Origin of the sequence: Sinomonas gamaensis, from assembly GCF_005876955.1 — a bacterium.
GTDB classification, from domain to species: domain Bacteria; phylum Actinomycetota; class Actinomycetes; order Actinomycetales; family Micrococcaceae; genus Sinomonas; species Sinomonas gamaensis.
The window spans coordinates 1-53,260 of the sequence record NZ_SSCL01000016.1 but is presented as its reverse complement, the minus strand read 5'-3'; the positions used below and the strand labels follow the sequence as shown (position 1 = coordinate 53,260).

Genomic DNA, 53,260 nt, shown 5'->3' with positions numbered 1-53,260 from the left:
TGTCCCCGGCGGGGATCATCGCTCGGGCCCGGGCCGAGCGCGCGGAGGCGCTCGTGGCCGAGCTGGAGCGGATCGACGCCGAGCAGGCACGGCTCGAGGCCCGCAAGGCGATTACCCTCGCCGCGCTCACTGCCGCAGTCGGGGGCTCCTCCCCGGACCCGGCCCGGCGCCTGGACGCCCCGACGGTGGCCGCCTCCGAGTTCGCCGCCGCCCTGCGCATCTCCCAGCGCACCGCCGCGGCCGCCGTCGCCGAGGCGGTCGCGCTTACTACGCCTGCCTGGGAGCCCGTGCTGGAGGGCATGACGTCCGGGACCCTGCCCCGCCGCCGCGCCCTCGCGGTCCTCGACGCCGCCGCCCCCGTCCCCCCGGACCAGCTGGCCCAGTTTGCTGCCGCGGCCGTGGCCATCGCGGCCCCGCCCGCCCCCGGCATCGCGCCGACCCAAGGCGCCCTCAGGCGCCGTCTCCGCCGCCTGGCCGAGGAGCACGCGGGCGAGGCCCTGGCGGTTCGGAAGGAACGGGCCGCCGCCCATCGCAGGGTCGATCTCGAACCCGCCCAGGACGGGATGTGCTGGCTCAGCGCCTACCTGCCCCTCGAAGCCGGGGCCGCGATCGACACCCGTCTGGAGGCCCTGGCCCGGTCCCTGCAGGGGCCCGGGGAGGAGCGCACCATCAGCCAGCTGCGCGCCGACGCCCTCGCCGACCTCCTCACCGACGCCAGAGCCAACCTGCTCACGGTCCCATCAGGCTCGGCTGCGACGGGAACGGCGGGAACGGCAGGGGCGGGCCCGGCCGGTGGGGTGCGCCTGGAGCTGATCGTCACCGTCCCGGCCCGCACCCTCGCTGGGGAGGCCGATGCGCCCGGGGAGATCGCCGGGTACGGACAGTGGACGCCGACACCGTCAGGCTCATGGCCGCCCAAGCCGCGACCTGGTCCCAGCTCACCGTCGACCCCGGCACCGGCGCCCCGCTGGCCATAAGCAGGCGCCGCTACACCCCCACCGCCGCCATGCGCCGCTTCCTCGGCGCGCGCGACGCCACCTGCCGCTTCCCCGGCTGCGACAAGCCAGGCGCCGCCACCGAGGCGGACCACACGACCGAATGGTCCCAAGGCGGAACTACCGACACCGACAACCTCGCCCTGCTGTGCCGCCAGCATCACCGACTCAAGACCCTCGGCCACTGGAAGGCCCGTCAGATCTCCACCGCGGAATCACCTTCCCTGCCCGGGACCCTCGAATGGACAGCCCCCTCCGGCCGCAAATACGTCACCTACCCCGACGCCGATCTACCGCCACCTTTCTGACTCGGAGCGGATCGCGGCCCTTGCGGCGTATCTCGGCACGGCGCGCATCAGCCGGGCCACCACGGAGAGCGTGGACGCCGCGGGCGACTGCGTGGTGCCCAATGACAGTCGAACGCGCGGAGGATGAGAAGAGGCTGTCCGAGTAAGGGGCACGTCGAGCCTTCGAAAGGATGCCTCATGGCTGATCGCTCCGTGATCCTGGTCGACGCCGGCTACCTTCTGGCCGCGGGAGGGACGCGAGTCGCGGGAACGTCCCTGAGGTCCGCGATCAGGGTCGACTACGAGAAGCTGATCTCCGGGATCTTCGACCTCGCCCGGCAGGATTCCGACCTGAATGCCCTGCGCATGTATTGGTACGACGCGTCCCGCGACGGAATCCCGAATGAGCTCCATAAGCGGATCGCCCTCACCCCTGGAGTGAAAACCCGTCTGGGCCGGATCTCCTTCAACGGCGAACAGAAGGGCGTCGACCTCAAGATCGGTCTCGACTTGGTCAACGCTGCTCGCAACCGTGCCGCTTCGGTGGCCTACCTCGTCTCGGGCGACGACGATCTTGCGGAGGCGGTCGAGGCTGCCCAAGAGTTCGGGATGCGGGTTGTCCTCGTCGGGGTCGAGAACGTCGACCATCACCTCGGGGTGCTCTCCGTGGCTGAGGACATCGCCCTCCGTGCAGATGCGGTCCTGCCCCTGCCGGGTGTGCTCGTCCATGAGACGTTCACCCGAGCCGTGCAGTCGGCTCCCGATCCGGCCGCCCCCACACCCACCCCGGGACCGAGGCCGAGCCCGCGTCGCCAGCCGATGGCGTCGCTGCCCGCCACGACCGCGATGGCTGGCTCCGGCTCTCAGCTGGTGTACAGCTCTGATCGTCGGCCGGCGAAAACCGACACCGTGATCGATACCGCCCGCGCGGTCGGAGTGGCAGTAGCCGAATCCTGGTACGGCTCCACGACGCAGACGGACCTCAACTCGGTCATCGCCGATCGCCCAGTGCTCCCCGTGGAGATCGACAGGGTGCTCCTCAAGGACTGCGCACGGCGCATCGGCGAGGCGGACACGGACCTCCAGACGGTGCGGCGTGCTCTCCGAGCGGCGTTCTGGGAGTACATCGACGGCCTCAACTGATCCCAGCGCCTGCCGCTAATGTCCCGGCTTCATCTGCCGATAGCTGCAGGTGAGCACGGACTGCTCCCAGAACCTGGCCATGGATGGGCCGGACGTTTCCTCGACCCAGGCAGGATTGTGTGCTCGATTCCGTGACCTCCGCCGCGCTCACGAGTGCGCTCAATGGGCTGTCGCTGCGTCAACAGGCCATCGCGGACAACATCGCGAACGTCAACACGCCCGGCTACCACGCAAAACGCGTCCAATTCGAGGACGCGCTCGCGGCCTCCGTCGCGGCGGGCAACGGAAATGCGCGGGCGACGACGGCAACCTCCCAGGAGCCGACCCGCACCGACGGGAACAACGTGAACCTCGACACCGAGACGCTGTCCAACATCGACACCGTGCTCCGCTACCAGTTCGCATCCCAGGCCATGAGCGCCCAGTTCTCGGGGCTCCGCACCGCGATGAAGACAGCTTGAGGGTGAGGACATGACCTTCGACGCCATCGGCATCGCCGGTACTGCCCTCACGGTCCACCGAAAGTGGCTCGACGCGATCTCGGACAACCTCGCGAACGTGAACACCGCGGCCCCTACGAGCGGCCCAGCATTCCAAGCCAAGTACATCGAGGCCCAAGCTGGCCCCGGGACCACCGGCGTCTACGTCAAAGGCATCTCCGAGGGCGATGCCACGGGACGGCTCGTCTATCAGCCGGACAGCCCCATCGCAGACAAGGACGGCTACGTGTGGTACCCGGACATCGATCTCAACGAGCAGATGGGCTCACTCATCATGGCGCAGCGCGGCTATCAGGCGAACGCGCAGGTGGTGGACAGGGCACGGGACATCTACGAGTCGGCGCTGCAGATCGGAAAGGGCTCATGAGCATCGCCCCTATCGGCCCCATTTCCCCGGCGGGTGTCGCTGGCCTGGGTGCGGTGACCCCGACGACGGCGGCACCGGCAGGCTCGTCGTTCGCGGCCAGCCTCGCGGGCGCCGTCGACAACCTCCAACAGCTGCAGTCGACGTCGAACCAGCTCGCCGTACAGGCGGTCACCGGCAATCTGGACGACATCCACAACGCCACGATCGCGGCGACCCGCGCCCAGGTCACCCTCGAGCTCGCGGCCACCGTCCGCAACAAGGGCGTTGACGCGTTCAACGAGATCATGAGGATGCAGGCCTGATGCCGCCGTTCATCACTGCCGCGCTCCGTCGCCTCAGCGCGACGGTCCAGGGCTTCACGGTCGGCCAGCGCACTGTTGCGATCATCGGACTCGCCGTGCTCGCGCTCGGCGGCTTTGCCCTGACGTCGTGGCTCACGAAGCCCAGCTACGCGCCACTCTTCACAGGGCTTCAGAGCTCGGACGCAAGTGCCGTGGTCCAGCAGCTCGCCAAGGACAACGTGCCCTACGAGCTGGCCGACGGCGGCTCCACGGTCCTCGTGCCGCAGGAGAAGGTCTACGACGAGCGCCTCAAGGCCGCCTCGGCCGGCCTCCCCGCCGCGCCCGCGACCGGCTACTCGCTGCTCGACAAGATGGGCGTCACTTCGTCCCAGTTCCAGCAGGACGTTACCTACAAGCGCGCCATCGAAGGCGAGCTGGCGACGACGATCTCTCACCTCGACGGCGTGAAATCGGCGAGCGTCCAGCTCGCCCTGCCGGACAAGTCTGTCTTCACGTCCCAGAAGACGGACCCCACCGCCTCGGTGTTCGTCCAGACCCAACCCGGGGTGACGTTGTCGAGCGACAGGGTCGACGCGATCGTCCACCTCACGAGCGCCTCGATGCCGGGGATGAAGGCAACCGACGTCTCCGTGGTGGACTCGCAGGGCAACGTGCTCTCCGCCGTCGGCACCGGCACCACGGGCAACAGCACCAAGCTCGCCTCCGATTATCAGCAGCGCACGCAGTCCGCGGTCCAGGCCGTCCTCGACCGCGTGCTCGGACCCGGCAACGCCACGGTCGCGGTCATCCCCGACGTGAACCAGCAGTCTGCGCAGCAGAAGTCGGAGACGTTCTCGAGCGCCAACAACACCGCGCCCCTGAGCCAGTCCACGAAGACCGAGAAGTACACGGGCACGGGAGCGAACGGGGCCTCGGGCGTGCTCGGCCCGGACAACATCAGCGTGCCGTCGGGGACGAGCACACCGGGCACCTCGGGCAACGGCACCTACGACTCCACCACGGATACCAAGGACAACGCGGTCGACAAGGTCACTGAGGATCGCACGATTCCCGCCGGCGCGCTCAAGAAGCAGTCCGTCTCGGTCGCCATCAACCAGGCCGCGGCGCAGGGCATCAACCTCCAGAACCTCAACTCGCTCGTCTCGGCAGCGGCCGGCATCGACTCCCAGCGCGGCGACATTCTCTCGGTGCAGGTGGTTCCGTTCAGCACCGCGGCAGCGGACCAGGCGAAGGCCGCCCTCGCGCAGCAGCAGGCCGATGAGGCCGCGAAGGCGCAGGCAGCTCTGTGGTCCAACATCATGTGGGCCGGCATTGCACTGCTCGCGATCCTCCTCGTGGCAGTGCTGCTGTGGTTGCGCGCCCGCCGCGCGGCCGTCCGCGAGCCGATCGATCTGGGCGGCGACATCATCTATGACGAGCTGCCCCAGCCGGCCGTGATCGAGGCGGCCCCGACGGTGGCCCTCCCCGTCCCCGAGCCGCTCCCGGCCCTCCCAGATCCGGGCACCGAAGTCCTCGACGCCGAGCGCCGTCGCGCGCAGGTGGACCGCCTCGGGGCCGTGGATCCGCAGAAGACCGCCGAGTTCCTGCGCGGCCTCATGGACGACCGGGCTGGCGTATGACCCCCTTGGCCCTCGAGCAGCAGCTCACGGGAACGCAGAAAGCTGCAATCGTGCTCATGCAGATGAGCCCGGAGAACGCGGCGAAGGTCATGGCCCACTTCAGCGAGTCCGAGGCCGAGGACATCGCCGCGGAGATCGTGCGGCTGAACCGGGTCGAGGCGGCGGTTTCGGATAAGGTCATCGCTGAATTCCACGACATCGCCGTCGCCGGGCGAAGGACCACGCGCGGGGGGCGCGACCTCGCAGCGGGGCTCCTCGAGTCCTCATTCGGCGCCGACAAGGCCGCCGGAGTCATGGGCCGGCTCGCGTCGACGATGGCGGGGAAGTCCTTCGAGTTCCTCGACACGGTCGAGCCGTCCCAGCTCCTGACGCTGCTCGACGGCGAGCTCCCCGAGACCATCGCGCTCGTGCTCGCCCATCTCCGGCCGGAGAAGGCCTCCGCGGTCATGGCCGGGCTGGGGGAGGGGCAGGCGATCGAGGTGGCCCACGCCCTCGCCACCATGGGTTCCGCGACGCCCGAGGCTGTGACGATCATCGCGGAAAGCCTCAAGGCGCGGACGGGAACGGCCGTGGCAGCAGGGCGGAGCCATGCCGAGATCGTCGGCGGCGTGCAGCCCCTCGTGGACATCATCAACCGCTCCGACATCGGCACGGAACGGGCCGTCTTGGACGGGCTCGAGCAGAAGGACCCCGAACTTGCCGAGGAGGTCCGCTCCAAGATGCTCACGTTCGCGGACATCGTGAAGCTCGAGTCCCGTGACATCCAGCAGATCCTGCGCGGGATCGACGCCGGCGTCCTCGCCCGGGCGATGAAGGGCGCCGCTCAGCCCCTGCTCGACGCGATCAACAGCAACGTCTCGGATCGCAACCGCGAGATCCTCCAATCGGAGATCACGGCGGTCGGGCCGGTTCGCGCCTCGGAGGTGCAGGAGGCGCGCGCGTCGATCGTCCGCACGATCCGCGAACTCGAGGCCTCGGGCACCATCACCGTACGACGCGGGGAGGAGGACGAGATTGTCTACTGACGTCGAGGCGGCTCAGCCCCGCACTGTCACGTTCCCCGCGATCCACGGCGCGAACGAGAGCGAAGGCTTCACACGCGGCCACGCCGCCGGCTACGCGGCCGGGCTGCGCAAGGCGGAGGCAGAAGCGCGGGTGCTCCGGGCCGAGCTCGAAGCCCAGCACGCCGCCGCCCGCGAGGAGGGGCAGCGCCGCCTCGCCTCCGCCGTCGTGCTCCTCGAGTCCGCAGCGGCCGCGCTGCATGCCCGCACCGCTCCCATCCTCCTGGAGGCCGACGACGAGTTGGCGGCTGCCGCCATCGCACTCGCCGAGGCGATCCTGGGCAGCGAGCTGTCCGACGCCGCGACCGGCGCGAAAGCCGCGCTCAAGCGCGCGCTCTCGGCGCCGGATTCCGAGGCTGCAGTGGCGGTGCACCTGCATCCGGCCGATCTCGCGCTGCTTGAAACGGAGCTTGCCCCGACATTGAGGACAACAACAATGACGACGACGGCGCAGGTCACCTGGGTGCCCGACCCGTCCTTGGCCCGAGGCGACGCCGTCGCCGAGTATCCCGACGGCGAGCTCGACGCGCGCATCGGCTCGGCGCTCGAGCGGGCCCGGGCGGCGCTCGCGGGGGTGACCCTGTGAGGGGCCTCCCAGGCGCGCTCGCCGCCGCCGCACCGGAACGGAGCGGTGTGGTGACCTCCGTGGTGGGCCTCGGGCTCGAGGTGGAGGGGCTCGGGTGCGGTGTGGGCGACGTCGTCGCCATCGAAACGGCCGACGGCGGCAACCGTGCCCGGAGCGTTGAAGCGGAGGTCGTCGCCACCGCGCGGGGCTCGCTGCGCTGCATGCCGCTGGGCCGACTGGCCGGGGTCCGGCCCGGCGACCGGGTGCGGGCCCGCCGCGGAGCCGTGCTGGTCCCGACGGGAGGCGCGCTGGTTGGCCGCGTCCTCGACGGGCTCGGAAGGCCGATCGATAGCCTCGGGCCGATCGACGGGAAGGGGATGCGCCCCGGTGAGCGCGTGCCCCTCGACCATGATGCTCCGTCACCTCTGCAGCGTGCACGGATCGACACCCCGCTCCAGACGGGCGTCCGCGCCCTCGACACGCTCACGACCCTTGGACGCGGTCAGCGGCTTGGCCTCTTCGCTGGTTCGGGGGTGGGGAAGTCCTCCTTGCTGTCGATGATCGCGCGGGGAACGGAGGCCGAGGTGTCCGTCATCGCGCTCGTGGGGGAGCGCGGCCGCGAGGTACGCGAGTTCCTCGACGACGATCTGGGGGCCGAAGGCCTCGCCTGCTCGGTCGTCGTCGTCGCGACCTCCGACGAGCCCGCGCTCATGCGCCTCCGAGCCGCGTTCACCGCGACGCGCATCGCCGAGTCGTTCCGCGACCGCGGCGCGCACGCGGTGCTCATGATGGATTCGCTCACCCGCGTGGCCATGGCCCAGCGCGAGGTGGGACTCTCCGCAGGCGAGCCGCCGGCGACGCGCGGGTACCCGCCGTCGACCTTCGCACTCCTCGCCCGACTGCTCGGGCGAGCCGGGACGGGAGCCACGGGATCCGTCACCGGGATCTACACCGTGCTCGTGGACGGAGACGACCACAACGAGCCCGTGGCCGACGCCGCCCGCTCGATCCTCGACGGCCACGTGGTGCTGGATCGCCGACTCGCGGTCGCCGGGCATTACCCGCCGATCGACGTGCTCGGCTCAGTCTCGCGGGTGGCGTCCAAGGTCAACTCCGGCGAGAACCAGGCGCTCGCCGCAGAACTGCGACGCGTGCTCGCGGCACGGAAGGCGGCCCAGGACCTCATCGACGTCGGCGCCTACAGAGCGGGCAGCAATCCGCTCGTGGACGCGGCCCTCGCGCACGAGGCGGAGATCGACGCGTTCTTGCGGCAAGGCCTCGGCGAGCAGACGCGGATGGCCGAAGCCTGGGCCAGGCTCGACCAGCTGACCACGATCCTCGGAGGTGCACGATGAGCCGACAATTCCCCCTCACCGGCCTGCTCCGGCTCCGCCGCCTCGAGCAGGACCAGGCCGCCGCGCACCTCGGCGCCGTCAACGCCCAGCTCCGGGCCGTGGCCGCGCGCAAGGACGCCGCGCTCGCCGAGGCGGAGCGCCTGCCCTCGGAGGCCGCTGACGCTGCCTCGCTGCGCGCCATCGCCGCCGCCCGCTCCGCCTCGTCAAGCCTGCTCGCGGAGCTCGAGGCGCTCACCGCGCTCGCCGACGCAGACGCCGAACTCGCGCAGCACGACCTTGCGGCGGCACGCGCCCGGACCCTCGGGCTAGAGAAGCTCGAGGCACGGCACGCCGCAGAGGCCGCGGCCGCCGACCTCGCCGCCGAGCAGAACGTGCTCGACGAGCTCTCAAGCGCCCGCCGGGGAGCTGCCCGATGAGTATGGTCGACGCGCTCGGGCGCGTCTCGCAGATCCAGTCGACTCTCGTCCAGCTCGCCGACTCGGCCTCGCGCACCAAGGACGGTCCGGCGCCTGCGTCAGCGAGCAGCGACTTCGGGCAGGCCCTCGCCGACGCGGTCTCGAGCACGACGGCGGCCATCGCCCCACGCGCGAATGGCGCCTCCGCTGCGGGTGCGGTCACCGGGGATCAGGTTGCCGCTGCCGCCCAGAAGTACGTGGGAGTGCCGTATCTCTGGGGCGGGACGGATCCGTCGAAGGGCCTCGACTGCTCGGGCTTTGTCCAACGCGTCTACAAGGACCTAGGGATTTCGCTCCCGCGAGTGGTGCACGACCAGATGCAGGCGGGCACTCCCGTCCCGTCGCTCGCCGATGCAAAGCCCGGCGACCTGCTGGTGAGCTTCGGCGGGGAGCACGTCGCGATCTACCTCGGCAACGGCAAGGCCATTGATGCGCCCGTGCCAGGGAAGACGATCCAGGTGCGGGACGCGTGGGAGAAGTACTCGAACCTCACGGCCATCCGCCGGATCGTGCCGGATTCACCAGCCACGCCGTCGTCGTCGCCCGCCGGGCTCGACGCGAGCCAGACGCAATACGCCCAGACAATCGTGGACCGCGTCCGTGCTCGCGGGCTGCCGTCGCAGGCCGCCGTCGACGCGATCTCGACGGCACTTCAGGAATCCTCGCTCCGGATGTACTGGAACCCTAAGGTTGCGGGATCGCAGGCGCTCGCGCCCGACCAGTCGGCGGTCGGGACCGACGGGTACTCGGTGGGGCTGTTCCAGCAGCAGGTCAACGGGAATGCCTACTCGTGGGGAACCGTCGCTGACGCCATGGATCCCGTGAAGTCCACGGACAGGTTCCTCGACCGGCTCACCGCAATCCCGGATTGGCAGAGCATGTCCGTCGCCGCCGCCGACCAGTCCGTGCAGCGCTCCGCGTACCCCGAGGCGTACGCGAAATGGGAGGGCCAGGCGCGCCAGATCGTCTCTGCCCTCTCCAGGACGGGGGCCTGATGGCGGCGTTGCTTCCCGCCCTGCCGACGCCGTTGCCCCTGCTTGGCGTGCCGGGCGCCGCCTCCGCGGCCTCCGCTGCCTCCGCGGCCGACGGCGTTGCCTCCGAGCTGTTCGCCGCGGCGCTTGCGTCGCTGGTCCCGGCAGCTGACGCCGATGGTTCGTCGGCAGATCAGACTCCCGACGCGCCGGCGCACATGCCTCTTCGGGCTGAGAATCCTAGTGCGGAGGGGATCGCGGATTCGCTGACGGCATCGGAGGTGCTGGCTGCCTCGGGGATGTTGGCTGCCTCGGGGATCCTGGTGCCGCAGGTTCCCGCGACCGTCTTGGTTACTGCTCCGGCCCTACCGGGGAATAAACCCCAAGCCGCGCAGCTCCCCACAACTTCCGGAGGTCCGGTGCTGGGGGCCGGACTTCCGGATCAACCCCGGCCTGCTCAGGCAACTGGCGCGGGTGTGCCAGTTCCCACTGACGCAGCTGTGCTAGTTCCCGCGAAGGTGCCGGAACAGTGTGTGGTGAACCTGCCTGCGCAGAGTGAGCCTGCGGCGCGAACGGAAGCGGGCCCCTTGGCCGAGCTGGCCCGCCAAGCTGAGCTGCCGCCGTCGTCGGCTTTTCCTGTGGTGACCGCGCAGCCATTCGCGCCGCTCACCCCCTCGGTGCCGAATCCTCCGGCTCCAACGCACCACCTCGTCACGGTGCCGATGGCGCCTCAGCTGGCGAAGCCCATCTTCACGCTCGCGGCCGGCGCGCCCGGGGTGCAGGTGATGACGGTCAAGGTGACTCCCGAGAATCTGGGGCCGGTCACGGTGCAGGCGCACATCGGCGCCGAGGGCTTGAGAGTCGAGCTGTTTGCACCGACGGACGCGGGTCGGGCTGCCGTTCAGGCGGTGCTGCCGGACCTGCGCCGGGACTTGGCAGACGCCGGGCTCGCCGCGACTCTCGACCTCTCCGAACGCAACACTCCCCATGAAGGCGCGCGCGACGGCAGTGAAAACGGCTCGCGCGACAGCGGGCGGCGTGGGCGACGTGAAGAGGGAGTCGGCGCAGTGCTCGGGGCACGGGCTTCCCCGGCGCGAGCCGCGCCGTTTCTTCCGGTTGGAAGCGCGGCGGGCCTCGACATCCTCGCTTAGAGCCCGATCAGGAAACCAGAGCCCTATTAGGAAAGCAGCCATGAGCATCAGTCCCGTCAGCAGCCCGGTGGGCATCACGAGCTTGACCTCCGCCACGCCCACGCGCACACCGAAGCAGGCGCTCGACTCGAGCGTTTTCATGGATCTCCTGGTCACCCAGCTCAAGAACCAGGATCCGAGCTCGCCCATGGACACGAACGCGATGATCGGCCAGACAACGCAGCTCGCGATGATGGAGAAGCTCACCCAACTCGCCACAGACAGCGCGCAGGGGCTGAGCGTCCAGCAACGCGCCGCCGCCGCTGCGCTCATCGGCAAGGCCGTCACGTACCTGACCGGCGACGGGACCGCTGGCGCCGGGAGGGTCGGATCGGTCTCCTACAGCGGCTCGACGCCGACCCTCACGATTGGCGGAGCGTCCATTCCGCTGGGATCAATTACCGGAATTACCGAGGCTTAGGCCCTTACCCGAAAGGCATTCCCATGCTTCGTTCGCTCTACTCCGGCATTTCGGGCCTGCGCGCCCACCAGACCATGCTGGACGTGACCGGCAATAACATTGCCAACGTCAATACCGCGGGGTTCAAGGGCTCCTCGACGGAATTCCAGGACACGCTTTCCCAGCTCACTCAGGGTGCGTCGGGTCCGCAGGCGGAGACGGGCGGAACGAACCCTGCGCAGATCGGACTTGGTGTGAAGGTTGCCGCAGTGACCACGAATTTCAACCAGGGCTCGGCTCAGTCCACCGGCAAGGCGACGGACATGATGATCTCCGGTGACGGCTTCTTTGTGACCAGCCGTGGCGGGCAGCAGCTCTACACGCGCGCGGGGTCGTTCGAGTTCGACGCCGGCGGACGTCTCGTGAGCGCCGACGGCGCGCTGCTCCAGGGCTGGACGGCCGACGCCTCGGGCGCCGTGAACACGGGCTCGCCGATCGGGAACATCGTCCTGTCGCCCACGGCCACCGTTCCCGCCATCGCCACGACACGGGCCACGTTCGACGGCAATCTCCCCTCTGATGCCGCCGCAGGCACCGCCCTCGAGCGGGATGTGCACGTCTTCGATGCCAGCGGCGTGGCCCGGGATCTCGCGGTGACGTTCACTCGCACGGGGACCGGATGGGACGTCACGGCGGCCGACGCGAACGGCGCCACAGGCAGCGGTTCGCTCGCGTTCACGAACGGCAAGCTGACCTCCGGCGGCTCGCTGGCGGTGGGCGGAATGACCGTGGACCTCGCAGCCGTCACCGGCTACGCAGGGATGACGACGGTCGTTGCGAGCGGACAAGATGGCGCTGCTGCGGGCACACTGGTGTCCTTCACACTGGGCAACGACGGGTCGCTTGTCGGAGCATTCAGCAACGGGGTCAAGCAAGTGGTGGGTCGAGTGGCGCTTGCGAAATTCACCAATCCGGAGGGCCTCGAGAAGGCAGGGGCATCTTCTTACACGAGCACGGCGAATTCGGGGAACCCGCAGGTCGGCGAGGCTGGCGGGCCGGGATTCGGAACGCTGACGGGAGGCGCCTTGGAAATGTCGAACGTTGACCTTTCGCAGGAATTCACGAATTTGATTGTCGCCCAGCGCGGCTTCCAGGCGAATGCGCGCATCATCACCACGTCTGATCAAGTTCTGCAGGAATTGGTGGACCTGAAGCACTAAACCCAACTGGCCATCGCGGCGTCGATGCCTTCGACAAGGCGGCGGTAGCTGCGGTCGATGTCGGCGGGCAGGCCGAAGGCGTCGTTGATTTCGAGGTGGACGAAGCCGTGCAGGGCCGCCCGCAGCGCGCGGGCGGCGTCGACGGCGTCGTCCCCGGTGAGGCCGTAGCCCGCGAGGGTCGCCTCGACCACCCGGAGCACTGCGGCCGCGGCCTCAAGCTGACCCTGGTGCTCCCCGGTCGGCGCAGCGACGGTCCCGGCGTATCGCCCCGGATGCGCCAGCGCATACCCGCGGTAGGCGGCTGAAAGGGCGAGTACGGCGTCGCTGCCGGATTTGCCGAGCACGGCGTCGGCCATCGCGGTCGCCAGCTCGCGGAGCGCAAGGGTGCTGACTTCCAGCCGGAGCGCCTCGAGGGAGGCAATGTGCTTGTAGAGGCTCGGCAGCTTGACCCCGCACCGGGCCGCGATGGCAGCCAGGGAGATGTTGTCCCACCCGGTTTCGTCGGCCAAGGCCGCGGCCTCCTCGACGACCTTCGCTGGGCTCAGCCCAGCCCTAGGCACGGGGCAGGACCTTGTGGGCGAACGCAATCAGGGCGGGATTGAGGATCTCTGGCTCCTCGGCCTGAGGATAGTGTCCCGCGCCCTGCACGAGCAGCTGCTCGGCGTTCGCGAGATGGTCCACAATCCAGCTGGCCTCCCGGACTGGGTCGGGGAAGTCGGGGTCAGCGGTACCCATCACGACGAGAGCGGGGCACTGCACCTCGGCCAGACGTGCCTCGGCCGGCGCGTGGCTGGTCCGCGTCGTGGCGGCGAAGGCCCGGGCGTGGCCGGGTCGACGCATGCTCTCCCGAATCGCGGCCCGGTGTTCGGAAAAGTCTGCCGGCTTGCGTCCCGGGGAGAGCGAGGGCAGGTAGGCGTGCCAGACGGCGGGAGCCCAAGGACCAGACATCGCCGCCCGGAAGGCCCACGCCATCAGGGGGTTGATCGGGGTCTCGCGCACGAACGGGCCGATCAGAACGATTCCGGCCACGAGGTCGGGCCGCTCGGCGGCGGCCCACACCGCGGCGCCGGCGCCCATGGAGTTGCCGACGAGGAGCGCGGGGCCGCCGAGCTCTTCGATGAGGGCAAGCGCGTCGGTGGCGGCAGCGACGTCGTCGTACTCGGCAAAGGTGGCGTCGCTGTCGCCGTGGCCGCGCAGGTCCACGGCCGTGACCCGGAAACCAGCCGCCGCCACGGCGCGGACGTTGTGCCGGTAGCTGCTCCGCAGCTCTCCCATCCCCGGGAGGCACACCACGAGGGGGCCCTCGCCGAGGACTTCAAAGGCGAGCTGGCCGCCGTCCCGCTGCAGCATCCGAAGATCGGTTCCAAGACTGGACATCATGACCCCTTCGCTAGTGCTCATAGCTGCAAAGCTAATTCTATTAGCTTGGATCGTCAACCCTCCAGTTCGAGGCACTCGTTGATCTGGATGGTTCCGCCGAGCGAAATGTAGGGGTGGTCCGAGAGGAGTGCCCGCGCGTCGGCCAGAGAGCGTGCCTCGATAATGCTGTAGCCGTCGATCTCGACGGCGTCGACCGGCTCGCTTGCCGCGATCTGGCCGCCGAGGAGCAGTGGTGCCCCGAAGTCGACAAGGGCTGTGCCCAGGAAATTCTCCGCCCACTTCCGCAGTGCCGTGCGGGAGGCGGAGATGACGTCAGGCTGGGGGTACGGCATGCCGTGGTACGTGATGAGGAAGCGCGTCATTGCTGTCCTTCCGGGCCGGTTGTGCCAACCGTACAGGCACGCCGTGCCCGTGCGAAGGTCTCGTGCCTCGACAGTAGAGGCCCGACGACATCCTGCTCTACGCGCGGCGGTCAGCCACGTCCGAGCCCGTGAGCCGCAGCGTTGGTCCGTGGCCGGGAAGCACGACGTCGGGCTGAAGCGCCATGAGCTGATCGAGGCTCGCCTGCGCTTGAGTTCGGTCGCGGTGGAACATCGAGGGGAGGATCCGGAGGCGCGGCGTCTGGTCGGGCAACGTTTCGTGCGCCGTGATTGCGATATCACCCGAGACGAGGAGGCGTTGCCCCGCAGTGTCGAACAGGAACGCCGAGGCGCCGGAAGTGTGTCCGGGGAAGTGGAAGACGGTGGGCGATCCGGGAACGTGGAGCGTCTCGCCATCGTGGAAGACGCCGGCGGGCGTGATGGAAACGGGCTCGAGGGCCTTCAGGCTCAGCGCGGTACGGAGCCAACTCCTGACCCTCCCGCGCCACAGCCTCGGCACAATTCGCCCGATTGTCACCTGCTCGCGTTGCGGTCCCACGAGATTCCGGACCTCATCCGCATGGCACAGGACCGGCCCCCCGAATTCCGTCGCGAATTTTTGAAGACCGCCAATGTGGTCAACGTGGCCGTGAGTGACGAGGGCCACGCGGCAATCCTGGGGCCGGAGGCCGATCTGCCTCATCGAGCCCAACAGCCGGCCATAATCCGCCGGATAGCCTCCATCGATGAGGGTGAACGAGGAACTGCCGGGATCCTTCACGATGACCCAATTCGACGACCCGCCCGGGACAAGCCACATCCCCTCAACCACCTGATCCACGTCAGGATCCTAGCTGCGGGCCGCCCTCGGGCGCCGAAGCCCACGCAGGCTCTGCCGAACGCATTCCGGGGATAGGCCCGCCAAGCCCGCCACATGGGTGGCATCCGTGAAGCCCAAGCGAAAGGCCCGTTTCCCGGCTCAGTCCGTGCCACCGCGTTCGTTCTTGCACCAGCCGCCCACGGCGCCGAGGAAGGTGTCGGTGAGGCGGTCGGCGGCGTCCTTCTCGGAGAGGCCGACTGTGTTGATGACGTCGAGGATTTCGCGGGGGTCGAAGAGGATGTTCCAGAGGAACATCGCTTCGTCGCCGATGGCGGGCAACCCGAGCTCCTCGATGGCTTCGCGCAGGGGGCGCTCGAGTGCGTCGGCCTGGACGGTGAGGTACTCGGCTCCGCTGCGGAGCCGGGCGAGGTAGCCCTCGGGGGAGCGGGTGTGGACCATCGACCATCCGTGCTCGCCGACGAGCTCGACCCAGCGGCGGTCCACGTCGCGCAGGAGCGTCACGCCTGAGCTCTTCTGCTCGTCGCTGAACTCCTTGAGCCGTTCGCCGATGCCGTAGCGGTAGGCGATGAGCACTTCCTCGACAGAGGCGAAATGACGGTAGGCGGTGGCGGGGGAGATCTCGGCCTCGCGGGCGATGTCGGACATGCTGACAGAGGCCAGGCCGGTGCTCGTGGCGAACAGGCGTCCGGCGGCCTGGATCAGCTGGCGACGGTTGCGCTTGGTGTCGCTTCGCAAACGGCGCGTCCTCTCTGGGGATGTCGGCGCGGGCCTCGCGCCCGCGCTTCCCAGCCTAACCATGCGCATGCCCGGACGCAGGGTGGACTCCGCCGCCGGCGATCACCGAATAGAGCGTCCCGACCGTCTTGCGGATCTGCCGGGCGTCCTCGGTGCCGGCCTCGCAGTCGATGAGAACGCCGTCGAGCGTTTCGCGGACCCTCAGGACCCCGGGAACACCTGCCACAAGCTTCCCGAGCCGGTGCGCCCGGCGGCGGAGGACGTGGATCGGGCCGCCCAGCATCCGGCACCGAAGCTGCGAGGTGCTCTCGTCCAGGAGCACCATCGTGGGAAAGACGGCGGCACCCGTCAAAGAAGCCGTGATCATCGCCGTCCCAGTTCGCTCAGGCCTGCGGCGAGGCGCTCGACGCCGGCCGTGATGTGCTCGGGGCTTGCGGCGTAGGAGAGGCGGAGGTGGTGCTCGCCGGCGGCGCCGAACTCGCCGCCGGGGCGGACTGCGACGCCGAAGGTGCGCAGGTCGGCGGTGAGCTGGGCGGAGGGGATGTCGAGCTCGTACTTGGGGAAGAGGTAGAACGCGCCCTCGGGCTCGCGGACGGTGAGGCCCGGGATCCGGGCGAGGCCCGTGTACATGAGTTCGCAGCGGGCCTGGTACGAGCGTCGCATCTCCTCGATGTCCTCGCGGCATTGCTCGAGGGCGACGACGGCGGCGTGCTGGACGGCGCTGTTGAGCGAGCCGTTGAAGGTCCCGTGCACTCGGGCCGCGGCGTTCATGACCTCGGCGGGGCCCCAGAGGTAGCCCACGCGCCAGCCGGTCATCGCGTAGCTCTTGGAGAAGGTCTGGCAGTAGATGGTCCGGTCCCGCAGCCCGGGGAGCTGAAGCGCGGAGGTGAACGGCTCGGGGGTGTAGACGAGTTCGCTGTAGGCCTCGTCGGCGAGGACGAGCGTCTCGGTCCCGGCGACGGCGGCGGCGAGCCCTTCCAGCTCGGCGCGGCTGTGCACGATCCCGGTGGGGTTGGAGGGGTTGCAGAAGACGAACAGCTTCGCTCCGACGAGCGCCTGGGCAAGCGCGGGGACGTCCCAGTGGAGGTCCCCGGCCAGCGGGACGGGGACAACCGTGCCGCCGGCCATGTTCACCAGATCCGCGTACAGGGAGTAGGTGGGGTCCGGGATCACCACGCGGTCGCCCGGATTGACGACGGCGAGGATCGCCGCCGCGAGCCCGGCGGTCCCGCCTTGGGTGACCAGGACGTCGTCGGCCGCGAACTCGTCCCCGGCGAGCTCGCCGAGGGAGCGCGCGATCGCGTTGCGGAGCACGGGTTCGCCGCGCATGGGGGAGTAGTGGGTGAAACCGTCCTCGAGGGCCCGGGCGGCGGCGAGGGTGATCTTGTGCGGGGTCGCGAAGTCGGGCTCGCCCATAGCGAGGGAGACGAGGGACCCGCTTGAGGCCGGCTGCTGGACGCGCAGGGAGTGCCGCTCGATCCGCTGGACCAGCTCGGAGGCGGAGAATCCGAGGCTGAGTTCGGGGTGGATGGTCATGATGCTCCTTGTCGGGGGTGCCCGGCCGACGGCTGCTGCGACGTCGTGCCCGGGCTCGTGGTCTTGGCGGGGAGGGCATAGAGGGGGCGGTCGATGGAGGCTGTGTGGCCGGAGGTTCGCGGCTGCACGGCGCTCGCGCGGCGGGCGGTCACCAGGTGTCGGGCCTTCATGGCCGCTCATCCTCCGGCGCGCCCATCCAGCGGCTGATCTCCAGGTCGCCGGAGGTGTCGCGCTGGAAGGTCGGGGCGATCGAGAGCTCCGTGATGACGGTGCGCGCAGGGAGCGTGGCGACCAGCTCGACAGCGCGGGCGACGTCCTCGGGCTGGACCATGGCCTCGCGCTCGGCCTCGTGCGGGGGGCGTGCGCGGTTGTCCAGGATCGGGGTCGCGGTCTCGCCGGGCAGGATCGTGGCGGCGCGCAGGCCGTCGTTCCTGAAGGTGTTGTGGAGGTAGGTCATGAAGTTCTTGGCGGCGGCCTTGGCCGCGCCGTACGCCGCCCCGCCGAGGAGGTTCGGGTTGACCGCGGCGAGCGAGGAGACCGTGATGATCGTCCCGCGCTTGCGGCCGAGCATGTCCGGCAGGACCGCTTGGGACAGGAGGTAGACGGCGGTGAGGTTCACGTTCAGGACCTGTGCCCATTCCTCTTCGCTGATCCATCGGACGTTGAGCACCGAGCTCGCGCTGCCCGCGTTGTTCACCAGGATGTCCACCGCCCCGAGGTCCCGGTGGACCGCGTCCACGAGAGCCTTGACGTCGTCGCCCTTGGTGATGTCAGCGGGGAGGACTACGGCGGTGCCCCCTTCGGCGCGGATTTCCGCCGCGAGCTTCTCGAGCGGCTCGCGCCGTCGACCGACCAGGGCGACTGCGGCGCCGTCGGCCGCCAGCAGCGCTGCGATGGCGCGCCCCATGCCAGTGCCCGCGCCGGTGACGATCGCGGTCTGGCCTTCCAAGAGCTGCATGGGATTGTTCCCTTTCAGGGAGGAGTGGACTTTTAGTGCTATTTAGTTCGCATCTGCGAATAGTTTCGCACTTAAGCCATGGTGGCGTCAATGGGCACGCCGAGGGATTCGAGGGCAGTTTTCGAGCGCTGCTCGAGCATGCGCAGCTCGCCCTCCTGGACCCGGAGGCGCTCCACCGACTGCTCGCGGCTGATCCAGCGGAAGGCGAGACGTCGGCCGGGCTCGGCCTGGCCGAGGAGCGGCAGGTCGGAGGTCGCGGCGAAGGCGACGATGGGGTAGCCGGCGGTCAGGGTGCGGTAGCGGCCGAGGACAATGAGCTCGTCGCCGTGCGGGATCTCGAAGGCACCCACGGGCACTCCGTGAGAGACGATCTCCCCGAGCCCCTCCGGGTGCCGCACGGGGCCTGCCAGCCGCAGGCCGACGTGGTTCGAATTGGGCCCCACGGTGTACTCGGCGCCGGCCAGAAGCTCATGGATGCCCTCCACGGCGTGGGCCTCGGGGCCCTCCACGATGTGGACTGTCCAGACTCTCGGGGTCAGGTCGGGCTTCGGCACGGGGAGCCGGAAGAGCGGTTGGCCGAACGGGTTCGCCAGGCCCTGATACGCCGAATGCACCTTGACCTGCTGCCCCGCGCTCAGGTTCTGCGGGAAGCCCATCCTCGCTTCGGGCGCGGCGCTGCCCATGAAGCGGGGGGCGTCCAGCTCGCCGTTGATGGCCACATAGCAGCGCATGCCCGCGGTCGCCCGCCCGACGTCGAGCACCGAGCCCGCATCTAGGTGCACGGCCTCGCCCTGTCGCACCGGGTGTCCGTCGACCTTGACCGTCGCGGTGGCGCCCGTGACGGCGACCAGGAGCGGCGCCTCGGCTCGCAGCGCGAGGCCGCCGGCGAGGACTTCGAGCAACGCGGCATCGCGCGGGTTTCCCACGAGGATATTGGCGACGGCGGCAGAGAGCTGGTCTGCCGCCCCGCCCGAAGGGACTCCCTGGCGTTCCCCGTCGCGGCGGCCGAGGTCCTGGAAGGTGGCGAGGATTCCGGGGCGGATGACGGTGAACGCGGATTCGGTGGTCATCGCAGCCCTCCCACCGGCTCGAGGAACTCTCCGGCGAGCTCGTCCCAGCGCTCCTGGGGGATCGCCGTGAAGCGCACGGTGTCGCCGGGCCGGAAGGACACGGCCGGGTCGCGCGAGATGTCGCAGATCGTCAGGGGGGTCCGGCCGATCACACGCCAGCCCGTGGGGCCGGGGAAGGGCTGGATGATCGCGTTGGTCCCGGCCACCATGATCGAGCCGGAGGGGACATCAGTGCGGGGCTCCGCGAGGCGGGCGAGCTGCCGCGGGAACTGGACGCCCGCCATCATGGGCGCCATCGCCGAGGCCAGGAGGTTGATGGTGAGGACGGAGCCCGTGAAAGTGGTGATGGTCTCCTCGACCGTGAGGCCCAGTTCGCTCGCGACCGAGGGGAGGTCCGGCGAGTGATCCCCGCCGAACACGGTGGGGATCACGAACTCCCGTGCGTCCCCGGCCTCCGCGACGTGGTCCGACGTCTCGGCGATGAGGAGGAGGGTGTCCTCGAGCAAGTCGTGCGAGACCTGCAGGGGGTCGAACTCGACAAGGAGGGATTCGAGCCCTGCCGCGAGATCGACCACGCCGCGCGGGCGGTGGTGTGCGACGGCGGCCCGGAGGCGCGTCGCCGCCAGACGGCGCTCGGCGGGGTCGGTGGACGTGGGGGTCAGAAGGACGGCCGAGTCTCCGTAGGGCGTAACGCTGAACTGCTGTGGGCTTGACGATCCGGGGGGATGCTCGGCCATTTCTCTCTCTGGTGTTCGAACGGCTAGGGATGTCTCGCGAAAGGACGGCGGCGCCCCTTTCGGGACGCCGCCGTTCGATCAGGCTGCGGCCGGAGCCTTGGACCGCAGGACTTCTTGGAGGCCCGTGACCGCGATCCCGGCTTCGGAGAGCGCGGCGCGAGCGGCCTGGCCGTTCTGCAGCACGAGCGGGTGGTCGCCGTGCAGGAGGGCGACGTCGCAGTCATGCCCGAGGGGCACCACCTTGCCGCTGACGGAGCGGACCGTTCCGTCCTGCACGGCCTGGACGATGCGACGGCCCACCTCCTCGGGGTCGAAGAGCAGCCCGCCCTCGGCCTTGCGCGAGACCGGCATGCCGTCGTCGCCATAGCCGCGGTCGCCGAGGAAGACGTAGCCGACCTTGAGGCTGCGCTTCTCGGCCTCCTCGGCGAGCACGCCCCGCTGGCAGACGACGATGAGCGAGGGGTCGTAGGCTGCCGCAGCGTCCGTGATGGCGCGGGCGTGGACGCGGTCGGTCTGGGCGATGCTGCCCATGCGGCCATGCGGGGCCAAGTGGCTGATCCGGCCGCCGTGGATCCGGGCGAAGGCGTCCAGGGCGCCGAGCTGGTACAGGACGTCCGTGCGGATCTCCTCCTCGGAGGCCTCGATCAGGCGGCGGCCGAAGCCAACCAGATCCGGGTAGCCGGGGTGGCAGCCGAGCTCGATGCCGCGCTCGACGCACTCGCGGACCGTCGCATCCATGACCCGGGGGTCGCCGGCGTGGAAGCCGCACGCGATATTGGACGAGGAGACGAGGCCGAGCAGGGCGTCATCGTCTCCGATGGTGTAGTTGCCGAAGCTTTCGCCGAGATCGGCGACGATAGCGACTTTGGACTGTGCTGGATCCGTCTGGGTCATGGGGAATCCTTCCTCAAATAATCGGTGAGGGGGGTCAGTGGGTGGTGAGCTCCTGGCCCTTGGTCTCGCGGAGGAAGAAGACCGTCACGAGCGTGATGATCGAGGCCGCGATCGAGAAGTAGCCGGGAACCATCGAGTCCTTGGTCGCGCTGATGATGGCGGTCATGACCAGCGGGGCGCTGCCGCCGAAGATGATGGTGCTGACGTTGAAGCCGATGCTGTACGCGCTGTAGCGGACCGTCGTCGGGAACAGCTCCGTGAGCACGGTGTGCACCGAAGCGGCGTGACCCGAGAAGGCGAGGGCCATGAGGACCGCGCCGAGCGAGGCCAGGCCCATGTTGCCGGTCGTGATCATGAGGAAGGACGGGTAGGAGAGCACTGCCGTGCCGACGGCGGACCACGCGAGGACCGGCTTGCGGCCGAAGCGGTCCGAGATCCGGGCCATGATCGGGATCGCGATGATGATCGCCGCGAGACTGGCGGCAGTGACGACGAGGGCGCCGAGCATCGTGAAGTTGTTCGCGCCGAGCGAGGTCTTCAGGTACGTCGGCATGTAGGCGAACAGGAGGTAGTAGCCCGGGCCGTTGACGGCGGGGAGGAAGATGGTCAGCGCGATCGCGGCGAGGTGCTTCTTGGACGTGAAGACGGTCTTGAGCGGGTTGCGCTCCACGACGTTGCGCTCGCGCAGGGCGTTGAAGTGCGGGGTGTCCTCCATCTTCGAGCGGATGTAGAAGCCGATGTAGCCGAGCGGCAGCGCGAGGACGAACGGGATTCGCCAGGCCCAGCTGTTCATGGTCGTGTCGCCGAGGGTGGTGATGAGCAGGGCCGAGAGGGCGCTTCCGAAGAACAGTGCGAAGAACGAGCCGACCGCGATGAAGCTCTGCGCGAAGTTGCGGTGGTTGCGGTGCGCGTATTCGCCCACGAAGGACATCGCGCCGGCGACCTCGCCGCCGGCCGAGAAGCCCTGGAGAATCCGGAGCAGGATGAGCAGCGCGGGAGCCGCCCACCCGATCACCGACGCCGACGGAACCAGGCCGATCGCCGCCGTCGCCCCCGAGATGAGGAGCAGCAGCACGGCGAGCAGCGTCTTGCGGCCCAGCTTGTCGCCAAGGTAGCCGCAGATGATGCCGCCGAACGGGCGGGCCAGGAAGCTCACGAGGAAGCCGACGTTCGTCAGCAGGAGCGAGCCGACGTCCTTGGAGCCCATGAGGTTGACGGCCAGGTAGGTGGTCAGGAGGCCGTAGATGCCGTAGTCATACCACTCGACGAACGAGCCCATGGTTCCGGCGATGGTGGCCTTCCGCACGACCTTGCCATCGGCGGTGATGACGCGGACCTGCGAGGTGTCGAGCCGTGAGGATTCCGGCGTGGAGGGAGATGAGAGGTTCATTGGTTCTTCTCAGTCTAGGAGGGGTGGGTTGGGGATGGGAGGGATGGGTCAGCTGTAGGCCTTGGAGACCTCGGCGGTCATCTCCGCCTCGTGCTCCGCGACGGCGATGACGCGGGTGAGGATCTCCTCGGCGCGGGCCTGGGGGATGATGACGACGCCGTCAGCGTCGGCGGCGACGATGTCGCCGGGGGCGACGACGATGCCGCCCACTGCGACCGGCTCGCCGATGACGCCCGGGCCGTTCTTGAAGGGCCCTGCCGGGGTGGTGCCCCGCGCGAAGACGGGAAAGCGGATCTCGGTGATGGTCTTCTTGTCCCGGATGCAGCCGTCGATCACTGCACCCACGGCGCCGGCGGCGGCGAACCGCTGCGAGAGCTGCTCGCCGACGAGGGCGCGCTCTCGGTGGCCGAAGCCGTTGATGACCACCATGTCGCCGGGCTGGATGTGATCGAGGGCCTCGATCACCGCGGCGTTGTCGCCCGCCGCGCCGAGCACGGGGAGCGCGGATCCCACCGCGGCCGCGCCGTCCCAGATGGCGCTGATCCCGGCATCGACCATGCCGAGCCGCTCCATCGCGTCGCCGATGTTGGCCACGGGGAAGGCCTTGAACGCCTCCACAAGGGTCCGCGGGGGACGGCTCCAGGCGCTGGCCTTGCGGACCGTCAGTTCAAGTGTGTTGGCCATGGTGTGTGGTTCCTCTGTTCTGGCCGCCGCAGGATTTTTCTGCGACGTCGATCACATATGAGAAGAGTTTCGCGCTTATTCGTCGTCTCGTCAAGGGGTGTCTTCCGGGGTGCCGGTAAACAGTGCGTTGCCTTCCGCTCACGCCCCGTCGGCGCCCCGCCGAGGTCGGGTCTCGTGCTGCCGAGGTCGGGTCCCGTGCCGCTGAGGTCGGGCGGCTAGGCCGTCCTGAAGTCGATCAGGACCTTGCCCGAGACCTTCGGGTTGCGTGCTGTCTCGAAGGCCTCATGCGTCTTGGTGAGGGGGAAGACGTGCGTGACGAGCGGGCTGACCGCCAGCGAGCCGTCGGCCAACGCCTCGAGCACTGCGGACATCTCCTCGGTGAACCGGAACGAGCCCACGAGTTCGAGCTCGCGGGCAATGGCTGTCGCGATCGGGATCGGCTGCTTGCCGTTGGGCAGGAGGCCAACCATGACGACGCGTCCTCCCGGTCGCGTTGCGGCGATCGCCGCGGAGAGTCCATGCGGGCTGCCCGAGGATTCCATGGCGATGTCTGCTTGGACTGCTTCGACCGCATCTTCGTCAGTGGCCAGGAGTGTCGTCGTTGCGCCGAGGGCCCGGCCACGCTCGAGGGCCTCCTCATGGAGGTCGACGGCGATGATCTCGCTGGCACCGAAACGCCTGAGCACCGCGATCGTCAGGCCGCCGATCGGTCCGCAGCCGATGACCAGAACGCGCTTGCCCTTGACGTCGCCCGCTTGCTCGACGGCGTGCCAGGCGACGCTCGCAGGCTCCGCCAGCGCCGCGCCTCGCAGCGACAGTCCGTTCGGAAGGGTTCGCAGCATCCTGGCGGGCAGGATCGCGAGGGTGCCGAACGCCCCCGACGTGTGGGGATGGCGCGCTGCGCTCCCGAGATACGTCGCGCTGCGCGAGAGGTTGGGACGGCCCTCGGGGTAGGCGTGGTCGGTTCCCAGGTCCCCAGCGGGGTGGACTGCGACCGGCGTGCCGGCTTCTGGGCCGGAGCCGTCCGCGGGCGCGGCCAGCACGGTGCCGACCACCTCGTGCCCGAGCACCATTGGGTCCTTGAGCACTGAGGCTCCGGCCGCGCCGTGCTGCCAGTAGTGGAGGTCCGAGCCGCAGATTCCTCCGAAGGCGATCTGGACGATCGCCTCGTCGTCGCGCGGGCGCTCGAGCGGGCGCTTCACGACGCGCAGGTCGCCTGCGGCGTGGATGACGACATCTTCCGTGATGAGCTTCTCGGTCAGGTCCAAGGGCGATGCGGTCATCGGCTTCCTTTTGATCTCGGACGGCTTCGCTGCCGCGGGCGCTGTTCCTCGGGGGAGGAGGCCAGATCAGGATACAAGAACGTCTTCGCATTTGATAAGGTATTTGCAGATAGTTCCACTCGGAGGACGAAGAGTGAGGAAGCTCGAGTCATGACCTCCATCCCCAAAGGCGAACCCGGACCCGCTCCGGCAGTGTCCCGAGCGATCGAGCTCCTGGGCCTGATGGCCCGCCATCCGTCCGTTCCGATGACCGTCACGGAGCTCGCCCGCGAGATCGGGGCCGCCCGCTCCTCGACGCGGAACATCTGCACCGCCCTCGAAGCCGGCGGCCTCGTCCAGCACTGCGACGGCGGATACCGGCTCGGCCAGCGGCTTGTCGAGTTCGGGGGCGCGTACCTCTATTCGTTCGAACAGGTGAAAGCGTTCCATGAGGCCTGCGCCGAGTCGGCGCTCCTTGCCCGCGAGCTCGTCCAGGCCGCGATCCTCGACGGGACGGAGGTGCTGTACGTCGCGCGCCACGAGGGGAGGGCCCCGCTCTCCCTCTCCGCCCATGTCGGGGACAGGCTGCCCGCGGCCCGCACTGCCGTCGGGATCGCCCTCCTCGCGAACCTCCCCGACGACGCCCTCCGGCGCATGTTCGCCTCTGGCCAGTCTGGGCCTGAGGGGCTTCTGAGCAAGATTCGGCCCGCGCGTGACCGCGGGTTCGCCATCGAGGCGGGCAGCATCCATCCCGCCGTCGTCGGCGTCGCCGCTGCCGTCCCCAGCCACGCGTCCTCGCCCGGATTCGCCGTCGGCGTCTCGCTCGTCGGGGTCCGGCCCACGCCCGAGGACCTGGCCCGATACGGCAGAGCCGTGCAATCGATCGCGGCCCAGATGGCCCGGCCGGCCCGGCGCGCCTGACCCGTGCTCCGCGCCGAGGTCGGGCGGGGTGGCGCCGAGGTCGGGGGGTGTGGTGCCGAGGTCGGGGGGTGTGGCGCCGAGGTCGGGGGGCATGGCGTACGACGACGAGTGGAGGCTCCGCGCGCATGAGCCGAGTGCTCGACCCGACGACAAGTCAATCGTCGGTGCGCCGACTTCGGCGACGTAATCCGCCGCCTCATTGCGGCCGCCCCCTGACGCTCCCTTGACGACCTGAAAGTGCAGTGCGAATATCTTCGCATATGTGAGGAACATCTCAATTTTGGATTCGGCCTCTGCGTGTCGAACTCTGCGACGTTCCGCCTTTCCTGCCTCATTGCGAAGGAGCAACCATGGGCAACACAGTCTCTTCGATCGGCCGCGCGAGCATGAACAGGCGGCGCTTCCTCTTCGGCGCGACAGCCGTGGCCGGGGCTGGCCTGCTGGCGGCATGCGGGTCCGAAGGTTCCTCTCCCGCCGGGAAGACGACGGTCAACGCGAGCGCGGTAGGCGCGCTGGAGATCTTCTCGTTCTGGACAAGCGGCGGCGACGCGCTGGCCCTGGACGCGCTCTACAAGCAGTTCCAGGCCCAGTACTCGAGCGCGAAGATCACGAATTCGGCCATCGGCGGGGGCGCCGGGGCAGGCGCGAACATGAAGACCGTCCTCACCACGAGGATCCTCGGCGGCAATCCGCCCGACTCGTTCCAGGTCCACGTCGGCGCCGAGATCATCCAGACCTGGGTCACCGCGGACAAGATGGAACCGCTTGATTCCCTCTACTCCCAGGAGGGCTACGACAAGGTCTTCCCGAAGTCGCTCATCGACATCGCGTCCTATCAGGGAAAGCCGTACTCGGTCCCGGTGGACATCCTCCGGGCGAACGTGCTGTGGTTCAGCAAGCCCATCATGGATAAGGTCGGAGGAACCCCGCCTGCCACCTGGGACGAGTTCTTCAACCTCGGCGACAAGCTCAAGGCCATGGGCATCCCGGCCATGGGCATGGCGGAGGCGACGCCCGGTCAGACGAGCCTGGTGTTCGAGACGATCCTGATCAGCAAACTGGGCGCCGACGGCTACAAGGGCCTCTTCACGGGTGCGACGAAGTGGAGCGACCCCAAGGTGAAGGACTCGCTCGAGACCCTCAAGGAGATGTTCAACTACGTCAACAGCGACTACCTGAGCTTCCAGCGCGGCGACATCCCGAGCCTCCTCTCCGACGGGAAGGCTGCGATGATCATCCAGTCCGACTTCGTCAACGGCTACCTCAAGGCCAAGAAGTTCAAGGACTACGGCTTCGCCGCCGTTCCGGACTCCAACGGAGTCTACGACCTCGCATCCGACTCGTTCGGGCTGCCCAAGGGCGTGAAGGACCCCGACTCCGCCATGGCCTGGCTCAAGCTGTGCGGCAGCGCCGCGGGCCAGAACCCGTTCAACCCGATCAAGGGGTCCATTTCGCCGCGCTCGGACCGCGACACCTCCAACTACGACGAGTACGAGCTGTGGTCGGCGAAGGAGTTCGACAAGGGGAACATCGTCCCCAGCGTCTACAACGGCTCGGCGGCCAAGGCGAGCTTCGTGACCGACTTCGGGAACATCCTCAACGTCATGGCCACGAGCAAGGACGTGGCTAGTGTCCAGTCCAAGCTCGTACAGGCCGCGGACGACGCGGGATTCGCGGCATGACCGTCGTCGCGGCACCATCCGAGCGCCGGCAGGCAGTCCAGAGGCGACGGCGGCGGCTCAAGGGAGACCGCCTCGCCTCGGTGCTGGTCCTCGTCCCGTCGATGATCGCCATCGCGGTCTTCGTGTACGTGTTCGTGGCCTGGACCATGTACACGTCGGTGATCAATTGGACCGGAATCGTCCCCGATTCGACGCTCGTGGGATTCAAGAATTTCGCGAGGCTCTTCGGCGACTCGCGGTTCCTCATCGACCTGCGGAACCTCGGCCTCTTCTCTGCCTCGTTCATCGTCCAGTGCCTCGTGATCGGATTCGCCCTCGCGGCGCTGATCAACAGCAAGATCAGGATCGAAGGGCTCTTCCGGACCATCTTCATCCTTCCCTTCGCGATCTCGCCCGTGGTCACCGGCGTCATCTGGCACTGGCTTCTGGACCCCCAGGCCGGGGTGAACAGCCTCCTCCGCTCGGCCGGGCTCGGATTCCTCGCCAACGGCTGGTACACGGATTCCACGTGGGGGATCCTCTCCGTCTCGGTCGCGGCGGCCTGGCAGATGTCCGGGTACGTGATGGCGCTCTACCTCGCGGGCCTGAGGGCGTTGCCGCAGGAGCTCATGGAGGCCGCCGTCATGGACGGGTGCGGAACCTGGGCGCTGTACCGCAGGATCGTCATCCCACTCCTCAAGCCGGTCACCTTCAGCGCCGTGATCATCACCGGCATGCTCTCGATCAAGCTCTTCGACCTCATCGCCTCCATGACGGGGAGCGGGCCCGCGTTCGCGGAAGACACGCTCGGGTTCAACATGTACCAGCTCGCCTTCTCCTCCAACCGCTTCTCCCTCTCGGCGGCGGTCGCCGTCGTCATGATCCTCATCGCGACCGTGCTCCTGGTGCCGCACCTGATGAGCGTCGAGCGAAAGGCCAAGCGATGACCGTGAAAGAGATGCCCGTGAAGGAACTCCTCGCTCCGGCAGCCCCCGCCGCACCGGCTCCCGCAGTTCGAAGCGCACGCCGGTCCCCGGCCCAGCGCGTCGCGCGGGCACTGGTCTACGCGGCACTCGTGGCCGCGCTGGTCTACATGCTCGCTCCCGTCTACATCCTCGTGGCCACAGGGTTCAAGTCCTTCGCCCAGGCAGATGTCTCGCACATGTGGCAGCTGCCCCTCGGCCTGTCGTTCGAGAGCTTCCAGACGGCCTGGCAGCAGGTCGGCCCGAACGTCGCGAACAGTGCGCTGATCACCATCCCCGCCGCGCTCGTCTCCGCGTTCATGGGCTCGATCAACGGCTACGCCTTCGCCAAGTGGCGTTTCCGCGGCTCCGAGACGGTGTTCCTGCTGTTCCTCTTCGGCATGTTCCTGCCGTACCAGGCGGTGCTCATCCCCATGGTGTACGTGCTGCAGAAGCTCGGGCTGTATGGCTCGATCGGCGGCGTCATCGTGGTCCACTGCATTCTCGGCATCCCCATCAGCGCCCTCATGTTCCGCAACGCGTTCGGCGGGATTCCGCAGGAGGTGATCGAGGCCGGCCAGATCGACGGGTGCGGATTCTTCGGCATCTACCGCCGCATCGTGCTCCCGGTCGCCGGCCCGGCGTTCGCCGTCGTCCTCCTCTGGCAGTTCACCACCATCTGGAACGACTTCATCATCGGCGTCGTAGTCCTCAACAACCCCCGGCTGGCCCCGGTCACCGTAGCCATCCAGAACCTGGCGGCGAGCGACTACGTCGAATGGAACGTCCAGATGGCCGGAGCGCTCATCGCCGCCCTCCCGACGATCCTCGTCTACCTCCTCCTCGGGAAGCTCTTCGTCCGAGGACTCCTCCGCGGCGCCGTCAAGGGCTGAAATACTCCGCCAGCTTCGACAACATCAATCCCTCAGAGAGGAACTCACGACCCCATGATCCCCACGGTGACGCTCAACAACGGTGTCCAGATGCCCCAGCTCGGATTCGGGGTGTTCAAAGTAGCGCCTGACGAATGCGCGGCGGCCGTCTCGGAGGCCCTCAAGGTGGGATACCGCAGCATCGACACTGCGGCGATCTACAAGAACGAGGAAGGAGTCGGGAAGGCCATCGCCGAATCCGGGATCGCCCGCGACGAGCTCTTCGTCACCTCCAAGCTCTGGAACGGTGAGCAGGGCTATGACTCGACCCTCCGCGCCTTCGAGGTTTCCCTCCAGAAGCTTGGACTCGACTACCTAGACCTCTACCTGATCCACTGGCCCACGCCCGACCGTGGGCTCTACCCCGACACTTGGCGGGCCTTCGAAACCCTCTACAAGGACGGGCGCATCAGGGCCATAGGCCTATCGAACTTCCAGCCGAACCACATCTCACGGATCCTCGAGGTGGGCTCCGTGGTCCCGGCAGTCAACCAGATCGAACTCCACCCGTACTTGACCCAGACCCAGCTGCGGAAGCTGCACCACGAGCTCGGAATCCACACCGAGGCGTGGTCCCCGCTCGGCCAAGGGCTCATCCTCGAAGACCCGCTGATCCTGAGCCTGGCGGACAAGTACGAACGGACCCCCGCGCAGGTTGTGCTGCGCTGGCACCTGCAAGCCGGAACGGTGACGATCCCGAAATCGGTCACGCCAGCGAGGATCCGCGAGAACTTCGAGGTCTTCGACTTCGAGCTGGACTCCGCGGACGCGATCGCCATCGACGGCCTCGATCGAGCCCACCGCACCGGTTTGGACCCCGACACCTTCCACGGAGTTTGACGTTCGACAACCCGTCGAGGTCGGGTTGTGGGGGCCCGACTTCGGCGTCAGGGGGCCCGACTTCGGCGTCAGGGGGCCCGACTTCGGCGTCGGGGGGCCCGACTTCGGCCTCACTGGGCCCGACTTCGGCGGGGGGCGGGGGCTAGTGGATCTCCTGGGTCACCGGAGCCTCCGACGGGTAGGCGGCCATGAGCGCGGCCGAGACGATCCACACCACTCCGATTGCAGCCACAGCAACCGCGCCTCCGAGTCCCGTGGCCGAACCGGCGAGGGCCGCCCCTGCCGCGGATGCGCTGGCCCGAAGGCCCGCCCCGACGGTGAAGATCTGGGCCCGCAGATGGGCCGGGCTCAGGGCGTTGCGGAGCAGCAGCATGGCCGCGGAGGTGGAAGCGGTGAACGCGCCCGAGAGGCCGATGGCGACGACGGTCCACACCATTCCCAGGTTCGCCACGGCGGCGATCGTGAAGACGCCGGTCGCGAGGAAGCCGACGCCCATCACCACGTGCGGGCGAGCTCGCGTGGGCCGCGCGGTCTCGACGACGGCGCCGAGCAGGCTCCCGGCGGCGAAGGCCGTCACGAGGAGCGCGGCGTCGGCGGGCGACCCGATCCGGTCGATGGACAGTGCGACGGCGGCGACCGCGAGCCCACCTTGGCCGAGCTGCGTGAGCGAGGACGAAACGGTCACAACGGCGAGGGGACGGTGGCCGAAGATGTGACGCAGACCGGCGAGGGTTGTGCTCCAGACGGAGTGCTCTCTCGCTCCGTGCGCCGGCAGCCCGATGGCCACCACACAGACCGCGCCGAGGAGCGCGGCCGCCGACAGGACGAACATGGCGGCTTGTGCCGGAAGCAGCGCCGCCATCGCGGCAACGAGAGCGGGACCGGCGACCGCGGACAAGTTGTAGGAGAGGGCGTCGTAGGCGAAGGATCTTCGCTGGTCACGAATCGCGTCGGCCACGAAGCTGGACAGCCCGCCCATGTAGAACGGGGCGACCGCGCCCGCGACTGCCAACGACGAGAACTCGAGGGGCAGCGGAACGCGGTCCAGGAAGCCAGCCACGAAGAACGCCGCGGCGGTCAGGAGGCCCGCCATCCCGATGAGGTAGCCGGGACGCCGCGTCCGGTCGAGGACGGCGCCGACGAGCGGAGCGGCGAGAATGCTGGGCCCGAGGGAAACGGCCACGAGGGCCCCGCCGATCCCGATGCTGCCAAGCTGCTGCACTGCAAGGATGGGGATGGCGACGGCGGACCCAGCGCTTGCGAGTCGCGGCGGTGTGGACGCGGCGAGATACCCGAGAGCCCCCATGCTTCGGCTGTTCCCCTTTCCTATGCCTTCTGCTCGAGCACTCGCTTGAGGGTCTCGAGATCCTGCTGCACCGCCGCCGCATCGCTTTCAAAGGCCGCATCGCTGACGCCCGGCTCGCGTCGGAGGTGGAAGATGGCGAGGCTGTGGCTGCGATCGTCGAGGATCCGGAACTGGTTCAGCACGGTCTCACCGGTGGGCAGCGTGACCTCATGGTCCAGGATTCCGGCGGCAACATCGCCCACGAAGCGGACTTCGACGTCGCCCATCGGCGAAGCCGCGATCCACCGCCCGCCCTCGGAGCGGACGCCGCCCGCCAGCCCGGCGGCCCAGCTGGGCAGGTTGACGGGGTTGCCGGCGAAGGCGGCCACGTCACGCGCGGGCAGCGCAATGGGGACTGCCACGTGGCGGAATTCGGACATGGACACGAGCGTAGTACGACGTGCACGATTGTGACGGTCGCCTCAATCCCAACTGGACAGAGCGTTCTGTCTACTTCTACGATCGTCGGCATGTCAGAATCCGATCGCCCAGTTCCGGTCCTCGACGCCGCCGCCGAGGCCCACTACCGCTCGCTGTGGATCATCCAGCATCTTCTGGAAGCGCAGGAGCTTGGCGTCGATTCCAAGACCCGCCTCAAAGAGCTAGTCGAGGAGCACACAGGCGACCCGGAGCAGGCTCTGCTCGAGCACCTCAGGACAGTGGTTCGCCCGGAAGGCTGGGGGGTAACCCAGTCCTAACGGTGAAACGATGGGGGGAGTGATGGGGAAGCGGTCGATGAAAGCGCTCGGAGGGGCGCTCGTCATGCCCATCTTCGGGTCTGACGGGAAGGCGTACCTGAGCCTGTGCGAGGCACACCACGAAGGCCGGGTCTTCGACGAGCGGGAATCGGCGTGGGCGTTTGCCCAGCAGCACAACGACGCGCGCCACAGCGGAAGGGCGCCTCGGGTCAGGACGCTCACCGAGCTCCCGGAATTGTCGGGTTTTCGCGGGTAGAGGCCACGAAGACCCGCAGTAACCCGACAATTCCCGCAAGTCCCGCAAGGGGAGAGCTCAGCCCTTCTTCGCCAGGCCCCTCGCGGCGTCGGCGATAGCATTGGCATCGATTCCGGCCCAGGCCATGAGCTCCTCGCCGGTTCCCGAGCCCGGCATTCCGCGCACCGCGAGGTGCTTGAGGTGGAGGGTCGTCTGGCCGGCACCCAGGAGGGCGTCGACGACGGCGGAGCCCAGCCCGCCTTCCGGATGGTGGTCCTCGACGACGACGAGCCGCCCACCCGTCGCCTCCGACGCGGCCCGCAGCCCCGCTTGGTCGATCGGCTTGAGCGAGTAGCAGTCGATGACGCGGGCATGAATCCCCTCGCCCTCGAGCTGATCCGCTGCAGCCAGGCACGCATGCAAAGTGACGCCCGCGCCCACGAGAGTGACGTCGTCGCCCTCCCGCAGCGTCTTCGAGCCGCCGACGGGGAAGTCCTGCTCGGGTCCGTAGAGCACGGGGTACGCGCCGCGCGTCGTGCGGACGTAGCTGACCCCGCTGAGCGAGGCCATTTGCGCCACGAGCGCTGCCGCGCTTGTCGCATCGCTCGGGTAGAGGACGGTGGAACCGTGGACCGCGCGGAGCATGGCGAGGTCCTCGAGCGCCATCTGGGAGGGGCCGTCGGCCCCGATCTCGACGCCGGCGTGCGATCCCGAGAGCCGCAGGTCCGCGCGGGAGATGGCGCCCATGCGGATGAAGTCGTAGGCGCGGGTGAGGAACGCCGCGAACGTCGAGGCAAACGGCTTGTAGCCCCGCACGCCCAGCCCTGTCGCTGCGGCGACCAGCTGCTGCTCCGCGATGAACATCTCGAAATAGCGGTCCGGGAACTCGCCGGCGAACTTGTTGGCGTACGTCGAGTTGCTCACCTCGGCATCGAGGGCGACGACGGCGGGATCCGCAGCTCCCAGCGCCGCCAGCGCCTCGCCGTAGGCCTTCCGGGTCGCCACCTTCTCGCCGACCTCGTAGCGCGGAAGCTCGGGGGACTTGGCCGCCTCGCGGGGCGGCAGGCCGCCGTCGTCCGAATCCGGGCGGGGACCGCGGACTTGGACGTCGCGCTCGCCGCCGAGCTCCTTGATGGCCCGCTCGGCCATGTCCTCGGGGAACGGCTTGCCGTGCCAGTCGGGGCTGTCCTCGACTTCGGAGAAGCCCTTCCCCTTCACGGTTTTGGCGATGATCACGGTGGGCTGTTCGCCCGAGGCGTCCTCCGCCGTCGTGAACGCCTCGTCGATGGCATCGAGGTCGTGGCCGTCGACGATCAGCACCCGCGCGCCGAACGCCTCGGCCCGGCGCCGGTAGGCCTCGGTGTCCCAGCCGAGATCGGTCTCGCCGCGCTGGCCGAGCCGATTGACGTCGAGGATGGCCACGAGGTTGGACAGCTTGTAGTGCGAGGCCTTGTCGAGCGCCTCCCAGATGGACCCCTCGGCGAACTCGCTGTCGCCGCACAGAACCCAGACGCGGTAGGGCAGCTTGTCGAGGTACTTGCCGGCGAGGGCAATGCCGACACCATCGGGGAGGCCTTGGCCGAGGGACCCAGTGGCGACGTCGACCCATGGCAGCTCGGGTGTGGGATGCCCTTCGAGGCGCTGGTCGAAGCGCCGATAACCGTTCAGGAGCTCGTCCTCGCCGACCACGCCCACCGCGCGGAACACCGAATACAGCAGCGGGGACGCGTGGCCCTTCGAGAAGACGAGGTGGTCGTTGCGGGGATTGTCGGGGCTGTCCCAGTCGTAGCGCAGGTGTCTGCTGATCAGCACGGCGAGGAGATCAGCGGCAGACATGGACGACGTCGGATGGCCGGATCCCGCGCTCGTGCTCGAGCGGACGGAATCCACGCGGAGCTGGGCGGCTACTTCGGCGACGGTCTCGAGGTCGGGCTTCGTGAGTGTGGTTGTCATCGTGCGACCTTTGCGTTCTTCGACGGTTCCGGTAGCTCCATTACCCTCCCGCCCAGCGGAGCAAGCAAGGGTTGGCCGAGTCAACGCAAGGCGGGAGCGCAGGGGGAGCCCGTGACGGCTAACGCCGCCCGGCGCGCGGCCGATAGGTGAGAGGGAAAGCTCAGCTGCACCTCCACCAGAAACGGCTCCATGATCGTTGTCACCCGCCTCAACGGGTCCCGCTTCGCGGTCAACCCGGATCTGATTGAGCGTATTCAGGAGAACCCTGACACCACGCTCGTGATGATCGAGGGCACCACGTATGTGGTGCGGGAGAGCCTTCTGGAGGTTATCGACCTCATCGCGCGCTACAAGGCGTACGTTCTGGCGACCGCCCGGGCGCTGCCGGTCGTGGAGGGCCAGCACCTCACCGTTGTGCCGGATCCCGAGTAGGAGGGGCCCATGGATCCTTCAGTCATCATCGGCCTGCTCCTCGCGTTCGGCTCGGTCGTCGCGATCGTGTCAATGGAGGGCGCGAGCGTCACCGCGCTGCTGCTGCCGCCGCCGATGATCCTCGTCTTCGGCGCGACGCTGGCCGTCGGCCTCGCGGGGAACACGCTCAAGGACACCGTCCAGGCCTTCAAGGCGATCCCGAAGGCGCTCCTCGGGAAGCCGTCGAAGCCCCAGGAGAGCATCGACAAGATCATCGCTCTCGCGGAGAAGGCCCGGAGCGAGGGCCTCCTTGCGCTCGAGTCGGAAGCGAGCGACACCAACGATCCCTTCCTGGCACGCGCGCTCCAGAACGTTGCCGACGGAACCGATGCCGACGAGCTGCGGACCATGATGGAGGACGAGATCGGCACCCGCTCCCGGGCGGACCACGCCAACGCGAGGTTCTTCGCGGCGCTCGGCGGCTACGCACCGACGATCGGCATTATCGGAACCGTGGTCTCGCTGACCCACGTCCTCGAGAATCTCTCGGACCCCACGAGCCTCGGTCCGATGATCGCGAGCGCCTTCGTGGCCACGCTGTGGGGCCTGCTCTCGGCGAACTTCATCTGGCTGCCGTTCTCGGCGCGCATCACGAGGCTGAGCGAGCTCGAGGTCGAGCGGATGACGCTCGTCATGGAAGGCATCCTCGCGGTTCAGGAGGGGGCGCAGCCCATGCTGCTCGCCGACCGGTTGCGGGCAATGGTCCCGGACCACCACTTCAAGGGCAAGGGGAAGGCGGACGCGAAGGAGAACTTGAGGTCCGCTGCGTGAGGGCAACGCCATGAGGGAAACAGCGTGAGCCCGCGCCGCCGTCGTCCGCTCAAGAAGCCCGCGCCGTTCCACGTCGACGAACGCTGGGCCGTCTCCTACATGGACATGATCACGGTCCTGTTCTGCCTCTTCGTGGTGCTGTTCGCGATGTCCACGGTGGACCAGAACAAGTTCGAGAAGCTGCGGAACTCCCTCGCGACGGGCTTCGGCACCACGGTGACGCAGAAGATCGACACCGCGAACGGCACGGTCGTCCCGCCGGATCAGGCGAACAAGGACGCGGAGGGGTTCGCGAACCTGGACCTTGCGCTCAAGGAAGTGGACCGGCTGACGTCCCTGGAGAAGCAGATGGAGGCACGGCTCGCCGAGCGCGGCATCCAGCAGGACGTCCAGTTCCAGATCGACGAGCGCGGCCTCACCGTCAAACTCGTCGGCTCTCAGACGTTCTTCCAGCCGGACAGCTCGGTCCTCACCCCGCGGGCGAACCAGGTCCTCGACGCCGTCACGCCGGTCGTGGTGCCGACCACGCTCGAGGTCTCGGTCGAGGGCCACGCCGCCAACCTCATCACGGGCTACCCGTCGGTGTGGGAACTCTCGACGGAGCGGGCCACGAAGGTGCTGCGCTACATGGTGGAGCACGACGGCCTGCCCGGTCCACGGGTCGGCGCCACAGGGTACGGCTCCTCCCGGCCCGCGAACCCAGACCAGACCGAGGCCGAGCACGAGCAGAACCGGCGGGTGGACGTCGTCGTCCTCTCCGACAAGCCGGAGGCGGTGCGGGCACTGATCCCGGAAGCACTCAAGGCGCGGACCGAGGGGAAGTAGTCGGGGCCGCGCTGATTCGAGTACGGACAAGTGTGGTTTCTGAGTACGGCGGATTGGGACAGTTGAAGTGCCGGCACCTGAGAGGTCAGCCAGAAACGGGGAACAGGGGGAGACGGCGATGTTCGGAATAGACGAAGCAAAGCTTGGATCGGACGACGTGGTCCACGTGTGGCATCGGGCGGGGAACCCGATGCCCGACCATCGCCTCGACCAGTATGCGCAGGCGCTCATGTCGGAGAGGCCGGTGGGCGCATACCACGCCCTCGACGACGATCAGGAGGACCGGGCGATCCTGGCGCTGTACCGCGTGGATCGGCCGCGGGCTACCTTCGAGGATCTGCATCAGGCTCCGCCGCTCGCCCTCTCGAGCTACTACCAGCTCCTCCACGATCTGGCCCGGGAAGGACTCGGAGTCTCGTAGCCTGCCGGAATCGGAGGGCTGCGATAGCCTCCTGCCATGTCCTACACCGTGGATTTCACGAATGTCTCGACCACCGGCTTGGAATCTTCCCCCGTGGCGGACGCGCTCGCGGGCCTTCGGGCGAACGAGGCCCGCTACTTCAAGAACAAGTACGACCACGACTTCACCGTCGTACCTGCGAGCGAGGCCCAGGAGACGATCGACTGGGTGCACCGGATCCTCAAGGAAGAGCGCGACCTCGTCATCTCCTCCACACCCCTCGAGGCTTCGGCCTTCCAGGTCGAGAACATCCGGATGGCCTACGTCTTCTACGAGAACGGCCTCTCCATCAACGTCATGTACACCATCGACGACGGCGGGAAGCGGGCCGTGGGGTTCAAGCTCTCCGACGGGATGGAGGTCCCCGAGGAGCTCGCCTCGCAGTTCAAGTTCGCGCGCCAGAAGTCCAGGCTCGCCGGAACGATCCGCGGTTCGTACTTCGTCATCAAGAACGAATACTGAGCTGATCAAGAACGAGTACTGAGCTGCTGAGCGGGCAAAGCAAGGATTTCCCAAGGATTCCTCCAACCCGGTCCTGGATCCGCAGGGCTCCTGCGAGGATCGTCTGCGGAGGCCAATCCGCTCGACCGTATGGGGGCGAGCGGACAGCACCCTGCCGGGCCTCTTCTCGCCGAGTTGGGGAGTAGACGTGCTCAAGAAGAGGCTGGCCGGACCTGTCGTGTCCGGACTTGTCCTGGCATTGGCGGTCCTGTTCGGGATCGCCGCGCCCTCCCAGGCGGCTGGGCGGCCCGGGATTGCGTTGAGCGCGTCCTCGGGCCCGGCGGGGGCGGAGGTCCTGGTCACCGGAACCGGGTTTGCCCGCGGGACGGACGGAACGCTCGCTGCGGGGACAGCGAGCGTTCCGTTCACCACGAACGACGACGGCTCCTTCGCTGCCGCCGTCACGATCCCTCCGACGACCGCGTCGAGCGTGCTCGTGAAGGCGACCGTGCGGCACGTCTCCGCTTCGGCGCCCTACGCCGTCACCTACAGCCCGGCCTCGACGACGGCCCAATCGCAGGCAGCCGCGGCGGGCACGTCGTCCCTCCTCGCGAGCCCGCTCAAGACGGCGGCGAAGACGACGACGGCAACCCCCTCGATCAGCTCGGCTCGGCTGCGCTTCGGCGTGGGGACGCCCGGAGGCCCGCAGGCGAGCAGCGAACTCGACCAGATCGCGACCCTCGTCAACGAGAACCCCTCGATCGTCCTCTCCTACAAGGATTTCTCCCAGGCAGCCCCGATCGCGGACCTGGACGCCGTGGCAGCGCGCGGCGCGACGAGCCTGGTGACGTGGGAGCCCTGGCTGTGGTCAGGGAACGGCGTGGACCAGCCCGCCTACTCGCTCAAGAACATCGCCGCCGGGAACTTCGACTCGTACATCCGCTCGTGGGGCACGGCGCTCGCGTCCTGGGGCAAGCCGGTCATGCTCCGCTTCGCCCACGAGATGAACGGCAACTGGTACCCGTGGGCCGAGGGCGTGAACGGCAATCAGGCGGGCGACTACGTCGCCGCGTGGCGGCACGTGCACGACGTCATCGCCTCCACCGGCGCTACCAATGTCTCCTGGGTGTGGAGCCCGAACGTCCCGTACTGGGGCTCGACCCCGCTCACAGGCCTGTACCCTGGCGCCGGCTACGTCGACACCGTGGCGCTCGACGGCTACAACTGGGGCACGGCCGCCTCATGGAGCTCGTGGACCACGCCCTCGGCCCTGTTCGGAGATGGACTGAGCCAGCTCCGCAGCGTGGCCCCGGGCAAGTCGATCATCATCGCCGAGACCGCCTCGGCGGAGGCGGGCGGCTCGAAGGCCGCGTGGAACACGGCCCTCGTCTCCTACCTGAACGGGCAGGCCGACATCATGGGCTTCGTCTGGTTCGACTACAACAAGGAAGTCGACTGGCGGATCGACAGCTCCGCGACCTCGGCCAGCGCCCTCGCCTCAGCGCTCGCCGCGCGACGCTAGGCCTATCTCGCCCGGTCCTCCTAGGTCTACTCTCGGTGTGGACGCCCTATGTGGAGCGAACCGAGAGGATCGGGCCATGAAAGTCGAATCCTGGCTCTTCGGGACGGGGGTCTTCTTCTTCGTCCCCATCGCCATCGTCTATGGGTTCCTCACCCGTTGGTCGGAATGGGTCGGCGTCCTCGGGATGCTGCTCCTGGGCGGCCTCGCGGGGATGATCGGATCGTATCTCGGGGTGACCGCGCGCCGGGTCGGTGTCCGCCCGGAGGACCGCGAGGACGCCGAGATCCACGAGGGCGCGGGCGAGCAGGGGCACTTCAGCCCGTGGAGCTGGTGGCCGATCGTGCTCGGTGCCGCGGCCGCGACGGCGGTGCTGGGCATCGCGGTCGGCTGGTGGATCTTCTTCATCGGCGTCGGCCTGGGGATCGTGGCGCTCATCGGCTGGGTCTTCGAGTACAGCCGCGGCGACCACGCTCACTGACACATGACCGCATCCGAGCCCGGGCGTCCCGGGGGCTACCTTGACCGCCCCCATTCGAGCTCGCTGGCCGACGTCCTGAACGTCATCCTCGACAAGGGGCTCGTGATCGATGCCTACGTCAGCCTTTCCCTGGTCGGCATCCAGCTCCTGAGCATCGACGCCCGCATCGTCGTGGCCAGCGTGGACACCTACCTCCGCTTCGCCGAGGCCACGAACCGGCTGGACCTCTCCAAGCAGGGCGGCAAGCCTCTCACGGATTACTTCCAGAAGGGCTTCGAGAACACGGTGGAGTCGGTGGCCCACAAGATCGCCGAGGACAAGACCGAGGACGCCATCGACACGGTCAAGGAGACCGTCGCCAAGGTCAAGGACACCGTGAAGGAAACGATCCTGAGTCCGCTCATCGGGAATGACGAGGACCGGGAGAACCACGAGGACGGGGAAGAGAAACAGGAAGCTGAGAGCTGAGGCGGGCTTATCGCCGCGCGGGCCCTGCCGATAGTCGCCTCCGTGACCGTGCAGGACCGCGAAGCCCCCGTTTCCGGGGAGTCGGCCGCGAGGGTTGTCGAGGCGTACGACTTTCGCCGTCCCACAACTCTCGCGCGCGAGCACAGCCGCATCCTTGAGGCTGGCTTCGAAAGCTTTTCTCGGCAATGGGGCACGCAGCTCACCGCGAAGGTCCGGGTCAAGTCGACGGTGACCGCCGAGTCGGTGGTCATGCAGACCTACGACGAGTACGTCGCCACGCTTCCCGCCGCGACGTCGATGGTCCTCTGTGCGATGGACGGCGTGTCGGCCAAGCTGGTGGTCCAGTTCCCCACGCCGGACGCCCTCGGCTGGGTGGCCCGCATGCTCGGCGGACACGGCGACAAGAGCGGCTTGGAGCGCAAGTTCACCCCGCTCGAGTACGCGCTCATCAAGAGCCTCGTCGGAGAGGGCCTTGAGGTCCTCCACTATTCTCTCGGCGGTCTCCTCGCGGGCACGGCCCGGGTCGAGGCGATCCAGTACAACTCGCAATTCGCCCAAGCCGCCGCGACCACGGACCTCATGATCGTCGTCGCCTTCACGGTCGTGGTCGGCGAGGCCATCACCACCGCGTCCCTCGCGATTCCGGCCGACGCGCTCCTCCCGCAGCTCGGTGCCGTCAATCCCATGGCGAGCATTGCGAACGCCGCGGAGCTGGTCCGCGCGCAGGTGGCGGAGGTCCCCATCGACGTCGCCGTCCGGCTCGAGCCGACAGGCGTCACCCCGGTCGAGGTCCTGAACCTCGCAGTCGGCGACACGCTCGTGCTGCCGCATCCCGAGCATCAGCCGTTCCACGTCGCCGTGGGCGGCAAGAACCTCGCGCAGGCGATGGTGGTCCGCAAGGGCTCCCGCGCCGCCGCGCGCATCGTCACGTCCCTGACCGAGGAGACCCTTCCGTGAGCAACCTGGCCCTCCACGCCTCCGCCGCCGACCGCCTGGCAGCGTCACTGCCCGTGCCCGGCCTCGCGGTCACGGGCAGCGTGGAGGCGAGCGCGGCCGCTGGGCATGCGGCACAGGCCGTCTCGGCGTCCTTTGTCGGCGCGCTCACCGCGGACTTCGCGCTCGCGCTCACGAGTGCAGGCTTCGCCGCCGAGGCGGGCGGCAGCCCGGAAGCGCGGACGACGGCGGTGCTGCGGCCCGCATTCGAGCGCGCCGCCGAGGCGCTCCAGGGAGGCGTCCTCTCGGAGCTGTCCGAGGGCGACGCGTGGGAGCTCTTCTCCGACCCGGACACGGCGGTCTTCGAGATCTCGGACGGGAGCGCGCCCTTCGGCTGGTTCGCGGTGCGCATCCACGGCGGCGCGCCGACGACCCACACTCCCCCGGCGGACGCTTCGTTCGCGGGCCGTCTCGGGCGGATCCACGACGTCGAGATGGCCCTCACCGTGGAGATCGGCCGGACGCGGATGAGCGTCCGCGAGGCGCTCTCGATGGAGCCCGGGAAAGTCATCGAGCTGGACCGCTCGGCGGGCGCGCCCGTGGACGTGCTGCTCAACGGGCGGAAGATCGCGCTCGGCGAGGTGGTTGTGGTCGATCAGGACTATGGCGTGCGGATCACCCGGATCCTCGACGTGGCCGAGGCGCCCCGCTGAATGGACTCGCTCATCCTGGGCCTTCGGGTCCTCGTCTCGCTCGGCGCCGTGCTCGGCCTCATGTGGCTCCTGCATCGGCGCCTTCGGCGCGGGACAGGGGCCCCGAAAGCCAAGGCGCTCGCGGTCGTCGCGCGGCAGAGCGTGGGCCCGAAGGCGTCTGTGGTCCTCGTGGACACGGACGGTCAGCGGTTCCTCCTCGGCGTGACCGAGCACGGGATCAATGTGCTGCACTCGAGCGAGGCGCCGGCCGCCGAGGTAATCACTGAGCCCGTCGTCATCAGCCAGGCGGCCGCGCCGCTGAGCCGCCGTGCCGCACGGGCGGCCCAGAACGGGGTGTCCGCCACCGCCTTCGGCCGCGAGCTGCTCCGGCAGCTGGGCCGCCAGCCGTGACCCCGGCGGGCTGGGCAGCGAGAGCAGGCCGGGTCGCCGTCGTCGTCATCCTCGCAGCGGTGACGGCCTACGCCCTGCTGCTCCTCAGCTCCGTGGCAGGGCACGCAGCGCCAGTCGGGCCGTCGGACCCCTCGGGTCCCGCCACTCCGGCGCCATCGGGCGGCCCTCTCAGCATCCAGATCAACGCGCCGGACAATGGGCCCTCGGCCTCGGTCGTCACGCTCATCGGGATCACGCTGCTCTCGGTGGCGCCGGCGCTCCTGCTCATGATGACGTCGTTCACCAAGATCTTCGTGGTCCTCGCGATGACGCGGAACGCGCTCTCGCTCCAATCGGTCCCGCCGAACCAGGTGATCGCGGGGCTGGCGCTGTTCCTCTCGCTGTTCATCATGTGGCCCGTGGTCAGCGACATCAATTCACACGCTGTGCAGCCCTATCTCAACGGCCAGCTCGATTTCGGCGGCGCGTTCAACGCCGCGACCGGGCCGCTCTCGAAATTCATGCTCGCGCATACGCGCCAAGAGGATATTGCGCTCATGACGCGCGCGGCCGGAATTCCGAACCCGGCCACTCCCGCAGCCACCCCGCTGCAGACGCTCATTCCGGCGTTCATGATCTCCGAGCTCCGCGCCGCGTTCATCATCGGATTCGTCATCTTCATCCCGTTCCTCATCATCGACCTCGTGGTCTCGGCGGCGCTCATGTCGATGGGCATGATGATGCTCCCGCCCGTCATGATCTCCCTGCCGTTCAAGATCCTCCTGTTCGTCCTCGTGGACGGATGGGACCTCATCATCACGTCGCTCATCCAGAGCTATCAGGGAGGCTGACGTGAATACTTCGGCCATTCTCGATATCTGCCTCCAAGCGCTTCTCGCCGCGGGGAAGCTCGCCGCGCCGGTGCTCGTGACGAGCCTCGTGGTAGGCCTCGCAATTTCCCTGGTCCAATCCGTCACGCAGCTCCAGGAGGCCACGCTCTCGTTCGTTCCCAAGGCCGTTGCCGTAGCCATTGCGCTCGTGGTCTGCGGGCATTGGATGATCTCGGAAATGGTGAGCTTCACCAACGACCTTTTCGCCCGGATCCCCTCGCTGATCAATTCATGAACATTCCTCTTGATCAGACGTTCATCGAAGCGGCGATGCTCGCCGCCGTGAGGATGACAGCATTCCTGTTCATCGCCCCGCCCTTCTCGCACAATGGGTTTCCGGCTCGGATCAAGGCGATGCTCGGAATCGGCCTCGGCCTCGCTGTCGCCGGCCGAGCCCAGAACGGGTACGCCGCCCGGGATACGGCAGGCCTCATCACCGGCCTCGTTCTCGAGCTCGTCACGGGCCTCGCGCTCGGCTTCCTCGTATATCTGGTCTTCGCCGCGAGCCAGTCCGCCGGCTCGCTCATCGACCTCGCCGCGGGCTTCCAGATGGCCCAGGCCTACGACCCTCAGAGCCTCGTCAACGGCGCCCAGTTCACGCGGCTGCTGCAGATGGCCGCTCTCGCGCTTCTCTTCTCCTCCGACGGCTATCAGCTGGTGATCGGCGGGCTCGCCGGTTCGTTCGGCGCGCTGCCGTTGGCGGGCGGCCTGGACCTCGCGCGCCCCGTCGAGGCGATGACGACGGCGGTCACCGGCCTCTTCGTCGCGTCCCTCCAGATCGCGGGGCCGCTCATGGTGGTCCTGTTCCTCGCCGACCTCGGGCTGGGGCTGCTGACGCGGGTGGCCCCCGCGCTCAACGCCTTCCAGATGGGGTTCCCGCTCAAGGTCCTCATCACGCTGAGCCTCGCGGGCGTGCTGTTCCTCGCGCTGCCCCGGATCGTGTCCTCGCTCGTGGAGCAGGCCGTAAACACGCTGCTGGGGGTGGGCTGATGGCCGACGTGCAGGAACGCACCGAACAGGCCACGGACAAGCGGCTCCGCGAAGTCCGCTCGAAGGGCCAGCTCTCGCGCTCACAGGACCTCACGGCGTGGCTCGCCGTCGGTGCCGGCGCGATCATGCTGCCGTCCACGATCGACGCCGCGTCGACCGCCGGCCGCGCGCAGATGTTCACCGTGACGTCGATCATCTCCGATCCGGATCCCGGAAAGGCCGTCCAAGCCCTCGCCGACGGCGCCGCCTCGCTCGTCGGCACGGTGGGGCCGCTCGCCGCTGTCGTCTTCCTCGCGGTCCTCGCCGGGTCCGCAGCGCAAGGCGGTGTGCATCTCAAGCGCTTCACGGCGTCTTTCGAGCACTTCAATCCCATCGCCGGCCTCAAGCGGACCTTCGGGCCCCAGGCGCTCTGGGGAGGCGTGAAGGCGCTCGCGAAGACCGCCGTCGTCGGGCTCGTGCTGTGGACCGTGGTGCAGGGGCTCATCCCGGTGGTCCTCTCAGCGGGCGGCCTGCCGATCTCCGGGCTGCTGGCCGCCGCCAACGACGGCGCCGCCTCCCTCATCCGCTTTGCCGTCGCCGCGGGACTGGTGCTGGCCGCGGCGGACGTGTTCGTCGTCGTGCGGCGGAACCGCACCAAGACCCGCATGACCAAGCGCGAGGTCAAGGACGAGAACAAGAACACCGAAGGAGACCCGCTCATCCGCTCGCAGCGGCGGTCGCGCCAGCTGGCGATGTCCCGGAACCGCATGATCGCCGCGATCGGAGGCGCCGACGTCGTCCTGGTGAACCCGACCCACGTGGCCGTAGCGCTGAAGTACGAGCCCGGGAAGTCTGCGCCGCGCATCGCGGCGAAGGGCGCCGGAACCATCGCAGCCCGGATCCGGGAGGAGGCCGAGAAGGAGCGCGTGCCCATGGTGCGCGACGTCCCGCTCGCGCGGGCCCTCCACGCCGCCTGCGAGATCGGCGAGGAGATCCCGGTGGAGTTCTACACCGCCGTGGCCGGCGTGCTCGCGTTCGTCATGGCCCTCAAGGCGCGTGGCTCGGCCGCCGGCCTGCACACGCTGCCCGCCCGCCCAGCCAGCTTGAAAGGAGTCACCCCGTGAACCGCAACTTCGCCCGGCTCGGAGTCCCGGTGGGGATCGTCGGCATCGTCCTGCTGCTCGTGATGCCAGTCCCCGCGCCGCTCCTCGACGTGCTGATCGTGTGCAACCTCCTGCTCGCGCTCGTGATCCTGCTGACGAGCATGTTCGTGAAGAAGCCACTCGACTTTTCCGTCTTCCCGTCGCTCCTGCTCGTGGCCACGCTGTTCCGGCTCGGGCTCAACGTCGCCTCGACCCGGCTCGTGCTGGGCCAGGGCTACGCCGGGCAGGTGATCGAGGCGTTCGGCAAGGTGACCGTGGGCGGCTCGCTCATCATCGGCGCGGTGGTGTTCGTGATCCTCGTGGTGATCCAGTTCGTGGTCGTCACCAAGGGCGCCGAGCGCGTGGCCGAGGTCGGCGCGCGCTTCACGCTCGACGCGATGCCGGGCAAGCAGATGGCCATCGATGCCGACCTCAACGCCGGCCTCATCACGGACGTCGTCGCGCGGCAGCGGCGCGCGGAGGTCTCGGCGGAGGCTGATTTCTATGGGGCGATGGACGGCGCCTCGAAGTTCGTCAAGGGCGACGCGATTGCCGGCATCGTCATCATCATCGTCAACATCGTGGGCGGGCTCGGCGTGGGCATGGCCCAGCGCGGCCTCTCGATCAACGACGCCCTGAACACCTACTCCCTCCTCACGATGGGCGACGGCCTCGTCTCGCAGATCCCCGCCCTGCTCATGGCGGTCTCGACGGGCATGATCGTGACGCGCTCGAACGCCGAGGCGGACCTCGGCCACGCTGCCTCCTCCCAGCTCTCACAGTCGCGGACGGCGCTGCTCATCACGGGGATCACCGCGGTGGTCATGGCGCTCATCCCCGGCATGCCGCCGCTGCCGTTCCTCGCGGTCGGGGCGGTGCTCATCGTCGTCTCGCGGCGGATGCAGGCGTCGAAAGATGCAATGAGAGCCGACGGCGGGGCCTCCTCGGAGACGAACGGCGCCTCGGGTGCCGATGTGGGGGAGCAGGACCCGACCCAGCGACTCATGGAGGAGATGCGCGTCCATCCACTCGAGATCCTGCTCGCGCCCGACCTCGTGGACCTCGTGGGCGGTTCGGCCGACGACCTTCTGGCCCGCGTGAAGTCGCTGCGGCACAAGATTGCCATGGACCTCGGGGTGGTGATCCCGCCGGTGCGGACCCGCGACTCCGTCGAGCTGCCGCCGGCGACCTATGCCATCCGCATCGCCGGCGTCGACGCGGGCCGGGGCACGGCGCCGTCGGGCAAGCTCCTCGCCCTCGGCGACTTCCTCGACGCGCTGCCGGGTGCCGCCGTCGTCGAGCCGGTCTTCGGGCTCGCGGGGAAGTGGATCCCCGCCGAGATGCGGCACAGCGCCGAGCTCACCGGGGCCACCGTGATCGACAGGGTGAGCGTGCTGATCACGCACCTCTCCTCGATCGTGACGGCCAACGCCGCGCGGCTGCTCTCACGGGAGGATGTGCGGGTGCTCACCGAAGGGGTGAAGGCCGGCAGCCCGGCGGTCGTGGAGGAGCTCACGCCGGGGCTCCTTTCCCTGGCCGAAATCCACCGGGTGCTGCAGGGGCTCCTCGCGGAGCAGGTGCCCATCAACGACCTCACCCGCATCTACGAGTCCCTGACCCTGCGGGCCAAGGCGTCGACCGATCCTGAGGGTCTCATCGAAGCGGCGCGGCTCGCGATCGGACCCGCGCTCGTGGGCCGCCTCATGGACGGGGACCGGCTCACGGTCATCACGATCGAACCTGTCCTCGAGCAGAGCCTCGTCCAAGACCTGCGGCCCGCCGAGGGCGGGACGCAGCTGGTCCTCGACCAGGCAAAGCTCGACGCCATCACGTCCTCTCTGAGCGCCGCCGTCGCCGCGGCCGAATCCTCTGGCAAGAGCCCCGTGCTGGTCTGCGCGCCGGTGCTCAGACCGGCGATGCGGAAGCTCGTCCCGCTGCCGCCGTCCGGCGTCCCGGTGCTCTCCTATGCCGAGGTGACGTCCACGGAGGTCGCGATCGAGACGATCGGGGTGGTGAGAGGTGCCGCAGTACGTGCCTAAAGCGGAGAAGATCCTTCGAGGCCCCAGTCTGGAGGCTCTGACGCGGTCGGCGGTTGCGCTGTACGGGCCCGAGGCACGGATCGTGCGGGCCGAGCGCGTGCTCGAGCCGGGCCTCGCCGGGCTGCTCGGCCGGCGCCACATCGAGGCGACCGTGCTGGTCCCGGAGCCTGGTCCCGAAGCGCCCGTGGTGCCGCACTCCCTCGCGGGTCGCGCCGGGATCGCTGCGCTGCTCGACGACGCCGACCGCGCCGAGGAGGCCCTGCACTCCTCTGAGGTTTCAACCCAGGGCGAGCGATTCGATGTGCTTCTCGAGCGGCTGCGCGGCGAGTTCGACCCTCCATCCGAGCCGCGCGTGCCCAGAATGCTCGACGGCGTGGGGGACTTCGTGCTCGTCGTCGGCTTTGGCGGGGCACCACTCGAGGTCGTGAACTGGATGTCGCGCGGGGAGGCGGAACCGTGCGCACGGGCGACGGCGGGCGACCTCATGGGCGACTGGCCGCACCTCGAAGTGCCGCTCGACGCGATCTCGGCGCGGGCCGACGCCGTCGAACGCGATGTCCCTCTGCTGGTCGCGTTCACCCTCGGCCCGCTCGACTCCCTCGACGCTTCACTCGCGGCAGCCGCCGCGCTCAGGGCCGATCAGGTGTGGCTCGTGGTGGACGCCCGCCACAAGCCAGAGGAGACCGCCGAGTGGGTGGAGGCAGCGTCGTCGTGCTTTCGTGCCGCGGGCCTCACGGTCAACGCGCTCGCCGTGGTCGGCGCGGCAGAAACCCGCTCGCCCCAGACCGTCAACGCCCTCGGCATACCCGTAGGCTGGGTTGACGGGTCCCCGGCACCACGGACGGTGCTCTGACAGCGCTCCACGGAAGGACAGCGATGCTCGTACTCACCCGCAAGCCCGGCGAGAAGATCATGATCGGCGACGAAATCGTCATCACGTTCCTCGAAAGCCGCGGAAGCGAAGGCATACGCATTGGCATTGACGCGCCCCGGCACCTCGCCATCAAGCGCGAGGAGATCTTCGAGGCCGTCGCGGACGCGAATCTTGCCGCGGCCCAGTCGCAGTCGGGGGCCGAGGACATCCTGAAGGGGCTCCTGGGCGGTCGCTAAGACGCCGCCCCTGCCAGTCTCCCCAGCTTTCGCGCCAGATTCCCCAGCTTTCGGCGGCTGAAACCGGTGTGTCGCCGCAACACGCCGGAGAACTGTAGCGCTCCGGCCCTAAAGTTGGGGAGGTTGGTGCAGAAGCGGGGGAATCCGGCCGCTACTTCTTCCTGTCCTACTTCTTCCGGCCCTACTTCTTCCGGCTCTGCGCAGTTTTCTTATTGTTCGCCTTCTCCAGCGCGTCCACGAGCTGATCCTTCGTCATGTGGGAACGGCCGGGAACGTCGAGTTTCTTGGCGAGATCGTAGAGGTGCTGCTTCGAGGCATTGGCGTCGACGCCTCCGTGGGTCTCGCGGCGCGTCGTCTTTCCGCCCTTGGCCTGCTCATCGGACGGGCCCTTGCCCTCTTTGGGCTCCCAATGATCGCCGACCTTCTCGTGCGTGTGCTTCAAGGCCGAATACGCGACGCGGTGGGCTCGTTCCTCGTCGTGATACGTCTTCTCGGCGGAGTCATGGGCCTTCGCGAAGGTCTGCTGGGCTTTGTCATCCGAGCGCTGGATGGTCGAGGGGAGTTCGTCCTTCCTCGCCTTTCCGCTCTTGTCCGTCTTCGGCATCGCATCCTCCGTTTCGTCGGGACGGCTGAGCTTGCTTTGCCAGATCTTTACCCGAAGGAGGCTCGGTTACGCGTTTTGGGCAGCGCGCTGCGGGTAACGGAAGAGGGCATTCCGCTGATGCGGTCCAACATGAAGGAGCCGTGGTTCGAAATGGGTATCGGAGCTTCACTCGTCCTGATCGCGCTGGGCGCCATCCTCGCCTTCGCGGTCGGAAATGCGGTCTCGTTCGTGAACCTCGTGGTGATCGGGTACATCCTCATGGTGGTGGGCATCATTGGGCTGGTCGTCACGTTGGTCATGTTCGGCCCGAGGCGCGCCCGGCGGGTCAGCGAGACCAGGACCGCGGTCGACCCCGACACCGGCGAGCGGGTGACGCGGCGCGAGACCACAGACGGAACCCTGTAGCCGATCGGAACCCTGTAGCCGATCGGAACCCTGTAGCCTGAGCGCTGCAAGGGACTGCCGCTGCCTGCCCTCCGCGTCGAAGTTCTCCGGTGAGAGCCACGAACGCAGTGCTCCGCCTACCTCCGGCCACTCGGAGTCGATGATCGAGTACCAAGCGGTGTCGCGGCTCCTGCGTGCCCCACTTCGACGACGCCGTTGGCTGGGTCATGGCGCATGAGAGCCAAGGTGCCCACCGCCTTCCCGCTGCGACGGTCAATGACCGCGAAGTGCAGTGGGTCGCTGGATCGCGACTGCTTCTCCGCCTGCTGACGGTAGCCCTCCTCGCTGTCGAACGGTCCCACGGAGAGGTAGGTCCAGTCGCGTCCGTCCAGGGCCTGGGCGTACGCCGAGTACAGCTGATAGGCGTGACGGTCAGCCTCAAGGGGTTCGAGCCGACAGAAGCTGCCCTCGAGAACAACCCGCTTCGGTGCCGAGCGGGGCGCCCAGTCCGGCAATGGCCGGGGCTGGCCGAACTCGTTCAGAGGCATCGTCAGAAGTTCCTGCGCTAGGTGCTACCGGTCAGTAGAGGTGCGCCTCCTTGACGCTCGGGGCGGTGGCGCCCTGCATGACCCAGCGGTTGCCGTCAGGGTCGGCGAAGAAGGCGAAGTGAACGCCGCCCATGTCCTGAACATCGCTGATCTCGGCCCCACGACCCAGGAGCTCGGCGCGCACAGCCTCCAAGTCCTCCACCACGAGCTGCAGGCCCTCGAGGCTTCCCGGCGCCATGCTGGTCATGCCGGTGCCGATGACGATCGACGTGGCGGAACCCGGCGGGGTCAGCTGGACGACCCGCATTCCGGGAATGTGCTCAACATCGTGATCGAGGGCAAAACCCAGCGTCTCGCTGTAGAAGGACTTGGACCTGTCCACATCTGCCACGGGAACCTGCACGACTTCCAGACGCATCTCCATGTGGCCTCACGCTAGCGGCCGACGACCCGCGCGGAAAGCGACCCGCGTGGAAAAATGGTCCTGATCCAAGGGGGCACATGGAATTTCTGCTGCTGGTGGTCGGCCTGCTGTTCGGGACGGTGCTCATCGTTGGGGTCGGGGAGCGGATCCGTCTCCCGTATCCGATCCTCATGCTCGTGTTCTCCGCGCTCGCCGCGTCGTTGCCGTTCGTCCCGGACGTGCACATCGATCCCGAGCTCATCCTGCCGCTCTTCCTGCCGTCGCTGCTGTTCGCGGCCGCGCAGCGCTCGAGCTGGTCGGTGTTCCGGCTGCGCTGGCGCTCCCTCGTGCTGTTGGCCGTGCTGCTGGTGGTCGTGACTGTTGCCGCCGTAGCGGCCGTGACGTGGTGGCTGGTCCCGGCGCTCGGCGTGCCGCTCGCCATTGCGCTCGGTGCCATCGTTGCCCCGCCCGACCCCGTCGCGGTGGAGGCGATCGCGGGCAAGGTGAGGATGCGCCGTCGTCTGCTCACGGTGCTCCAGACCGAGGGGCTGTTCAATGACGCGATGGCCATCGTGATCTTCCAGACGGCGGTGTCCGCGACCATCAACAACGAACGCGTCGGATGGGACATCGTGCCGCGCTTCTTCCTGGGCGCAGCCGGAGCCGTGCTGCTGGGCATCGCGATGGCCTGGCTCGTCGGGGCCCTGAATCGGTTTGTCCCCAACCTCGTGGCCCGGAGCGCGACGACTCTCGTGGCGCCGTATGCGGTGTACCTGCTGGCCGAGGTCGCGCATTGCTCAGGCGTGGTCGCGGTGGTGGTCACCGCCGTCGAGCTCGGGCGGCGCGCCCGGCCGCAGGACTCGGAGGAACGGCTCACCCGCTCGGCGTTCTGGGAGGTGCTCGAGCTCCTCACCACCGGCATCGCGTTCGGGCTCGTGGGCATCGAGATGCGCTCGGTCATCGACGCGGAGGGCCCCAGCCTCGTCCGGTTTGTCCCTGGCATCGCAGCGGTCTGCGCGGCGGTGGTCCTGGTCCGCTTCATCTGGATGTACGTCATCTACCGGATGGGCGGCACCGAGCGCCGGGAGAAGACGCCCCGCTCGCTCAAGGAGGTCGTGGTCCTCACGTGGTGCGGGATGCGCGGCCTCGCAACGCTCGCCCTGGCCCTTGCACTTCCCTCGACGCTCGCTGACGGCTCGCCCACGCCGGGACGGAACTTCGTGGTCGCGGTCGCCTGCTCGGTGCTCGTGGTCACCCTCGTCCTTCCAGGGCTCACCCTGCCGTGGCTCACGCGGGTGCTCAGGCTTCCCGATGACCGCGAGGCGGAACAGCAGGCCCAGCGGGCCCTCGCCCGCCGAGCCGAGCGGGTGGCGCTCGAGGCCATGCAAACCTCGCCGGCAGCGCTGAAGCTCCCCGAGGGCCGCCGCAGAGCCCTGGCCCGGCGCATGTCGTCCCTGCACACGATTCTCGAGGCCGATTACGCCGATGATCCCGACAAGATGCGCAGGCTCAAGGTCGTGCTCGCAGCGATGGACCGGGCCCAGCGCGATGCCCTGGACGCAGCCAGGCGCGAGATGCTCGCAGCGCGAAACGAGCCCGGAAATGATCCCGAGCTCGTCGACAGGGTTCTGCGCCGACTGGACCTGCGCACGATGACGTTGGACCGCTGAGCCGTTCGCGTACGGTAGTCCTGACCAGACGGTGAGTGAAGGGAATCTGATGCGAGAGAACATCGTCGTTGTCGGCGTCGACGATAGCGAGACCGCGCTCCGGGCCGCCCAGACGGCTGCCGAAGTTGCCACCGCCTTCGGGGCGAGGCTTCATGTGGTGAGCGCCTTCGAGGACGAGCGTACCGAGGTGTACGGGGTGGGCAGCGACAAATGGATCATCTCCGGCGCGACGACGGCCGAACGTGTGGCGAAGAACGTCGCCGAGTCGCTCACCTGGCCCGAGGAGGCCGAGAAGATCACGTACATGTCGTCGCGGGGAAAGCCCGCCGACGCGATCCTCGCCGAGGCGCAGCGCCTCCAGGCCCGGCTCGTGGTTGTGGGGAACCGCCGCATGCAGGGCATCGGCCGGATCCTCGGCAGCGTCGCGAGCAGCGTTGCGCATGGCGCGGATTGCGATGTCTACATCGTCAACACCGTGGGCGACGGCGCGGAGTAGCCGGTCGTCAGGGCGGCGGCCGACGGCGGTGAGTCACCTTGCCGCCAGGACCTGCTCTCGGAGGATATCGGCGTGCCCGCAATGCTGCGCCAGCTCCCGCAGCATGTGGAGGAGCACCCAGCGCAGGGGGAGCGGTCCGCGCCGGTTGCCCCGGACGATGTCGTCAAGCCCCAACCCGGCGACGGCGCGCCGCGAGTCCTCGCAGGCCTTCCGGTAGTCAGCGCGGACCGATGCGATGGTGTCGCTCTCGGCGAGGATGAAGGATTCGTCCGGTGTGGCGGGAATCCCGATCTCCTGCCGAGAGCGACACGTGATGGCCTCGTCGAACCAGACGCGTTCCACGAACGCGGCGTGCTTGACGAGGCCGAGGAGCGTCGTCCGGGATGGCACGAGCGAGGCCCTCGCCTCCGACTCCGAAAGCCCCTCAAGGCTCCCGTCCATCGCCGCGCGGTGCTCGTCGAGGAACGCGAGGAACTGATCGCGGAGGTCGGCGCCGAAGATCGCGGGGTCCATGCTGGGCATCGTGGCGGGCGTCATGGACGGGAGTATATTTCCACGCCTTTCAGAATTCGCGAGAGGAATTGCCGCATCAGGTGATCGTCGTCGGGGCCGCCGCCTTCGTGGCCGTTGTATGGCCAGACCCGGATCTCCTTCTCGCCTGCGTAGGCATTGAAGGCCGCAAAAACGGTCGACGGCGGTGTGGTGCGGTCCATGAGCGCCGCCGAGAAATAGGCGGGGTGCTTCGCGCGGGCAGCGAAATTCACCCCGTCGAAGTAGGAGAGCGTCTCGCGGACGACGTCCACCTGGTCGCGGTGGGTCGCGAGGTACTTCGAGATCTCCCGGAAGGGCGACGTGTCGGTGATGACGGTTGCCCGCGGGAAATCGCACAGGAACGGGACCGTGACCGCGACGGCTGAAAGGTCCGGGACGAGCCCCGCAACGGCAAGGGCTACGCCGCCACCTTGGCTTCCGCCGGTCACGGCGACACGTGCGGGATCGACCATGGGGAGACCGCGCACGGCGTCGACCGCGCGGACGCCGTCGGTCATGAGACGGCGGTAGTAGTAGGTCGCCTTGCTGGTGATTCCCTTGGTCATGACGCCGGGAACCTGGGGACCTGCTGCCCCGCTGCTGTCCGGCGTATCGCCCACGGACCATCCGGATCCCTGTCCGCGGGTGTCCATCTGGAGGTGGGCGAATCCCGCCGAGGCCCAGAACAGGTTCTCCCATGCCCGTCCGCGGCCTCCGCCGTAGCCGACATATTGGACGACCGCGGGAAGGGGACCCTCAGGGTTCTTCGGGGTCCGCAGCCAGGCCTTGACGGGCTCGCCGCCGAAGCCCGGGAACGTGACGTCGTAGACGTCCAGGGTTTCCAGGCCGATCTCCGGAAGCCGCTCGACCACGGTCTCTCCGCCGGCTCGGCGCGATTCGTCGAGGGTCTCCTCCCAGAACGCGTCGAAGTCGTCCTTGCATATCTGGGAGCTCTTGTAGACCCGGAGCTCTTCCTCGGGCAGATCGTTGTACACAGTGCTCCTTCTCCGGTTGCGGGGGGTGCTCAGTTGGAGGGGAAGTTGTAGGAGGCGCCGGAGGCGTGGGTGGGTTCGGGCCAGCGTTGGGTGATGACCTTGGCGCGGGTGTAGAAGGAGACGCCTTCTTCGCCGTAGATGTGCTTGTCGCCGAAGAGGGAGCTCTTCCAGCCGCCGAAGGAGTGGTAGGCGACCGGGACGGGGA

66 protein-coding genes and 1 pseudogene (1 of these 67 cut by a window edge) are annotated in these 53,260 nt (G+C 68.5%); 43 read left to right on the top strand and 24 right to left on the bottom strand.

Features of this window, described 5'->3' with window-relative positions:
- The 15 genes from E5679_RS17665 to E5679_RS17595 all read left to right on the top strand — a co-directional run.
- Window positions 1–977, top strand: partial view of a DUF222 domain-containing protein gene (locus E5679_RS17665; RefSeq protein ID WP_138418317.1) — the 3' portion only. Its footprint begins 211 nt before the window's first position; only the last 977 of its 1,188 coding nucleotides appear in the window; its start codon lies beyond the left edge, outside the window; its stop codon occupies window positions 975–977.
- A complete protein-coding gene (locus E5679_RS17660; RefSeq protein ID WP_138418315.1) occupies window positions 908–1,303 on the top strand; it encodes an HNH endonuclease signature motif containing protein in 396 nt (131 codons plus the stop codon). Before E5679_RS17665 ends, E5679_RS17660 begins: the two co-directional genes overlap by 70 nt.
- Window positions 1,304–1,480: 177 nt before the next feature.
- A complete protein-coding gene (locus E5679_RS17655) occupies window positions 1,481–2,425 on the top strand; it encodes an NYN domain-containing protein (protein ID WP_138418313.1) in 945 nt (314 codons plus the stop codon).
- A gap of 119 nt (window positions 2,426–2,544) precedes the next feature.
- Complete coding sequence (locus tag E5679_RS17650) at window positions 2,545–2,886, top strand: flagellar basal body rod protein FlgB (RefSeq protein ID WP_138418312.1); 342 nt, start codon at window positions 2,545–2,547, stop codon at window positions 2,884–2,886.
- Window positions 2,887–2,896: 10 nt separating this feature from the next.
- A complete protein-coding gene (locus E5679_RS17645) occupies window positions 2,897–3,292 on the top strand; it encodes a flagellar basal body rod protein FlgC (protein ID WP_138418310.1) in 396 nt (131 codons plus the stop codon).
- On the top strand, window positions 3,289–3,594 hold the full coding sequence (gene fliE / locus E5679_RS17640) for a flagellar hook-basal body complex protein FliE (protein WP_138418308.1): 306 nt from the start codon (window positions 3,289–3,291) through the stop codon (window positions 3,592–3,594). Before E5679_RS17645 ends, fliE begins: the two co-directional genes overlap by 4 nt.
- A complete protein-coding gene (fliF, locus tag E5679_RS17635; protein WP_138418306.1) occupies window positions 3,594–5,213 on the top strand; it encodes a flagellar basal-body MS-ring/collar protein FliF in 1,620 nt (539 codons plus the stop codon). Before fliE ends, fliF begins: the two co-directional genes overlap by 1 nt.
- Window positions 5,210–6,238, top strand: a complete 1,029-nt coding sequence (fliG, locus tag E5679_RS17630; RefSeq protein ID WP_138418304.1) for a flagellar motor switch protein FliG — start codon at window positions 5,210–5,212, stop codon at window positions 6,236–6,238. Before fliF ends, fliG begins: the two co-directional genes overlap by 4 nt.
- Window positions 6,228–6,860 carry a FliH/SctL family protein gene (locus E5679_RS17625; protein ID WP_138418302.1) on the top strand — a complete coding sequence of 211 codons (633 nt, stop codon included), beginning with the start codon at window positions 6,228–6,230 and terminating at the stop codon, window positions 6,858–6,860. Before fliG ends, E5679_RS17625 begins: the two co-directional genes overlap by 11 nt.
- A complete protein-coding gene (locus E5679_RS17620) occupies window positions 6,857–8,194 on the top strand; it encodes a FliI/YscN family ATPase (RefSeq protein ID WP_138418300.1) in 1,338 nt (445 codons plus the stop codon). The genes E5679_RS17625 and E5679_RS17620 overlap by 4 nt, the downstream gene beginning before the upstream one ends.
- Window positions 8,191–8,610, top strand: a complete 420-nt coding sequence (locus tag E5679_RS17615) for a flagellar FliJ family protein (protein WP_138418298.1) — start codon at window positions 8,191–8,193, stop codon at window positions 8,608–8,610. The genes E5679_RS17620 and E5679_RS17615 overlap by 4 nt, the downstream gene beginning before the upstream one ends.
- Window positions 8,607–9,644 (top strand): C40 family peptidase, encoded by a 1,038-nt coding sequence (locus E5679_RS17610; protein WP_138418296.1) that lies wholly within the window; start codon window positions 8,607–8,609, stop codon window positions 9,642–9,644. Before E5679_RS17615 ends, E5679_RS17610 begins: the two co-directional genes overlap by 4 nt.
- A 563-nt stretch (window positions 9,645–10,207) precedes the next feature.
- Window positions 10,208–10,771, top strand: a complete 564-nt coding sequence (locus tag E5679_RS20945; protein WP_171042431.1) for a flagellar hook-length control protein FliK — start codon at window positions 10,208–10,210, stop codon at window positions 10,769–10,771.
- Window positions 10,772–10,811: 40 nt separating this feature from the next.
- Window positions 10,812–11,231 (top strand): flagellar hook assembly protein FlgD, encoded by a 420-nt coding sequence (locus E5679_RS17600; protein WP_138418292.1) that lies wholly within the window; start codon window positions 10,812–10,814, stop codon window positions 11,229–11,231.
- Window positions 11,232–11,254: 23 nt separating this feature from the next.
- Window positions 11,255–12,430 (top strand): flagellar hook protein FlgE, encoded by a 1,176-nt coding sequence (locus tag E5679_RS17595; protein WP_138418290.1) that lies wholly within the window; start codon window positions 11,255–11,257, stop codon window positions 12,428–12,430.
- On the opposite strand, the gene E5679_RS17590 is transcribed toward E5679_RS17595, so the two are convergent.
- From E5679_RS17590 to E5679_RS17525, 15 genes are all read right to left on the bottom strand, one after another.
- The gene (locus E5679_RS17590) at window positions 12,427–12,990 is read right to left on the bottom strand and encodes a TetR/AcrR family transcriptional regulator (RefSeq protein ID WP_138418288.1); all 564 of its coding nucleotides are present in this window, start codon (window positions 12,988–12,990) and stop codon (window positions 12,427–12,429) included. The two genes, E5679_RS17595 and E5679_RS17590, sit on opposite strands and share 4 nt — an antisense overlap.
- A complete protein-coding gene (locus tag E5679_RS17585) occupies window positions 12,983–13,831 on the bottom strand; it encodes an alpha/beta fold hydrolase (protein ID WP_249336211.1) in 849 nt (282 codons plus the stop codon). The genes E5679_RS17590 and E5679_RS17585 overlap by 8 nt, the downstream gene beginning before the upstream one ends.
- Window positions 13,832–13,863: 32 nt before the next feature.
- Window positions 13,864–14,172 (bottom strand): hypothetical protein, encoded by a 309-nt coding sequence (locus tag E5679_RS17580; protein ID WP_138418286.1) that lies wholly within the window; start codon window positions 14,170–14,172, stop codon window positions 13,864–13,866.
- Between the two features lie 97 nt (window positions 14,173–14,269).
- Window positions 14,270–15,010 carry an MBL fold metallo-hydrolase gene (locus E5679_RS17575; RefSeq protein WP_138418284.1) on the bottom strand — a complete coding sequence of 247 codons (741 nt, stop codon included), beginning with the start codon at window positions 15,008–15,010 and terminating at the stop codon, window positions 14,270–14,272.
- A gap of 138 nt (window positions 15,011–15,148) precedes the next feature.
- The gene (locus E5679_RS17570; protein ID WP_138418282.1) at window positions 15,149–15,745 is read right to left on the bottom strand and encodes a TetR/AcrR family transcriptional regulator; all 597 of its coding nucleotides are present in this window, start codon (window positions 15,743–15,745) and stop codon (window positions 15,149–15,151) included.
- A gap of 55 nt (window positions 15,746–15,800) precedes the next feature.
- Window positions 15,801–16,112, bottom strand: a complete 312-nt coding sequence (locus E5679_RS17565; protein WP_138418280.1) for a hypothetical protein — start codon at window positions 16,110–16,112, stop codon at window positions 15,801–15,803.
- Window positions 16,109–17,281 (bottom strand): pyridoxal phosphate-dependent aminotransferase, encoded by a 1,173-nt coding sequence (locus E5679_RS17560; protein WP_138418278.1) that lies wholly within the window; start codon window positions 17,279–17,281, stop codon window positions 16,109–16,111. The genes E5679_RS17565 and E5679_RS17560 overlap by 4 nt, the downstream gene beginning before the upstream one ends.
- On the bottom strand, window positions 17,278–17,451 hold the full coding sequence (locus E5679_RS21315) for a hypothetical protein (protein ID WP_171042430.1): 174 nt from the start codon (window positions 17,449–17,451) through the stop codon (window positions 17,278–17,280). The genes E5679_RS17560 and E5679_RS21315 overlap by 4 nt, the downstream gene beginning before the upstream one ends.
- Window positions 17,448–18,239, bottom strand: coding sequence for an SDR family oxidoreductase (locus E5679_RS17555; RefSeq protein WP_138418276.1), 792 nt, complete (start codon window positions 18,237–18,239; stop codon window positions 17,448–17,450). The genes E5679_RS21315 and E5679_RS17555 overlap by 4 nt, the downstream gene beginning before the upstream one ends.
- A 71-nt stretch (window positions 18,240–18,310) precedes the next feature.
- A complete protein-coding gene (locus tag E5679_RS17550; protein ID WP_138418274.1) occupies window positions 18,311–19,309 on the bottom strand; it encodes a 5-oxoprolinase subunit C family protein in 999 nt (332 codons plus the stop codon).
- Window positions 19,306–20,046 carry a 5-oxoprolinase subunit B family protein gene (locus E5679_RS17545; RefSeq protein ID WP_138418272.1) on the bottom strand — a complete coding sequence of 247 codons (741 nt, stop codon included), beginning with the start codon at window positions 20,044–20,046 and terminating at the stop codon, window positions 19,306–19,308. The genes E5679_RS17550 and E5679_RS17545 overlap by 4 nt, the downstream gene beginning before the upstream one ends.
- Window positions 20,047–20,124: 78 nt before the next feature.
- Window positions 20,125–20,940: a LamB/YcsF family protein gene (locus E5679_RS17540; protein WP_138418270.1), complete on the bottom strand. Its 816-nt coding sequence runs from the start codon at window positions 20,938–20,940 to the stop codon at window positions 20,125–20,127.
- Between the two features lie 34 nt (window positions 20,941–20,974).
- A complete protein-coding gene (locus E5679_RS17535) occupies window positions 20,975–22,330 on the bottom strand; it encodes an MFS transporter (RefSeq protein ID WP_138418268.1) in 1,356 nt (451 codons plus the stop codon).
- Between the two features lie 48 nt (window positions 22,331–22,378).
- On the bottom strand, window positions 22,379–23,014 hold the full coding sequence (locus E5679_RS17530; RefSeq protein WP_138418266.1) for an RraA family protein: 636 nt from the start codon (window positions 23,012–23,014) through the stop codon (window positions 22,379–22,381).
- 215 nt (window positions 23,015–23,229) lie between these two features.
- Window positions 23,230–24,297: an L-idonate 5-dehydrogenase gene (locus E5679_RS17525; RefSeq protein ID WP_138418264.1), complete on the bottom strand. Its 1,068-nt coding sequence runs from the start codon at window positions 24,295–24,297 to the stop codon at window positions 23,230–23,232.
- Window positions 24,298–24,447: 150 nt separating this feature from the next.
- Here E5679_RS17525 and E5679_RS17520 point away from each other — a divergent pair, with 150 nt between their 5' ends.
- From E5679_RS17520 to E5679_RS17500, 5 genes are all read left to right on the top strand, one after another.
- Window positions 24,448–25,197, top strand: a complete 750-nt coding sequence (locus E5679_RS17520) for an IclR family transcriptional regulator (protein WP_138418262.1) — start codon at window positions 24,448–24,450, stop codon at window positions 25,195–25,197.
- A 350-nt stretch (window positions 25,198–25,547) separates the two neighbouring features.
- A complete protein-coding gene (locus E5679_RS17515) occupies window positions 25,548–26,879 on the top strand; it encodes an ABC transporter substrate-binding protein (protein ID WP_138418260.1) in 1,332 nt (443 codons plus the stop codon).
- On the top strand, window positions 26,876–27,805 hold the full coding sequence (locus E5679_RS17510) for a carbohydrate ABC transporter permease (protein ID WP_138418258.1): 930 nt from the start codon (window positions 26,876–26,878) through the stop codon (window positions 27,803–27,805). Before E5679_RS17515 ends, E5679_RS17510 begins: the two co-directional genes overlap by 4 nt.
- Window positions 27,806–27,822: 17 nt before the next feature.
- Window positions 27,823–28,713, top strand: coding sequence for a carbohydrate ABC transporter permease (locus E5679_RS17505; RefSeq protein WP_212746999.1), 891 nt, complete (start codon window positions 27,823–27,825; stop codon window positions 28,711–28,713).
- Window positions 28,714–28,767: 54 nt separating this feature from the next.
- Entirely contained in the window at window positions 28,768–29,592 is an 825-nt protein-coding gene (locus tag E5679_RS17500; protein WP_138418256.1) for an aldo/keto reductase, read from the top strand.
- A 142-nt stretch (window positions 29,593–29,734) separates the two neighbouring features.
- On the opposite strand, the gene E5679_RS17495 is transcribed toward E5679_RS17500, so the two are convergent.
- Window positions 29,735–30,898, bottom strand: coding sequence for an MFS transporter (locus E5679_RS17495; RefSeq protein WP_138418254.1), 1,164 nt, complete (start codon window positions 30,896–30,898; stop codon window positions 29,735–29,737).
- 20 nt (window positions 30,899–30,918) lie between these two features.
- A complete protein-coding gene (locus E5679_RS17490; RefSeq protein WP_138418252.1) occupies window positions 30,919–31,317 on the bottom strand; it encodes an SRPBCC family protein in 399 nt (132 codons plus the stop codon).
- A 90-nt stretch (window positions 31,318–31,407) separates the two neighbouring features.
- Between E5679_RS17490 and E5679_RS17485 the strand changes: the two genes are divergently transcribed.
- Window positions 31,408–31,635 carry a hypothetical protein gene (locus tag E5679_RS17485; protein WP_138418250.1) on the top strand — a complete coding sequence of 76 codons (228 nt, stop codon included), beginning with the start codon at window positions 31,408–31,410 and terminating at the stop codon, window positions 31,633–31,635.
- Window positions 31,636–31,672: 37 nt separating this feature from the next.
- Window positions 31,673–31,891 (top strand): hypothetical protein, encoded by a 219-nt coding sequence (locus tag E5679_RS17480; RefSeq protein WP_138418248.1) that lies wholly within the window; start codon window positions 31,673–31,675, stop codon window positions 31,889–31,891.
- A gap of 57 nt (window positions 31,892–31,948) precedes the next feature.
- Here the strand turns inward: E5679_RS17480 and E5679_RS17475 are convergent, their stop codons facing one another.
- Window positions 31,949–33,823, bottom strand: coding sequence for a transketolase (locus tag E5679_RS17475; RefSeq protein ID WP_138418246.1), 1,875 nt, complete (start codon window positions 33,821–33,823; stop codon window positions 31,949–31,951).
- A 189-nt stretch (window positions 33,824–34,012) separates the two neighbouring features.
- On the opposite strand from E5679_RS17475, the gene E5679_RS17470 reads away from it, so the two are divergent.
- The 18 genes from E5679_RS17470 (at window position 34,013) to E5679_RS17385 (ending at window position 47,424) form a co-directional block, all read left to right on the top strand.
- On the top strand, window positions 34,013–34,255 hold the full coding sequence (locus tag E5679_RS17470; protein WP_138418244.1) for a flagellar FlbD family protein: 243 nt from the start codon (window positions 34,013–34,015) through the stop codon (window positions 34,253–34,255).
- 9 nt (window positions 34,256–34,264) lie between these two features.
- Window positions 34,265–35,065 carry a motility protein A gene (locus tag E5679_RS17465; protein WP_138418242.1) on the top strand — a complete coding sequence of 267 codons (801 nt, stop codon included), beginning with the start codon at window positions 34,265–34,267 and terminating at the stop codon, window positions 35,063–35,065.
- Window positions 35,066–35,089: 24 nt separating this feature from the next.
- A complete protein-coding gene (locus tag E5679_RS17460; RefSeq protein ID WP_138418240.1) occupies window positions 35,090–35,890 on the top strand; it encodes an OmpA/MotB family protein in 801 nt (266 codons plus the stop codon).
- 118 nt (window positions 35,891–36,008) lie between these two features.
- Entirely contained in the window at window positions 36,009–36,311 is a 303-nt protein-coding gene (locus E5679_RS17455) for a hypothetical protein (protein ID WP_138418238.1), read from the top strand.
- 36 nt (window positions 36,312–36,347) lie between these two features.
- A complete protein-coding gene (locus tag E5679_RS17450; RefSeq protein WP_138418237.1) occupies window positions 36,348–36,812 on the top strand; it encodes a phage tail protein in 465 nt (154 codons plus the stop codon).
- 187 nt (window positions 36,813–36,999) lie between these two features.
- Complete coding sequence (locus E5679_RS17445; protein ID WP_138418235.1) at window positions 37,000–38,313, top strand: glycoside hydrolase family 26 protein; 1,314 nt, start codon at window positions 37,000–37,002, stop codon at window positions 38,311–38,313.
- 76 nt (window positions 38,314–38,389) lie between these two features.
- Complete coding sequence (locus E5679_RS17440) at window positions 38,390–38,791, top strand: cytochrome c oxidase subunit 4 (RefSeq protein ID WP_138418232.1); 402 nt, start codon at window positions 38,390–38,392, stop codon at window positions 38,789–38,791.
- A 3-nt stretch (window positions 38,792–38,794) separates the two neighbouring features.
- A complete protein-coding gene (gene gvpJ, locus E5679_RS21695; protein ID WP_138418231.1) occupies window positions 38,795–39,259 on the top strand; it encodes a gas vesicle protein GvpJ in 465 nt (154 codons plus the stop codon).
- A gap of 42 nt (window positions 39,260–39,301) precedes the next feature.
- Window positions 39,302–40,216, top strand: a complete 915-nt coding sequence (locus tag E5679_RS17430; protein WP_338055921.1) for a flagellar motor switch protein FliM — start codon at window positions 39,302–39,304, stop codon at window positions 40,214–40,216.
- Complete coding sequence (fliN, locus tag E5679_RS17425; RefSeq protein WP_138418229.1) at window positions 40,213–40,905, top strand: flagellar motor switch protein FliN; 693 nt, start codon at window positions 40,213–40,215, stop codon at window positions 40,903–40,905. The genes E5679_RS17430 and fliN overlap by 4 nt, the downstream gene beginning before the upstream one ends.
- Window positions 40,906–41,295 carry a flagellar biosynthetic protein FliO gene (gene fliO, locus E5679_RS17420; protein WP_138418227.1) on the top strand — a complete coding sequence of 130 codons (390 nt, stop codon included), beginning with the start codon at window positions 40,906–40,908 and terminating at the stop codon, window positions 41,293–41,295.
- Entirely contained in the window at window positions 41,292–42,125 is an 834-nt protein-coding gene (gene fliP, locus E5679_RS17415) for a flagellar type III secretion system pore protein FliP (protein WP_138418225.1), read from the top strand. The genes fliO and fliP overlap by 4 nt, the downstream gene beginning before the upstream one ends.
- A 1-nt stretch (window position 42,126) precedes the next feature.
- Complete coding sequence (gene fliQ, locus E5679_RS17410) at window positions 42,127–42,399, top strand: flagellar biosynthesis protein FliQ (protein WP_138418223.1); 273 nt, start codon at window positions 42,127–42,129, stop codon at window positions 42,397–42,399.
- On the top strand, window positions 42,396–43,154 hold the full coding sequence (locus tag E5679_RS17405) for a flagellar biosynthetic protein FliR (protein ID WP_138418221.1): 759 nt from the start codon (window positions 42,396–42,398) through the stop codon (window positions 43,152–43,154). The genes fliQ and E5679_RS17405 overlap by 4 nt, the downstream gene beginning before the upstream one ends.
- Window positions 43,154–44,257 carry an EscU/YscU/HrcU family type III secretion system export apparatus switch protein gene (locus tag E5679_RS17400; RefSeq protein ID WP_138418219.1) on the top strand — a complete coding sequence of 368 codons (1,104 nt, stop codon included), beginning with the start codon at window positions 43,154–43,156 and terminating at the stop codon, window positions 44,255–44,257. Before E5679_RS17405 ends, E5679_RS17400 begins: the two co-directional genes overlap by 1 nt.
- A 62-nt stretch (window positions 44,258–44,319) precedes the next feature.
- Window positions 44,320–46,314, top strand: a complete 1,995-nt coding sequence (locus E5679_RS17395) for a flagellar biosynthesis protein FlhA (protein ID WP_420821085.1) — start codon at window positions 44,320–44,322, stop codon at window positions 46,312–46,314.
- Window positions 46,307–47,167 (top strand): hypothetical protein, encoded by an 861-nt coding sequence (locus E5679_RS17390; RefSeq protein ID WP_138418215.1) that lies wholly within the window; start codon window positions 46,307–46,309, stop codon window positions 47,165–47,167. The genes E5679_RS17395 and E5679_RS17390 overlap by 8 nt, the downstream gene beginning before the upstream one ends.
- 23 nt (window positions 47,168–47,190) lie before the next feature.
- A complete protein-coding gene (locus E5679_RS17385; protein ID WP_138418213.1) occupies window positions 47,191–47,424 on the top strand; it encodes a carbon storage regulator in 234 nt (77 codons plus the stop codon).
- A gap of 181 nt (window positions 47,425–47,605) precedes the next feature.
- On the opposite strand, the gene E5679_RS17380 is transcribed toward E5679_RS17385, so the two are convergent.
- Window positions 47,606–48,028, bottom strand: coding sequence for a ChaB family protein (locus tag E5679_RS17380; RefSeq protein WP_138418211.1), 423 nt, complete (start codon window positions 48,026–48,028; stop codon window positions 47,606–47,608).
- A 129-nt stretch (window positions 48,029–48,157) separates the two neighbouring features.
- On the opposite strand from E5679_RS17380, the gene E5679_RS17375 reads away from it, so the two are divergent.
- A complete protein-coding gene (locus E5679_RS17375) occupies window positions 48,158–48,433 on the top strand; it encodes a DUF6458 family protein (RefSeq protein ID WP_338055920.1) in 276 nt (91 codons plus the stop codon).
- Window positions 48,434–48,549: 116 nt separating this feature from the next.
- On the opposite strand, the gene E5679_RS17370 is transcribed toward E5679_RS17375, so the two are convergent.
- Window positions 48,550–48,960: a GNAT family N-acetyltransferase gene (locus E5679_RS17370; protein WP_212746998.1), complete on the bottom strand. Its 411-nt coding sequence runs from the start codon at window positions 48,958–48,960 to the stop codon at window positions 48,550–48,552.
- Between the two features lie 31 nt (window positions 48,961–48,991).
- Window positions 48,992–49,384, bottom strand: coding sequence for a VOC family protein (locus E5679_RS17365; protein ID WP_138418207.1), 393 nt, complete (start codon window positions 49,382–49,384; stop codon window positions 48,992–48,994).
- Window positions 49,385–49,461: 77 nt separating this feature from the next.
- Here E5679_RS17365 and E5679_RS17360 point away from each other — a divergent pair, with 77 nt between their 5' ends.
- Entirely contained in the window at window positions 49,462–51,033 is a 1,572-nt protein-coding gene (locus E5679_RS17360) for a Na+/H+ antiporter (protein WP_138418205.1), read from the top strand.
- A 49-nt stretch (window positions 51,034–51,082) separates the two neighbouring features.
- Window positions 51,083–51,529: a universal stress protein gene (locus E5679_RS17355; protein ID WP_138418203.1), complete on the top strand. Its 447-nt coding sequence runs from the start codon at window positions 51,083–51,085 to the stop codon at window positions 51,527–51,529.
- Between the two features lie 33 nt (window positions 51,530–51,562).
- Here E5679_RS17355 and E5679_RS17350 read toward each other — a convergent pair whose 3' ends face one another.
- The 3 genes and pseudogenes from E5679_RS17350 to E5679_RS21310 all read right to left on the bottom strand — a co-directional run.
- A complete protein-coding gene (locus E5679_RS17350; protein ID WP_420821084.1) occupies window positions 51,563–52,066 on the bottom strand; it encodes a DinB family protein in 504 nt (167 codons plus the stop codon).
- A complete protein-coding gene (locus E5679_RS17345; protein WP_138418201.1) occupies window positions 52,063–53,055 on the bottom strand; it encodes an acetylxylan esterase in 993 nt (330 codons plus the stop codon). Before E5679_RS17345 ends, E5679_RS17350 begins: the two co-directional genes overlap by 4 nt.
- Window positions 53,056–53,084: 29 nt before the next feature.
- A pseudogene (locus E5679_RS21310) lies at window positions 53,085–53,260 on the bottom strand (methylmalonate-semialdehyde dehydrogenase (CoA acylating)); the annotation flags it as partial.

What these genes read in the sequence shown, in the direction of transcription:
- E5679_RS17660 (WP_138418315.1), top strand. Translation starts at nt 908, where the DNA reads ATGGCCGCCCAAGCCGCGACCTGGTCCCAGCTCACCGTCGACCCCGGC.
- E5679_RS17655 (WP_138418313.1), top strand. Translation starts at nt 1,481, where the DNA reads ATGGCTGATCGCTCCGTGATCCTGGTCGACGCCGGCTACCTTCTGGCC.
- E5679_RS17645 (WP_138418310.1), top strand. Translation starts at nt 2,897, where the DNA reads ATGACCTTCGACGCCATCGGCATCGCCGGTACTGCCCTCACGGTCCAC.
- fliE (WP_138418308.1), top strand. Translation starts at nt 3,289, where the DNA reads ATGAGCATCGCCCCTATCGGCCCCATTTCCCCGGCGGGTGTCGCTGGC.
- fliF (WP_138418306.1), top strand. Translation starts at nt 3,594, where the DNA reads ATGCCGCCGTTCATCACTGCCGCGCTCCGTCGCCTCAGCGCGACGGTC.
- fliG (WP_138418304.1), top strand. Translation starts at nt 5,210, where the DNA reads ATGACCCCCTTGGCCCTCGAGCAGCAGCTCACGGGAACGCAGAAAGCT.
- E5679_RS17615 (WP_138418298.1), top strand. Translation starts at nt 8,191, where the DNA reads ATGAGCCGACAATTCCCCCTCACCGGCCTGCTCCGGCTCCGCCGCCTC.
- E5679_RS17610 (WP_138418296.1), top strand. Translation starts at nt 8,607, where the DNA reads ATGAGTATGGTCGACGCGCTCGGGCGCGTCTCGCAGATCCAGTCGACT.
- E5679_RS17600 (WP_138418292.1), top strand. Translation starts at nt 10,812, where the DNA reads ATGAGCATCAGTCCCGTCAGCAGCCCGGTGGGCATCACGAGCTTGACC.
- E5679_RS17595 (WP_138418290.1), top strand. Translation starts at nt 11,255, where the DNA reads ATGCTTCGTTCGCTCTACTCCGGCATTTCGGGCCTGCGCGCCCACCAG.
- E5679_RS17585 (WP_249336211.1), bottom strand. Translation starts at nt 13,831, where the DNA reads ATGAGCACTAGCGAAGGGGTCATGATGTCCAGTCTTGGAACCGATCTT.
- E5679_RS17580 (WP_138418286.1), bottom strand. Translation starts at nt 14,172, where the DNA reads ATGACGCGCTTCCTCATCACGTACCACGGCATGCCGTACCCCCAGCCT.
- E5679_RS17565 (WP_138418280.1), bottom strand. Translation starts at nt 16,112, where the DNA reads ATGATCACGGCTTCTTTGACGGGTGCCGCCGTCTTTCCCACGATGGTG.
- E5679_RS17560 (WP_138418278.1), bottom strand. Translation starts at nt 17,281, where the DNA reads ATGACCATCCACCCCGAACTCAGCCTCGGATTCTCCGCCTCCGAGCTG.
- E5679_RS21315 (WP_171042430.1), bottom strand. Translation starts at nt 17,451, where the DNA reads ATGAAGGCCCGACACCTGGTGACCGCCCGCCGCGCGAGCGCCGTGCAG.
- E5679_RS17555 (WP_138418276.1), bottom strand. Translation starts at nt 18,239, where the DNA reads ATGCAGCTCTTGGAAGGCCAGACCGCGATCGTCACCGGCGCGGGCACT.
- E5679_RS17550 (WP_138418274.1), bottom strand. Translation starts at nt 19,309, where the DNA reads ATGACCACCGAATCCGCGTTCACCGTCATCCGCCCCGGAATCCTCGCC.
- E5679_RS17545 (WP_138418272.1), bottom strand. Translation starts at nt 20,046, where the DNA reads ATGGCCGAGCATCCCCCCGGATCGTCAAGCCCACAGCAGTTCAGCGTT.
- E5679_RS17540 (WP_138418270.1), bottom strand. Translation starts at nt 20,940, where the DNA reads ATGACCCAGACGGATCCAGCACAGTCCAAAGTCGCTATCGTCGCCGAT.
- E5679_RS17535 (WP_138418268.1), bottom strand. Translation starts at nt 22,330, where the DNA reads ATGAACCTCTCATCTCCCTCCACGCCGGAATCCTCACGGCTCGACACC.
- E5679_RS17530 (WP_138418266.1), bottom strand. Translation starts at nt 23,014, where the DNA reads ATGGCCAACACACTTGAACTGACGGTCCGCAAGGCCAGCGCCTGGAGC.
- E5679_RS17525 (WP_138418264.1), bottom strand. Translation starts at nt 24,297, where the DNA reads ATGACCGCATCGCCCTTGGACCTGACCGAGAAGCTCATCACGGAAGAT.
- E5679_RS17520 (WP_138418262.1), top strand. Translation starts at nt 24,448, where the DNA reads ATGACCTCCATCCCCAAAGGCGAACCCGGACCCGCTCCGGCAGTGTCC.
- E5679_RS17515 (WP_138418260.1), top strand. Translation starts at nt 25,548, where the DNA reads ATGGGCAACACAGTCTCTTCGATCGGCCGCGCGAGCATGAACAGGCGG.
- E5679_RS17510 (WP_138418258.1), top strand. Translation starts at nt 26,876, where the DNA reads ATGACCGTCGTCGCGGCACCATCCGAGCGCCGGCAGGCAGTCCAGAGG.
- E5679_RS17500 (WP_138418256.1), top strand. Translation starts at nt 28,768, where the DNA reads ATGATCCCCACGGTGACGCTCAACAACGGTGTCCAGATGCCCCAGCTC.
- E5679_RS17495 (WP_138418254.1), bottom strand. Translation starts at nt 30,898, where the DNA reads ATGGGGGCTCTCGGGTATCTCGCCGCGTCCACACCGCCGCGACTCGCA.
- E5679_RS17490 (WP_138418252.1), bottom strand. Translation starts at nt 31,317, where the DNA reads ATGTCCGAATTCCGCCACGTGGCAGTCCCCATTGCGCTGCCCGCGCGT.
- E5679_RS17485 (WP_138418250.1), top strand. Translation starts at nt 31,408, where the DNA reads ATGTCAGAATCCGATCGCCCAGTTCCGGTCCTCGACGCCGCCGCCGAG.
- E5679_RS17480 (WP_138418248.1), top strand. Translation starts at nt 31,673, where the DNA reads ATGAAAGCGCTCGGAGGGGCGCTCGTCATGCCCATCTTCGGGTCTGAC.
- E5679_RS17475 (WP_138418246.1), bottom strand. Translation starts at nt 33,823, where the DNA reads ATGACAACCACACTCACGAAGCCCGACCTCGAGACCGTCGCCGAAGTA.
- E5679_RS17470 (WP_138418244.1), top strand. Translation starts at nt 34,013, where the DNA reads ATGATCGTTGTCACCCGCCTCAACGGGTCCCGCTTCGCGGTCAACCCG.
- E5679_RS17465 (WP_138418242.1), top strand. Translation starts at nt 34,265, where the DNA reads ATGGATCCTTCAGTCATCATCGGCCTGCTCCTCGCGTTCGGCTCGGTC.
- E5679_RS17455 (WP_138418238.1), top strand. Translation starts at nt 36,009, where the DNA reads ATGTTCGGAATAGACGAAGCAAAGCTTGGATCGGACGACGTGGTCCAC.
- E5679_RS17450 (WP_138418237.1), top strand. Translation starts at nt 36,348, where the DNA reads ATGTCCTACACCGTGGATTTCACGAATGTCTCGACCACCGGCTTGGAA.
- E5679_RS17440 (WP_138418232.1), top strand. Translation starts at nt 38,390, where the DNA reads ATGAAAGTCGAATCCTGGCTCTTCGGGACGGGGGTCTTCTTCTTCGTC.
- gvpJ (WP_138418231.1), top strand. Translation starts at nt 38,795, where the DNA reads ATGACCGCATCCGAGCCCGGGCGTCCCGGGGGCTACCTTGACCGCCCC.
- fliO (WP_138418227.1), top strand. Translation starts at nt 40,906, where the DNA reads ATGGACTCGCTCATCCTGGGCCTTCGGGTCCTCGTCTCGCTCGGCGCC.
- E5679_RS17405 (WP_138418221.1), top strand. Translation starts at nt 42,396, where the DNA reads ATGAACATTCCTCTTGATCAGACGTTCATCGAAGCGGCGATGCTCGCC.
- E5679_RS17400 (WP_138418219.1), top strand. Translation starts at nt 43,154, where the DNA reads ATGGCCGACGTGCAGGAACGCACCGAACAGGCCACGGACAAGCGGCTC.
- E5679_RS17395 (WP_420821085.1), top strand. Translation starts at nt 44,320, where the DNA reads ATGCCAGTCCCCGCGCCGCTCCTCGACGTGCTGATCGTGTGCAACCTC.
- E5679_RS17385 (WP_138418213.1), top strand. Translation starts at nt 47,191, where the DNA reads ATGCTCGTACTCACCCGCAAGCCCGGCGAGAAGATCATGATCGGCGAC.
- E5679_RS17380 (WP_138418211.1), bottom strand. Translation starts at nt 48,028, where the DNA reads ATGCCGAAGACGGACAAGAGCGGAAAGGCGAGGAAGGACGAACTCCCC.
- E5679_RS17375 (WP_338055920.1), top strand. Translation starts at nt 48,158, where the DNA reads ATGAAGGAGCCGTGGTTCGAAATGGGTATCGGAGCTTCACTCGTCCTG.
- E5679_RS17370 (WP_212746998.1), bottom strand. Translation starts at nt 48,960, where the DNA reads ATGCCTCTGAACGAGTTCGGCCAGCCCCGGCCATTGCCGGACTGGGCG.
- E5679_RS17365 (WP_138418207.1), bottom strand. Translation starts at nt 49,384, where the DNA reads ATGGAGATGCGTCTGGAAGTCGTGCAGGTTCCCGTGGCAGATGTGGAC.
- E5679_RS17360 (WP_138418205.1), top strand. Translation starts at nt 49,462, where the DNA reads ATGGAATTTCTGCTGCTGGTGGTCGGCCTGCTGTTCGGGACGGTGCTC.
- E5679_RS17355 (WP_138418203.1), top strand. Translation starts at nt 51,083, where the DNA reads ATGCGAGAGAACATCGTCGTTGTCGGCGTCGACGATAGCGAGACCGCG.
- E5679_RS17350 (WP_420821084.1), bottom strand. Translation starts at nt 52,066, where the DNA reads ATGACGCCCGCCACGATGCCCAGCATGGACCCCGCGATCTTCGGCGCC.